General features: G+C 55.1%; 44 protein-coding genes and 1 pseudogene (1 of these 45 cut by a window edge). 29 read left to right on the plus strand and 16 right to left on the minus strand.

Annotated features, from left to right (window positions below):
• Window positions 1-212, plus strand: the 3' end of a protein-coding gene (locus IQ241_RS06265) for a UDP-glucose dehydrogenase family protein (RefSeq protein ID WP_193905562.1). It extends 1,174 nt beyond the left edge of the window; 212 of the gene's 1,386 nt are visible here — the last part of the coding sequence; its start codon lies beyond the left edge, outside the window; its stop codon occupies window positions 210-212.
• A gap of 97 nt (window positions 213-309) precedes the next feature.
• Here the strand turns inward: IQ241_RS06265 and IQ241_RS06270 are convergent, their stop codons facing one another.
• Window positions 310-756 carry a T3SS (YopN, CesT) and YbjN peptide-binding chaperone 1 gene (locus IQ241_RS06270; protein WP_193905563.1) on the minus strand — a complete coding sequence of 149 codons (447 nt, stop codon included), beginning with the start codon at window positions 754-756 and terminating at the stop codon, window positions 310-312.
• 225 nt (window positions 757-981) lie between these two features.
• Here IQ241_RS06270 and IQ241_RS06275 point away from each other — a divergent pair, with 225 nt between their 5' ends.
• Window positions 982-2,460 (plus strand): GTP-binding protein, encoded by a 1,479-nt coding sequence (locus IQ241_RS06275; protein ID WP_193905564.1) that lies wholly within the window; start codon window positions 982-984, stop codon window positions 2,458-2,460.
• Here the strand turns inward: IQ241_RS06275 and IQ241_RS06280 are convergent.
• Both IQ241_RS06280 and btpA read right to left on the minus strand, forming a co-directional pair.
• Window positions 2,457-3,365, minus strand: a complete 909-nt coding sequence (locus IQ241_RS06280) for a vitamin K epoxide reductase family protein (RefSeq protein ID WP_193905608.1) — start codon at window positions 3,363-3,365, stop codon at window positions 2,457-2,459. The genes IQ241_RS06275 and IQ241_RS06280 overlap by 4 nt on opposite strands.
• 204 nt (window positions 3,366-3,569) lie before the next feature.
• Window positions 3,570-4,418 (minus strand): photosystem I biogenesis protein BtpA, encoded by an 849-nt coding sequence (gene btpA, locus IQ241_RS06285; protein ID WP_193905565.1) that lies wholly within the window; start codon window positions 4,416-4,418, stop codon window positions 3,570-3,572.
• Between the two features lie 354 nt (window positions 4,419-4,772).
• Between btpA and rimO the strand changes: the two genes are divergently transcribed.
• From rimO to IQ241_RS06305, 4 genes are all read left to right on the plus strand, one after another.
• Window positions 4,773-6,116 (plus strand): 30S ribosomal protein S12 methylthiotransferase RimO, encoded by a 1,344-nt coding sequence (rimO, locus tag IQ241_RS06290; protein WP_193905566.1) that lies wholly within the window; start codon window positions 4,773-4,775, stop codon window positions 6,114-6,116.
• Between the two features lie 111 nt (window positions 6,117-6,227).
• Entirely contained in the window at window positions 6,228-7,616 is a 1,389-nt protein-coding gene (locus IQ241_RS06295) for a DEAD/DEAH box helicase (RefSeq protein WP_193905567.1), read from the plus strand.
• Between the two features lie 116 nt (window positions 7,617-7,732).
• The gene (locus IQ241_RS06300; protein ID WP_193905568.1) at window positions 7,733-7,942 is read left to right on the plus strand and encodes a hypothetical protein; all 210 of its coding nucleotides are present in this window, start codon (window positions 7,733-7,735) and stop codon (window positions 7,940-7,942) included.
• A gap of 68 nt (window positions 7,943-8,010) precedes the next feature.
• Entirely contained in the window at window positions 8,011-8,508 is a 498-nt protein-coding gene (locus IQ241_RS06305; RefSeq protein WP_193905569.1) for a Tic20 family protein, read from the plus strand.
• On the opposite strand, the gene IQ241_RS06310 is transcribed toward IQ241_RS06305, so the two are convergent.
• Entirely contained in the window at window positions 8,505-9,317 is an 813-nt protein-coding gene (locus tag IQ241_RS06310) for a fumarylacetoacetate hydrolase family protein (RefSeq protein ID WP_193905570.1), read from the minus strand. The two genes, IQ241_RS06305 and IQ241_RS06310, sit on opposite strands and share 4 nt — an antisense overlap.
• 120 nt (window positions 9,318-9,437) lie before the next feature.
• Between IQ241_RS06310 and rpsF the strand changes: the two genes are divergently transcribed.
• The 3 genes from rpsF to IQ241_RS06325 all read left to right on the plus strand — a co-directional run bounded on the left by rpsF (window position 9,438) and on the right by IQ241_RS06325 (window position 11,316).
• A complete protein-coding gene (rpsF, locus tag IQ241_RS06315) occupies window positions 9,438-9,779 on the plus strand; it encodes a 30S ribosomal protein S6 (protein ID WP_193905571.1) in 342 nt (113 codons plus the stop codon).
• Window positions 9,780-10,008: 229 nt separating this feature from the next.
• Window positions 10,009-10,566, plus strand: coding sequence for an Npun_F5560 family protein (locus tag IQ241_RS06320; RefSeq protein ID WP_193905572.1), 558 nt, complete (start codon window positions 10,009-10,011; stop codon window positions 10,564-10,566).
• Between the two features lie 120 nt (window positions 10,567-10,686).
• Entirely contained in the window at window positions 10,687-11,316 is a 630-nt protein-coding gene (locus IQ241_RS06325) for a DedA family protein (RefSeq protein WP_193905573.1), read from the plus strand.
• A 127-nt stretch (window positions 11,317-11,443) separates the two neighbouring features.
• Here IQ241_RS06325 and IQ241_RS26150 read toward each other — a convergent pair whose 3' ends face one another.
• Window positions 11,444-12,463: an S-layer homology domain-containing protein gene (locus tag IQ241_RS26150; RefSeq protein ID WP_193905574.1), complete on the minus strand. Its 1,020-nt coding sequence runs from the start codon at window positions 12,461-12,463 to the stop codon at window positions 11,444-11,446.
• 188 nt (window positions 12,464-12,651) lie between these two features.
• Here IQ241_RS26150 and IQ241_RS06335 point away from each other — a divergent pair, with 188 nt between their 5' ends.
• The 9 genes from IQ241_RS06335 (at window position 12,652) to IQ241_RS06375 (ending at window position 21,924) form a co-directional block, all read left to right on the plus strand.
• The gene (locus IQ241_RS06335) at window positions 12,652-14,727 is read left to right on the plus strand and encodes a thioredoxin domain-containing protein (protein ID WP_193905575.1); all 2,076 of its coding nucleotides are present in this window, start codon (window positions 12,652-12,654) and stop codon (window positions 14,725-14,727) included.
• A 123-nt stretch (window positions 14,728-14,850) separates the two neighbouring features.
• Window positions 14,851-16,401, plus strand: coding sequence for a sulfatase-like hydrolase/transferase (locus IQ241_RS06340; RefSeq protein WP_193905576.1), 1,551 nt, complete (start codon window positions 14,851-14,853; stop codon window positions 16,399-16,401).
• A gap of 8 nt (window positions 16,402-16,409) precedes the next feature.
• On the plus strand, window positions 16,410-17,243 hold the full coding sequence (gene lgt / locus IQ241_RS06345) for a prolipoprotein diacylglyceryl transferase (protein ID WP_193905577.1): 834 nt from the start codon (window positions 16,410-16,412) through the stop codon (window positions 17,241-17,243).
• A 10-nt stretch (window positions 17,244-17,253) separates the two neighbouring features.
• Window positions 17,254-18,645 carry an alkaline phosphatase family protein gene (locus tag IQ241_RS06350; protein ID WP_193905578.1) on the plus strand — a complete coding sequence of 464 codons (1,392 nt, stop codon included), beginning with the start codon at window positions 17,254-17,256 and terminating at the stop codon, window positions 18,643-18,645.
• Between the two features lie 288 nt (window positions 18,646-18,933).
• Window positions 18,934-19,296, plus strand: a complete 363-nt coding sequence (locus tag IQ241_RS06355) for a hypothetical protein (protein ID WP_193905579.1) — start codon at window positions 18,934-18,936, stop codon at window positions 19,294-19,296.
• Window positions 19,297-19,333: 37 nt separating this feature from the next.
• A complete protein-coding gene (locus tag IQ241_RS06360) occupies window positions 19,334-19,957 on the plus strand; it encodes a Crp/Fnr family transcriptional regulator (RefSeq protein ID WP_193905580.1) in 624 nt (207 codons plus the stop codon).
• 102 nt (window positions 19,958-20,059) lie between these two features.
• Window positions 20,060-20,533, plus strand: coding sequence for a DM13 domain-containing protein (locus IQ241_RS06365; RefSeq protein WP_193905581.1), 474 nt, complete (start codon window positions 20,060-20,062; stop codon window positions 20,531-20,533).
• Window positions 20,534-20,579: 46 nt separating this feature from the next.
• On the plus strand, window positions 20,580-21,440 hold the full coding sequence (locus IQ241_RS06370) for a shikimate dehydrogenase (protein ID WP_193905582.1): 861 nt from the start codon (window positions 20,580-20,582) through the stop codon (window positions 21,438-21,440).
• Window positions 21,441-21,489: 49 nt separating this feature from the next.
• Window positions 21,490-21,924 carry a hypothetical protein gene (locus IQ241_RS06375; protein WP_193905583.1) on the plus strand — a complete coding sequence of 145 codons (435 nt, stop codon included), beginning with the start codon at window positions 21,490-21,492 and terminating at the stop codon, window positions 21,922-21,924.
• Window positions 21,925-21,991: 67 nt separating this feature from the next.
• Here the strand turns inward: IQ241_RS06375 and IQ241_RS06380 are convergent, their stop codons facing one another.
• The 6 genes from IQ241_RS06380 to IQ241_RS06405 all read right to left on the minus strand — a co-directional run bounded on the left by IQ241_RS06380 (window position 21,992) and on the right by IQ241_RS06405 (window position 26,338).
• Window positions 21,992-22,630, minus strand: a complete 639-nt coding sequence (locus IQ241_RS06380; RefSeq protein WP_193905584.1) for a Uma2 family endonuclease — start codon at window positions 22,628-22,630, stop codon at window positions 21,992-21,994.
• Window positions 22,631-22,660: 30 nt separating this feature from the next.
• Window positions 22,661-22,972 (minus strand): YggT family protein, encoded by a 312-nt coding sequence (locus IQ241_RS06385; RefSeq protein WP_193905585.1) that lies wholly within the window; start codon window positions 22,970-22,972, stop codon window positions 22,661-22,663.
• Window positions 22,973-23,084: 112 nt separating this feature from the next.
• Window positions 23,085-23,402, minus strand: coding sequence for a hypothetical protein (locus tag IQ241_RS06390; protein ID WP_193905586.1), 318 nt, complete (start codon window positions 23,400-23,402; stop codon window positions 23,085-23,087).
• Window positions 23,403-23,412: 10 nt separating this feature from the next.
• Window positions 23,413-24,063 carry a uracil phosphoribosyltransferase gene (upp, locus tag IQ241_RS06395; protein WP_193905587.1) on the minus strand — a complete coding sequence of 217 codons (651 nt, stop codon included), beginning with the start codon at window positions 24,061-24,063 and terminating at the stop codon, window positions 23,413-23,415.
• A 140-nt stretch (window positions 24,064-24,203) separates the two neighbouring features.
• Window positions 24,204-24,878: a response regulator transcription factor gene (locus IQ241_RS06400; RefSeq protein ID WP_193905588.1), complete on the minus strand. Its 675-nt coding sequence runs from the start codon at window positions 24,876-24,878 to the stop codon at window positions 24,204-24,206.
• Window positions 24,879-24,928: 50 nt separating this feature from the next.
• On the minus strand, window positions 24,929-26,338 hold the full coding sequence (locus IQ241_RS06405; RefSeq protein WP_193905589.1) for a sensor histidine kinase: 1,410 nt from the start codon (window positions 26,336-26,338) through the stop codon (window positions 24,929-24,931).
• Window positions 26,339-26,608: 270 nt separating this feature from the next.
• Between IQ241_RS06405 and IQ241_RS06410 the strand changes: the two genes are divergently transcribed.
• The 3 genes from IQ241_RS06410 (at window position 26,609) to IQ241_RS06420 (ending at window position 29,730) form a co-directional block, all read left to right on the plus strand.
• The gene (locus IQ241_RS06410; protein ID WP_228021435.1) at window positions 26,609-27,328 is read left to right on the plus strand and encodes a TVP38/TMEM64 family protein; all 720 of its coding nucleotides are present in this window, start codon (window positions 26,609-26,611) and stop codon (window positions 27,326-27,328) included.
• 6 nt (window positions 27,329-27,334) lie between these two features.
• Entirely contained in the window at window positions 27,335-27,982 is a 648-nt protein-coding gene (locus tag IQ241_RS06415; RefSeq protein WP_193905591.1) for a TVP38/TMEM64 family protein, read from the plus strand.
• Window positions 27,983-28,062: 80 nt separating this feature from the next.
• Window positions 28,063-29,730 (plus strand): mechanosensitive ion channel family protein, encoded by a 1,668-nt coding sequence (locus tag IQ241_RS06420; RefSeq protein WP_193905592.1) that lies wholly within the window; start codon window positions 28,063-28,065, stop codon window positions 29,728-29,730.
• Here IQ241_RS06420 and IQ241_RS06425 read toward each other — a convergent pair.
• Window positions 29,721-30,830 (minus strand): ATP-grasp domain-containing protein, encoded by a 1,110-nt coding sequence (locus IQ241_RS06425; protein WP_193905593.1) that lies wholly within the window; start codon window positions 30,828-30,830, stop codon window positions 29,721-29,723. The genes IQ241_RS06420 and IQ241_RS06425 overlap by 10 nt on opposite strands.
• Before the next feature lie 874 nt (window positions 30,831-31,704).
• Between IQ241_RS06425 and galE the strand changes: the two genes are divergently transcribed.
• From galE to IQ241_RS06465, 8 genes are all read left to right on the plus strand, one after another.
• On the plus strand, window positions 31,705-32,784 hold the full coding sequence (gene galE / locus IQ241_RS06430; RefSeq protein ID WP_193905594.1) for a UDP-glucose 4-epimerase GalE: 1,080 nt from the start codon (window positions 31,705-31,707) through the stop codon (window positions 32,782-32,784).
• Between the two features lie 148 nt (window positions 32,785-32,932).
• Entirely contained in the window at window positions 32,933-33,997 is a 1,065-nt protein-coding gene (locus IQ241_RS06435; RefSeq protein ID WP_193905595.1) for a glycosyltransferase family 2 protein, read from the plus strand.
• Window positions 33,998-34,019: 22 nt separating this feature from the next.
• Window positions 34,020-36,647 (plus strand): glycosyltransferase family 2 protein, encoded by a 2,628-nt coding sequence (locus IQ241_RS06440; RefSeq protein ID WP_193905596.1) that lies wholly within the window; start codon window positions 34,020-34,022, stop codon window positions 36,645-36,647.
• A 70-nt stretch (window positions 36,648-36,717) separates the two neighbouring features.
• Window positions 36,718-39,483 carry a glycosyltransferase family 2 protein gene (locus IQ241_RS06445; protein ID WP_193905597.1) on the plus strand — a complete coding sequence of 922 codons (2,766 nt, stop codon included), beginning with the start codon at window positions 36,718-36,720 and terminating at the stop codon, window positions 39,481-39,483.
• A 27-nt stretch (window positions 39,484-39,510) separates the two neighbouring features.
• Window positions 39,511-40,311: an ABC transporter permease gene (locus tag IQ241_RS06450; RefSeq protein ID WP_193905598.1), complete on the plus strand. Its 801-nt coding sequence runs from the start codon at window positions 39,511-39,513 to the stop codon at window positions 40,309-40,311.
• Window positions 40,312-41,565, plus strand: a complete 1,254-nt coding sequence (locus IQ241_RS06455; RefSeq protein WP_193905599.1) for an ABC transporter ATP-binding protein — start codon at window positions 40,312-40,314, stop codon at window positions 41,563-41,565. It begins immediately after the preceding gene.
• Window positions 41,566-41,802: 237 nt separating this feature from the next.
• Window positions 41,803-42,951, plus strand: coding sequence for a methyltransferase domain-containing protein (locus IQ241_RS06460; protein WP_228021436.1), 1,149 nt, complete (start codon window positions 41,803-41,805; stop codon window positions 42,949-42,951).
• Window positions 42,952-43,193: 242 nt separating this feature from the next.
• On the plus strand, window positions 43,194-44,450 hold the full coding sequence (locus tag IQ241_RS06465; protein WP_228021437.1) for a hypothetical protein: 1,257 nt from the start codon (window positions 43,194-43,196) through the stop codon (window positions 44,448-44,450).
• A gap of 81 nt (window positions 44,451-44,531) precedes the next feature.
• Here the strand turns inward: IQ241_RS06465 and IQ241_RS06470 are convergent, their stop codons facing one another.
• The 4 genes and pseudogenes from IQ241_RS06470 to IQ241_RS06485 all read right to left on the minus strand — a co-directional run.
• Window positions 44,532-47,984: a beta strand repeat-containing protein gene (locus tag IQ241_RS06470; RefSeq protein ID WP_193905602.1), complete on the minus strand. Its 3,453-nt coding sequence runs from the start codon at window positions 47,982-47,984 to the stop codon at window positions 44,532-44,534.
• A 361-nt stretch (window positions 47,985-48,345) separates the two neighbouring features.
• Entirely contained in the window at window positions 48,346-48,570 is a 225-nt protein-coding gene (locus IQ241_RS06475; RefSeq protein ID WP_193905603.1) for a hypothetical protein, read from the minus strand.
• Between the two features lie 87 nt (window positions 48,571-48,657).
• Complete coding sequence (locus IQ241_RS06480; protein WP_193905604.1) at window positions 48,658-49,770, minus strand: TIGR03032 family protein; 1,113 nt, start codon at window positions 49,768-49,770, stop codon at window positions 48,658-48,660.
• Window positions 49,771-50,335: 565 nt separating this feature from the next.
• A pseudogene (locus IQ241_RS06485) lies at window positions 50,336-51,911 on the minus strand (FG-GAP repeat protein); the annotation flags it as partial.

Consider the following 51,911-nt stretch of genomic DNA (forward strand, 5'->3'; position numbering starts at 1 on the left):
TGTCCGGCGTCATCGTCGAGACCGATCCCGAGCGACTGGCCGACGGCTGCGATGCTCTCGTCCTGGTTACCGACTGGGCTAAGTTTAAGTCGCTGGACTATGCCAAAATGGCTAGCCTGATGAATTCGCCGACGCTGATTGACGGGCGCAATTTCCTCGACCAGGCAGCGCTCGAAAAGGCAGGTTTCCGCTATCTAGGTGTGGGTCGTTAGGCCGTTAGCCAGACTAGCGCTCGCTAGATTTAAGCGTCTGCTCAATGTCGAGCAGACGCTTTTAATTGTCAATCAGAAGAAACCGGAAACCCAGCAGTCAGGAGGACCAGCGCTCTAGCGCTCGCTTGCCGCCCCAGCGAGCCACAATTTCGTCATCGTAGTCGTCGGCCAGGCGAATCACGTTCTGGACGGAATGCTTTAGCTCAATGCGATCGCAGGATGACCCTACTAGGCTGTGCTCAAAGACAATGTCATCTTCGCCGTCTAAGGCAAACCGGCCAAAATAGATGCCGTTATTGGCTCGGAGCAGATAGTAGGACAGTTCCGGGGTGATTTCGATATCGGTGACCACGTAGGAGCGAGTGGTAATCAGCGCTTCTTCGCTACCCCACGGGATGACGCGAGTCGATGCCACCGCTGAGCCGATAGTGATAATAAACAGGGGCTCATCTTCAAAAGCCACGGTGGATTCGCCAAACAAATCCTGCATCCAAGGGGCAATGCGACTATAGCAGATCTGCTGGGCGATGCTTTGGAACTCCATAGGGACTGCACGCATAGGGCAATACGGTTTATTCTCTCATTCCAGGAGGATTCATCACAATGACAACCCTGGATTCCAGATTATTCCATAATTTCAGATCCAGCGGGATCGCGTTCAGACGGTCGGATATGCCGTACCGCGACCGGCATCCCCCCTGCTCAAATGCCTGGCTGATTGGCTATGGTGAAGGCCTACTGGCATTTTTAGTTCTCAATCATCGGCTCCATGACTGGTCCCATTTCTGGTTCCCGCCCGCCTGCTGACAACACCCTGACTGATGCTGCCCAGTTGGCGCAGACGCTGGCCGAATTTGAGGCGCTGGCTGCCGACCTGCACTATCAGCAGGCAATTGAGACGGTACAGCAGCTGATCCAGCAGCTCGACCTGACGCCGCGGGAGCGAGCCGGACTGGAGTCCGAAATTCAGAGCTTAGACGGGCTGCTGAGCAAGCTCGAGCATACGGTTATCCACATTGCGGTATTTGGCCTGGTGGGTCGGGGCAAGTCTTCGCTGCTGAATGCCCTGGTGGGTCAGCCAATTTTTGAGACGGGGCCGCTGCACGGTGTTACCCAGCGAGTGGAGAGCGTCCGCTGGACAGCGCAGGAGCTTCAGCTTGAGACCGAGACCGCCACCGTTTACCGGGCTACGCTGCCGGGGCTGGGCGAGTCGCGGGTCGAGCTAGTCGATACGCCCGGCATCGACGAAGTCGGCGGGGAAGCCCGTCAGTCGATGGCCCAGCGAATTGCTCAGCAGGCCGATCTGATTTTATTCGCGATCGCGGGCGACCTCACCCAGGTCGAGCACGAGGCACTGAGCCAGCTGCACCGGGCCGGGAAGCCGATCATCCTGGTTTTTAACAAAGTTGATCAGTATGCCGAGGCCGAGCGCCAAACCATTTTGCAGCAGCTTCGGAATCGCCATGCTGCGGTGGTTTCACCAGATAATATTGTCCTGGCTGCTGCCGATCCGCTGGTGACTCAGGCCGTCCGCCAGGCCGATGGCCAAACGGCAATCCAGGTTCAGCGGGGAAGCCCTCAGATAGACGCGCTGAAGCTGAAGATTTTGGACCTACTCCAGCGCGAGGGTAAAGCCCTGGTGGCGCTGAGCACGATGCTCTATGCTGACCGGGTGAACCAGCAGCTGGTGGCGCGGAAGCTGGCGATTCGCGATCGCGCCGCCGAAGACGCTCTCTGGCAGGTGGTTATGACCAAAGCCGTGGCGGTCGCGGTAAATCCTGTTATGGTGGTCGATCTGCTCAGCGGGGCCGCCATTGATATCGCGCTGATTATTCGACTCTCTCGCCTCTACGGCCTGGAGATGACCCAGCAGAGTGCTGCCCAGCTCTTACAGAAAATTGCTTTGGCGATGGGCGGCCTGACCCTGAGCGAGCTGGTGGTGACGCTGGGGCTGAGTTCGCTGAAAAGTGCGCTGGGGGCAGCCGCGATCGCAACCGGCGGCCTGGCCCTGACCCCCTATTTCTCCGTTGCCGTGACTCAGGCTGCCGTCGCCGGCGTTTCGACCTATGCGATTGGCCAGATTGCCAAAACCTACCTGGCCAACGGTGCCACCTGGGGGCCGGAAGGGCCAAAAGCAGTCGTCGAGCGTATCCTAGACACGCTCGACGAAGACTCTATTCTCAACCGAATTCGCGATCAGCTGCGCAGCCAGCTTGACGCTGACCGCGTTTCTAAACCACAGCACTAGTTCGCAAAATCCATCGGCCCGGTATAACCCGAGGCATTGGCCAGCGTCTCCAGGCTCTGGGCCCCTTCTAAAAACTGACCGTTAATCTCCCAGGTGGGATAGCCACGAACTTGCTCAACCGACTGACACAGCGTAGTTTGAGGATCGCGGCCATCGGGAGCGCATTCAATATAGGGGATCTCAGCCGTGGCTGCCTGACCAAACAGTTCCTTCTGGTCGTGGCAGTGGGGACACCAGTAGGCCCCATACATCTTCGCATCGATGCTCGTGAGGTGCTGCGCCAGCGCAATTTCGGCAGGCCCAGAGGCATTTTGAACCGGCGGTCCGACTTCCCCAGCGCTACCCGCTGCCGTTGCATTGCCCTGAATCGGCGCGTAAAGACCCAAGGTTCCCACTAGCGCGACGACCGCCACAATCATCCCAATAAAGGCAATCTGGCCGCGATCTTCCCAGCGCCGTCCGAGCAGCGTCAGGACAAACATGGCCACTGTCATGGTGGCCGAAGCGATACAGTAGAGACAAACAGCCCTAATTTCAGTCGTCAGCAGATACATCAGGTAGCCGCTGAATACCATCATCGCCGTTGCCCCAACAAACAGCAGCGGCCAGGTCAGCTTTTCAAGCGACAGCCGCCGGGCCTGGGGAGCCAGCAGCGGGCCAATCGCTAACACAAACATCGCCCCGTAGGCCAGACAGCCAAACAGCGTTAGCGGTAGGCCAAAAATGGTTGCATAGGGGCTGGAGAGGACGCGCTCACAGCCATCGCTGGGGCAGGCTGCGGTCGCGCCAATCAATTTGACCAGGGTGAGATAGCCGGTACCAAAGGCACCCACCGCCGCGATCGCGGCAATCAGCGGGCGAGACCAGCGATGAATCCAAAGCGTTTCCTGACGACGACGAGCCATAATCTTGCCTGATGACGGTACGGGAACGGCGGCTTGGGGCAGCCGATCCCCAAAAAAGGTTTGGCAAATGTTACGAGGAATACTCCGAGGAATCCCCAAAGAATCCTCAAGGAATTCCCAAGTGAATCTTAGACAAAAATACCCCGGATCGGCCATGGTTCGATCCGATGGAGATGACCAGGGATGCGCACAGCATGGAAGGGGCTATGAATGAATCGGCACAGAGCGATTCTGCGGCAGCTCCAGCCGGGCGGCCAGCCCCCGCTGCATGGATTCAACAAAGCGGCCCACCCGCACCGGGTCGATCGACTGCTCGATCTGACCGCGCCGCTTCAGCGAGCTAGAGACGATCACCCCGTCGGCTGCCTGAATCAGCTTGGGAATGTTTTCCCAGTCGGCCCCGCTGCCGATGAAGGTCGGCGTATCGCCTGCCGCCGCCTTGGCCAGCTCCAAATCCTCCAGACTAGGGGGGCTACCGGTGGCCCAGCCGGAGAGGATGACGCCGTCGGCCAGGCCACGCTGAATCGTTTCCTGTACTGCTGTCGTCAGGTTGGGCGAGCCCAGGGGGCGGGCGTGCTTGACCAGCACATCGGCCAGCACAGCGACCTCCGTACCCAGCTGCCGGCGATAGCGCATAATTTCATCAGCCTGCCCTTCAATTAGGCCCTGGTCGGTCGCCATCACCCCTGTGAGCACATTCACCCGGATAAAACGGGCACCGGTGCAGGCCGCGATCGCTAGGGCGCTGCGGGCATCATTACGCAAAACGTTGATGCCAATCGGTAGCGTCACCAGCGGCTGAAGCTGCTGCACCACCAGACTCATAGCGCTGATCACCGCTGGGTCAACCCGGCCTTTAGTGAAAGGAGCATCAAAGAAATTTTCCACAATCAGACCATCGACCCCGCCCGAGGCCAGCGCTGCGGCCTCCTGCTCAGCCCTAGCCACGACCGCGTTGAGGTTACCCTGCCAGCGAGGCGAAGTGGGCAGCGGCAGCAGGTGAATTACACCAATAGCTGGATGGGGCGTATTAAAAACTTGATTTAAGTCCACTGCTGCGTCGTCTCGGACTCACAACTAAAACAGGGTATTGGGTCCATTATCATTCCTTACCCAGACCATGCCCAATATCATGCCCAGATAGAACCCAAATGGCCTCGCTCTAGGTTAGCAGCTCAGACTACTGAGAACGATTGTTTTGCAGCAATTATTCAGCAATTGTATAGTTATGTTATGGTGAGACTCTGGGATGGCGAATCTCATCACCTAGCCAACGGACAGTGCCAGCGCCTTCAATCGCTACATCCGCTCGCTGGGTCTGGCATAGGTTTTGTGCAATTTTTGTAACAGCAGTGCCGCTGATCTCGTCAGCCCTGACTAAGGGTGAACTTTTTAGACGAAAGGGTTATGGGACGCAAACCGACTATCGCGGTTTCGCATCTAGGCTGCGAAAAAAATAGAGTTGATACCGAGCACATGCTGGGGCTGTTAGCTCAGGCGGGCTATGGCATAGACGCTGATGAGGCAGCAGCCGACTATGTGATCGTTAATACCTGTAGCTTTATCGAAGCCGCTCGGGAGGAGTCGGTCCGCACTTTAGTGGAGCTGGCTGAGGCGGACAAGCGGATTGTGATCTCGGGCTGCCTGGCTCAGCATTTTCAGCACGAGCTGCTAGAGGAGCTCCCCGAGGCGGTCGCCTTGGTCGGGACGGGTGACTATCACCGGATTGTCGAAGTGATTGAGCGGGCCGAAGCGGGCGAGCGGATCAAAGCCGTCTCGGCAGAGCCCACCTACATTGCCGATGAGACAGTGCCCCGCTATCGAACCACGACTGCTGGGGTAGCCTATGTGCGCATTGCCGAGGGCTGCAACTACCGCTGTGCCTTCTGCATCATTCCTCACCTGCGCGGCCAGCAGCGCTCTCGAACGATCGAGTCGATTGTGGCTGAAGCCGAACGGCTAGTAACCGAAGGCGTGCAGGAACTGGTGCTGATCTCTCAGATTACGACCAACTACGGCGTTGACCTCTACGGCGAACCGCGCCTGGCAGAGCTACTGCGAGCCCTGGGACAGGTCGATGTGCCCTGGATTCGGATGCACTATGCCTACCCCACCGGCCTATCCCCAGCGGTGATTGATGCCATCCGCGAAACCCCTAACTTACTGCCCTACCTCGATCTGCCTCTCCAGCATTCGCATCCCGAAATTCTGCGAGCGATGAATCGTCCTTGGCAGGGCCAGGTCAACGATCGGATTATTGAAAACCTCAAGGCGGCACTGCCTGAGGCGACCTTTCGCACGACCTTCATTGTGGGTTTTCCAGGCGAGACAGAGGCTCACTTTGAGCATCTGCTGGCCTTTGTCAACCGGCATGAATTTGACCTGGTCGGTGCCTTCACCTTCTCTGCCGAAGCCGGAACTCCCGCCCATGACCTGCCAAACCAGCTGCCGCCAGCGGTCAAAGCGGCCCGACAGGAGACCCTGATGCTGGCCCAACAGCCCATCTCCTTTCGCCGGAATCAGCTCCAGGTCGGGCGCACCGTCGATGTTTTGGTCGAGCAGGAAAATCTGGCTACGGGAGAGCTGATTGGCCGCTCGGCCCGGTTTGCCCCCGACGTCGATGGTCTGGTCTATGTCCAGGGTCAGGCCAGACTGGGGCAGATTGTACCGGTCACGATTGAGGCCGCAGACACCTATGACCTCTTCGGTGAGGTCGCAGTCCCGGCCCTGGCAGCGAGTCGCTCAGGCTAATTCGCCCCACTTATTTACCCGATATCCCGATATACAGCTTCACCCGATATACAGCCTGACTGCGCTCAGCCAGTCAAAACCTTTCAACAGAACTCACAGGAAACTATTTTAATGGCTTCATTTACCAACTTAGGACTCTCGGAAGCGCGGGTTCAACACCTTAAAAAGCTGGGCTTTACCGAGCCGACTGCAATCCAGACTCAGGCTATTCCCCATTTGCTCTCCAACCGCGACGTGGTCGGACTGGCCCAGACCGGTACGGGCAAAACGGCGGCCTTTGCTCTGCCGATTTTGGAGCAGGTCAACGTGAGCGATCGCAACGTCCAGGCCCTGGTCCTCACCCCGACGCGGGAGCTGGCAATGCAGGTCAGCCAGGCGATCCAAAAGCTCAGCTCCGACCAGCGGCTGCGCGTCCTGGCCGTCTATGGCGGACAGGCAATCGACCGGCAGCTCCACCAGCTGAAGCGCGGCGTCCAGATTGTCGTCGGCACGCCGGGGCGGGTGCTCGACCTGCTGGGCCGCCGAGGGCTAATCCTCGATCAGCTCAATTGGCTGGTGCTGGATGAGGCCGATGAAATGCTCAATATGGGCTTTATTCAAGACGTTGAAAAAATTCTCAGCCACGCCCCCGGCGATCGCCAGACGGCCTTTTTCTCGGCTACGATGGCACCCACCATTCGGGAGCTGGCGGCTAAATTTTTGAAATCGCCGGTGACCGTCACCGTTGAGCAGCAAAAAGCAGCCCCGGCCCGGATCAACCAGACAGCCTACACGGTCCCCAAAGGCTGGAGCAAGGCCCGCGCCCTGATGCCGATTCTGGAAATGGAAGATCCGGAATCCGCCCTGATCTTTGTCAGAACTCGGCGGACGGCGGGCGAACTGACCCGACAGCTCCAGGCCGCTGGGCATAGCGTCGATGAGTACCACGGCGATCTTTCCCAGTCCCAGCGGGAACGGCTGCTGCTGCGGTTTCGTCAGCGGCAGATTCGCTGGGTGGTGGCGACGGACATCGCTGCCCGCGGCATCCATGTCGATGACCTGACCCACGTGATTAATTACGAACTGCCCGATAGCCTGGACAGCTACGTCCACCGGATTGGCCGGACGGGTCGGGCTGGGAAAGAAGGCCAGGCGATCGCGCTGGTGCATCCGCTAGAAAAATATAAGCTGCGGCAGGTGGAAAAGCGCTTTAAGCAGCCAATAACGCTCTGTAATATTCCTACCCGGGCGGAGATTGCGGCGCGCCATCTGCAAAAACTCCAAAGCCAGGTGCGCGAAGCGATCACCAGCGAGCGGGTCGCCTCCTTTCTGCCAATTGTGGCCCAGCTCAGCGAAGAGTATGACAGCCGCACCATTGCCGCCGCTGCCCTACAGATGGCCTACGACCAGGCCAGACCGACCTGGATGCGCGGCGACAGCAGCAGTGATGAAGAATCCGTCGTCGCCAAGCCCCAGAAAAAAACGCGGCGCTCTTCCCGAGGTCGAGTCCAAACCCGCTAGCCAGCTAGGTTCCCACACTGGTATGCAACGGCACAGTCTGCCGCCTAAATTGGCTTAAAATAGGGGCATATTGAGGGTGCCCTTTAGAACTGTGCTTACAGGAGGCATCGAGGCTGATGCTAGTCATCCTGATGGAGAATCAGCTGCTTTCGCCGCAGGCGGTCTGCCCAGGCTGTCCGATGGCCGACCAGAGTGGCCAGCCCCGCTGGCAAAGCGGTCAGCTGCGGTGCGGTCGGCCGCTAGAAAATCGAATCCAAAACGGTCCTGCCCACCAATATGAATGCCAGATGGGGTTCCGGATTGCCGAAATCCGCCCGTCGGTCTGAGCCCTGCGCTATGCTGGAAGCCTAACCTGTCGATTCAAACGATATCAAAACTCAGGAGAGGTTTGCTCATGACTTGGCGCGGGTCTACGACTGCTTTGGACCGGGTATTTGCAGCGCTGCCCTATCTATTACCACTGATGGCAACTCTACAGCTGGGGCAGTACTTCATCAGCTTTATTAGCCAGTTTCCAGCTCTTGTGCCAATTGTCCAGGTGCTATTTATCTTGATTGCACCGGTTGCGGCAATCTATGGCGCGATTCCGTTTGCCGGGCTGATCGTATTTTTCCTACTCATTTTCCTAGTGGTGAACAATACCGACATCAATCGGTTTATTCGCTTCAATACGCTCCAGGCTATTTTACTCAGCTTCATTCTGTTTATTTGTAGTCTGATCTTAGGCATCTTGGGCAACGGACTGCCGCTTCCCTTCCTGATTGAGACCCTCGCTAATGTGCTATTCCTAGGCGGCCTGGCGGCGATTGTCTACTCCGTCGTCCAGTCATTGATGGGCCAGTATGCCGAAATCCCGACTATTTCAGAAGCGGTCCACATGCAGCTGCGCTAGTCGGCTAGCCCGGTCGGGCTGGCTGGAACGGGCTGCGGCTTAAGCTGCACCGTATTTTCCAGACAGCCAATGCCTTCGATCTCAACGCGGACGCGATCGCCCACCTGCATTGGCCCAATCCCCTTCGGCGTCCCGGTCAAAACCACGTCTCCGGGCAGCAGGGTCATGATCTGGCTGATGTAGGCAATCAGCTGTTCGGGGGAGACGACCATATCCGCGATCGCGGCGGACTGGACGGGCTTTTCCTGGTCGTTCAAAAACGTCGTCAGGCTCGCCCCGGCGGGTACCTCACGGACAATCCACGGCCCCAGCGGGCAGAAGGTGTCAAAGCCCTTAGCTCGGGTCCACTGACCATCCTGGCGCTGGAGGTCACGAGCGGTCACGTCGTTAGCAATCGTATAGCCCCAGATCTTCGCCTGGGCTTCAGCTTCGCTACAGCCGGTGCAGCGCTCGCCGACAATTACGGCGAGCTCACCTTCATAATCTACCCGCTGGGTCTGGGGCGGGTAGAGAATCACGCCATGCATGGGAATCACCGCCGTTGAGGGTTTCATGAACAGCAGCGGTTCAGTCGGCACCGTGCTATCCATCTCGGCGGCGTGCTGAGCATAGTTTTTGCCGACCGCGATAATTTTGGACGGGGCGCAGGGGGCTAGCAGACGATAGTCGTTGAGCGGCAGCTCTAGCGATGTTAGCTCACCCTTAAGCCAGGGTGGTGCATCCAGCACCTGCACACTGCGGTTGGCTTGGAGAATCCCGTAGTGGAGCTGTCCTCTGGTCGTCTGAACTCGAACGTAGCGCATATCCACTCAATCGGTTGGGTTATTGGGTATGATTGTAAGTCCTTGCTCTGCTCCAGATTACCTTAGGGCTATAGCCTGCTTGGTGTGAATCTGCGATTGGGGCCATTTGTCCAAAAGGAGTCAACCATGAGCAATCTCTACGAAACGATGTACATTCTGCGGCCCGACCTCAGTGAGGAGGACGTGGAGCAGGCGATCAGCCGGTATCAGGATATCCTGCAAGAGCAGGGAGCTGATATGCTCGAAACCCAGCATCGGGGTAAGCGTCGCCTCGCTTACGAGATCAACCGATTTCGCGAAGGCATCTACATTCAGATGAACTATCAGGCCCCGGGTACGGCCATCGCCCCGCTAGAGCGAGCGATGCGCCTGAGCGAAGAGGTAATCCGCTATCTGACAACCATTTTCGAGCCGGGCATCGAAGAAGAGGAAACGGATGCTCCCTCTCAAGTGCCGCTAGGTACTTAAGCTCAGCGTTACATCGCTTAATTTTTGGGACAAAACCTGGATTTACAGCTCCCCAGATGATATGAATTCGGAGCACGCAGGCGTACAGATGCCAATTTACGCTCTGGGTGCTACATTGTCAGCAATTCTCTGTACGTAGGCAAATTGTCCAATCGTCTTGGGTGTGGACGGCAGTTTGATGTCAGCAGAGCAGGTTCAGTGTGAGGGGTTTCAATCAAGGGGGAGTCTCGTGACTCAATTAGTAAGTTTAAAGGTGACCGATGGTCACACCGAAGTCGCGCGTTTGCACGAAGAGCTGCAAATGCGTGACCAGCTAGTCCAGCAGCTGTCTCAGGAGCTGTTCCGGCTAGTTAAAGGCAATAAAGAATTTGTGCCCGCGCCGGTGGTCACCGAGCGCCATCAGGCAGAAGTGCGATCGCTGCGTGAGCAGCTCCAGGGCGTTGAGCAGCAGGTTGCCTTCTATCAGTCTCAGCTGGAGAGCCGCGATGCTGAAACCTATCAGCTGCGGCAGACCGTGCAGGAACTGACCGACCGCACCCGGATGCTAGAGCAGGTGGTGCAGGAGCTGCCTAAACTGTATAAGCAGAAGTTTGCTGAGCGGATGGCAGCGGTAAAGCAGCGAGTGGCTAAAATCCAGCAGGAGAACCGGCAGCTCCATGCTGAGCTGCACAGCGTTAGCTATCGGTTGGCGATGCGAACCCGCCGTCACAGTCACTGTCTCGATCTGCCGACGTTTCCAGCTGCATCATTACCGCAACCGGTAATGCAGAGCTTTGCCAGTCTCTAGCGGCCTGTTACAGTTTGGTCTCTAAAAACTTGACCGATTACGGTCAATTGCGATTGACAGTTCTCAAAAAAACGCGCCAAGATTAAACAGTAAAGAAAAAATAATTGCTTGGCCCGCCCTATGAACCTAGAGCTGATATCGCTTGAAACGATTCAGGCGATCGCGCATCAATACGGCTACTGGGCCATTTTCTGCGGCATTTTACTGGAAAACATGGGCATCCCGATCCCGGGGGAAACGGTCACCCTGGTGGGTGGCTTTCTGGCCGGGAGCGATGAGCTCAACTACTGGTACGTGCTGGGCGTTGCGATCGCCGGTGCCACCCTGGGCGATAACTTTGGCTACTGGATTGGCTACTACGGTGGCTGGCCTTTCTTACTGCGCATTGGCAAGCTGCTGCGGGCTCCAGAAAGTCAGCTGCTGAACGTCCGCGAGCGGTTTACTGAAAATGCAGGCAAGGCCGTTTTGCTAGGGCGCTTCGTGGCGCTGCTGCGAATTTTGGCCGGGCCGCTGGCCGGGATTGTGCGAATGCCCTACTGGCATTTCCTACTGTGCAACCTAATCGGGGCGGCGACCTGGGCTTCGGTGATGGTCAGCCTGACCTATTTTTTAGGCCGACTAATTCCGCTGCCCGCGATAGTAGGTTGGATTGCTCAGTTCACCGTACTGGCCCTGATTATCGTTCTAGCTTGGATTGGCGCACTCTGGTGGCTAGAGGCGCGGCAGCGGACAACGGCGACCGGAGAATAGGGGATTCTCTGTGGTGCAGATGGTATCTACGGGTTGAAAATTAAAGCAGCAGGCGCGGGCCGTTGATTAGGTGCGTTACGCTACGCTAACGTCACCCTACAGGTGGGCAGTTGTTGAATCCCCGACCCTAAGGATTGACAATATATTCCGACTCAAGGGGCTGCTGCTTACCCTGGTATACCAGCGCCTGATAAACCATGACGGCAGCCTCTGCCCGGGTCGTGGGCTGGTCGGGGTTGAGCTGCTCTACATCGGGATAGTTCACTACCAGGTCAGCATTTGTCGCAGCGGCTATTTTATCCACAGCCCAGTCGGGAATAGTGCTGGCGTCGGCATACTGCTGTACCGTACTGGTTGGATCATTCCCTGGCTCTAACCCTAAGCCGGTGACCAGAGCCGTCAGTGTCTGCGTTCGAGGGACGGGCAGATCAGGCCGAAAGCTATCGTCGGGGAACCCCTTCATAAAACCGCCGGTTGCCGCTTCATTGATCGCCGAAGCAGCCCAGTCTTCTTCAGAGATATCAGTAAAAGTGAGGCTGCTGCTGTTTTCCTTCAGCTCAAATGCCTGGGTCAGCAGTTTAGCCAGCTCCGCCCGCGTCACTGACTTCTCGGGCTGAAAGGTATTATCAGCTAAGCCTGCAATCAACCCGGCGCTGCTAAGTGCGTCAATATAAGGTTTTGCCCAGTAGTCCTCTGGGACATCTTCAAAGCTTACCGGTTCGCGCTCGGGCATCAGCGTCGTCGGTGCAGCTGCCTGGGCTGGCTCCCGCTCAAACTGCTCGCGGATAGACTGCTGACGCTCCAAAAAGCGGATGGGGGGATCCTCACGAATAGCGTCTTGCCGCCTTCTAACTCGCCGCTCTAGATCGCTTTCTCGATTCTGGGGGGCTGGCAGCGAAGAGACAAAGGGTGGTTCATCCACTGGAGCTTCCTCTTCGCCAAAAAGATCAAATCCCCGATTTTCAGGCTCAATTATCCGCTCAGTCCCTTCCGCCAGCAGCGGCGTCGCGAAGAGATTTACTCCAGTCCGAGTCAACCCCCAAAACAATACGCTGCCCAGAGTTGTAAAAGCGACAAATAGTGCAATCAGCTCATCGCCGGTAAGTCGGCGCGGGTTGGACGGCGGTTCTGGTGAAGCTTGGGACACGGGATGCTGAAGATGGGAAAGATTAGTCCAAATTAAACCATACTCTCAAGCCTTTCGGCAGGTTTAGACCCTGATCGTCAAGGGTTTATGCCTAAAGAAAGAACTGCGCCTACCCTTCTGAACGGACCCGCGTTGAGCGCTCAAACGGGGCCTGAGGTAGACTGCAAGCAGTCAGCGGAGCCCCAATCATGACCAATCGCCTGGCCCAAAGCCAAAGCCTCTATCTCAGAAAGCACGCTGAAAATCCGGTGGATTGGTGGCCCTGGTGTGACGCAGCCCTCGCCAAAGCAGAGCAAGAAGACAAGCCGATTTTTCTCTCCATTGGCTACTCTAGCTGCCACTGGTGCACCGTAATGGAAGGAGAGGCGTTTTCGGACGCCGCGATCGCGGCCTACCTCAATTCCCATTTTCTACCAATCAAGGTCGATCGCGAAGAGCGCCCCGACCTGGACAGCATCTACATGCAGGCGCTGCAAATGATGGTGGGGCAGGGGGGCTGGCCGCTGAACGTGTTTTTGGACCCGCGCGATCGCGTTCCCTTTTACGGTGGCACCTACTTCCCGGTCGAGCCCCGCTACGGCCAGCCCGGCTTTCTGCCCCTGCTCCAGGCGCTGCACGACAACTACACCCACCATCCCGAGAAGGTGGCCGATATTAAATCGCAGATTGCGGCGGGGCTAGAGCAGGCGACCCTGCTGCCAGCGACGGACAACCTCAGCTCGACCCTGCTGCAAACCGGCGTACTGGCCTGCGCTCGGGTGCTGCAACCCACGAACTACGGCACCTGCTTTCCGATGATTCCCTACGGCCTCACCGCCCTGCGCGGCGAGCGCCTGCTCACTCCCACCGATGCCCTAGATCAGGGGATTGACAGCCGCCAGATCTGCTACCAGCGCGGCCAAAACCTGGCCCTGGGCGGCATCTATGACCATGTCGCAGGCGGCTTCCATCGCTACACGGTAGACCCCACCTGGACGGTGCCCCACTTTGAGAAAATGCTCTACGACAACGGCCTGATTGTCGAATTCCTGGCCGACCTCTGGAGCCTGGGGGAACAGGACCCGGCCTTTGAGCGCGCGATCGCGGGCACCGTCCAATGGCTGACTCGCGAAATGCAGGCCCCAGCCGGTTACTTCTATGCGGCCCAGGATGCCGATAGCTTCACCGACTCAGATGCGATCGAGCCGGAGGAGGGAGACTTCTACGTCTGGCGCACCGCCGAGCTCAAGGATTTGCTCAGCGAGGCCGAATACGCGGCTCTAGCGCAGCAGTTTTACATCGAAGCTGACGGCAACTTTGAAGGTCGCCATGTGCTCCAGCGGCGGCAGCTAGGCGAACTCAGTCCCGAAGCCGAAGCGGCCCTAGAGCGGCTGTTCGAAGCTCGCTATGGCCAGCCGCCAGCCGCTGTCAAAACTTTTCCGCCCGCCCCAGACGCTCAAACCGCTAAAACGCAGCCTTGGCCCGGGCGGATTCCCCCCGTCACCGATACCAAGATGATTGTGGCCTGGAACAGCCTGATGATTTCTGGCCTGGCCCGCGCGGCAGCAGTTCTGAATCGGCAGGACTATCTAGAGCTAGCCATGCAGGCGGCCTCCTTTATCCGGCAAAATCAGTGGGTTGAGGGACGGCTGCATCGGCTCAGCTACGACGGCCAGCCTGCCACCCTGGCCCAGGCCGAGGACTACGCGCTGCTAGTTAAGGCCCTGCTGGACATTCAACAGGCTTGCCTGGCCTTTTCTGACCTATCGGCTCAGGCGACTGAATGGCTGAATTCTGCCGTTCAGGTGCAGCAGGAGTTTGACCAGGGCTGCTGGAGCGAAACCGGCGGCTACTTTAATACGACTGCCGCCGCCAGCGGCGACCTGCTGGTGCGAGAGCGCAGCTATCAGGACAGCGCGATTCCTGCGCCGAATGGGGTCGCGATCGCGTCCCTAGTCCGCCTGGCCCTGCTAACTGAAGATCTCAGCTACCTGGACCGGGCCGAGCAGTCGCTGCGCTCCTTTGGCGTCGTGATAGAAAAGGCAGCTCGGGCCTGCCCGGGTCTCTTCCAGGGGCTGGATCACTTTCGCCATCCGGTGCTGGTGCGCACCTCAGCGAAGCGGCTGCCGGCGCTGCTTCAGCAATATCTGCCGAGCGCTGTTTTTGCCGTTGAATCCAACCTGCCATCCGATGCTGTCGGACTGGTCTGCCGCGGTCTGACCTGCCTGGAACCAGCGATGGACGACGCTCAGTTTTCGACCCAAATTCAGCATAGCCAGATTTAGGTTCGCGATTCCAGCTCAATTTGCGGCTGAAGATCGTACCCAAAATCGCCCCCAGAGGTTTTGATCTAGACTGGGATGGACTGCCCCTGACCATCAATTCTTTGGACGGTTAGCCCAATCGCCATGTCCTCATCTTCGCCTGACGTTGTTTTTCTCGTGCTCGATACCCAGCGGGCCGACCGGCTGTCTTGCTACGGCTATCCGCTAGAGACCTCGCCCCACATCGACGCGCTAGCCGCCGATGCGACGCTGTTTAAGAACGCGATCGCGCCTGCCCAGTGGACGATCCCCTCCCACGCCTCGATGTTTACCGGCGTCTATCCGTCCCAGCATCAGATGCTCCAGTCCTACTCCAGCCTGCCGGAGCATCTGCCGACCCTGGCCGAGCGCTTGCAGGCGGGCGGCTACTTCACGGCGGCCTTTTGCAATAATCCCCTAGTCGGCGTAATCAACAACGGCCTGCGGCGCGGCTTCTATAGCTTTTTGAACTACAGCGGCCTGCTCACCTCCCGGCCCAACCAGGCCGGCGTACCCTCTAGCTGGCTAGATCGCTACCGGCAGCAGTTCAAGCGGGTCGTTGCCGGTGCGCTCAGCCGCATCCAGGATGCCTTTGCCCGGTCTGAGGCGCTGCTGGCGCTGTCGTTTACGCCGCTGATGGTGCCCCTCTGGCAGACGGCGCTGAACTTTAAAGGCAACACCCGCAAATCCCTGGACGACGCGGCCCGACTGCTGATTCGGCGGCAGGGGGTAGCCGAAGGCCAGCCGGTATTTACCTTCATCAACCTGATGGGGGTGCATATGCCCTACCATCCGCCGCGATCGCAGGTGGAAAGATTTGCTCCCCATGTGCTCAAAGATCGGCAGGCCCGCAGCTACCTGCGCCGCTTCAACAGCGACGTCTACGGCTGGCTAGCGCCGCTGGCTGGGATGCTGGACGAACCGCAAAAAGCCACCCTGGACGGCATGTATGACGCCGAAGTGGCCCACCAGGACAGCCTGGTTGGAGCCTTCTTTGACCAGCTAGCCCGGGCCGGACGGCTCGACAATACCCTGGTAATTGTCTGCGCCGACCATGGGGAACATCTGGGCGAGAAGCGGATGATCGGCCACAGCCTATCGATCTACAACGAGCTGATCCAGGTGCCGCTGATCATTCGCGGACCGCAGTCGGGCTTTGCCAAAGGCACCTACCGCGATGACGTGGTTTCGACCCGCCGCCTGTTCCATACGGTGCTCACTGCCGCTGGCCTGGCCACGCCCGAAGAAGCAGCCCTGAGCCTGGACGCGCCCCCGGCTGAGCTCACCGACGAGTCCGTCTTTGCCGAAGCCGTACCGCCGCAGAACGTCCTCAAACTAATTCAAAAGCGCCAGCCCGAACTGGTTCGCAGCCATGCCTGCGACCAGGCCCGTCGCGCCGTCTGGAGCGGCCAGCATAAGCTGATCGAAACCGGCAGTCAAACCCTAGAACTCTACGACTTTCTCACCGATCCCCAAGAAGACCTCGACCTCAGCGAAATCCTGCCCGAGCAGGTCGAAGCCCTGCAAGAGTCTCTGGAAGGCTTCCGCGCCGACGCCGACCAGCACAGCCAGGTCTTCACCCAGGCCCAGGCCACCGGCTTCGACCACCCCGAAGTCCGTCGCCGCCTTCAGGATCTGGGCTACTTAGAGGATTAACCCTTACCATGCACCCCCCCGTAGATCCAATCATCTTCGAAATTGGCCCCTTTGCCCTGCGCTGGTACGGTCTGCTGATGGCGGCGGCAATCATCATCGGGTCAACCCTGGCGAGCCGCGAAGTCGCTCGCCGGGGGCAGGATCCAGAAAATTTTTGGGACATGCTGTTCTGGATCATTATTCCTGGATTCATCGGGGCGCGGCTCTACTACGTGTTTATTCAGTCGCCGCGCACGGCTGAGGGAATTGGTTACTACCTCAGCAATCCGCTCAAGATTCTTCAAGTCTGGGGCGGCGGCATTCATATCTTTGGCGGCTTTATCTTTGGCGGGCTAGCGCTGTGGTTGTTCACCCGGCTGCGGCAGCTGCCGACGCTGGTGTATCTAGACGCGATCGCGGTCAGCTTACCGCTCGCCCAGGCGATTGGCCGCTGGGGCAACTTCATCAACCAGGAACTCTACGGCCCACCCACCGACCTGCCCTGGGGACTGCGCATCGACCCCAACCGGCGGATTGCGCCCTATAACGATCTCAGCGCCTATCCCGAGTCGGTAAGGTTCCACCCCCTGTTTTTGTATGAATCGCTGTGGAACGCAATTGGGTTCTGCCTGATTTTCTGGCTGTCTGAACGGTTTAAGGCTCAGCTCAAGCCCGGCGATCTGTCCCTGGTCTATCTGCTCTGGTATCCGCTGGGTCGTTTTTTTATTGAATTTCTGCGTACGGACTCCTGGTTTTTTCCGGGGACGCCCTTCAACATGGTGCATATTCTTTCCTTTGCAGCAGTTGTAACCGCAACGGTGCTGCTCTATCGTCGCCACCGTCCTACCGCCGTCAAAACCTGACGCGATCGCTATGTCCCTCGCTCCCCGGCTGCTGATCATTGGCCTGGACTGTATGGCTCCAGCGCTGGTCTTTGAGCATTGGCGGCAGGATTTGCCGCACCTATCTAAGCTGATGGCTCAGGGCAGCTACGGCCATCTGGAAAGCAGCATTCCCGCCATCACCGTGCCCGCCTGGAGCTGCATGATGACCGGGCGCGACCCGGGCGAGCTGGGCATCTACGGCTTTCGCAATCGGGCCAGCCGCGACTATCAAAAGATGACCATTGCCGACGGCCAGGCCGTGCGCTTTCCGCGACTGTGGGACCTGCTGGGAGCAGCGGGCTGGCGGGTGGCGGCGCTGAGCGTGCCGGGGACATCGCCACCCTACCCGGTGAACGGGTCGCTGGTCTCCTGCTTTCTGACGCCGAATCCCTCTCTGCCGTTTACTCATCCGCCCGAGCTGGCCGAGCAGATTTTGGACTGGCTGCCGGACTTTATGCTGGACGTGCCCCAGTTTCGTTCAGAAGACAAGCAGCGGATTCTGGACAATATCTATACCCTCTGCGACCAGCGCTTTACCCTGGCCGAGCGGCTGATCCAGCGGGATGCGCCCGACTTTCTGATGCTGGTAGATATGGGGGTTGATCGGATTCACCATGCCTTCTGGAAGCCGATGGACCCAACCCATCCGCAGCATGAGCCGAACGCGCCCTTCGCCAGCGCCATCCACGACTACTACTGCCATGTCGATCGGCGGGTGGGCGAGCTGCTGACCCACTGCGGCCCCGATACAGCGGTGCTGGTAGTGTCCGACCACGGTGCCCAGCCGCTGATGGGCGGCATCTGCCTGAACGAATGGCTAATCCAAAAGGGCTATCTGACGCTAAAGGAAACGCCGACTGAGCCTACCCCGCTTGATCAGGTGGCCGTGGACTGGAGCCGGACTAAAGCCTGGGGCGCAGGCGGCTACTATGGTCGCATTTTTATGAACGTGCAGGGCCGCGAGCCCCAGGGGACGATTCCGCTGGCGGACTATCAGGCAGCGCGATCGCAGCTGGCCGCCGAGCTCGAAACCCTCACCGCCCCGGACGACAGCCCGCTCAACGTGAAGGCCCACATCCCGCAGAAAATCTATCAAAAAGTCCGCGGCATTGCCCCCGACCTGATTACCTACTTCGACGACCTGGCCTGGCGCTCTGTCGGCAGCGTCGGCGGCGGCAGCCTCTACGCCGCCAACAACGACACCGGCCCCGATGACGCCAATCATGCTCCCCTGGGTTTGTTTATCTTTCACGATCCGCAGCAGCCTAAGGGAGGGCAGCGGCTAGAGGGGGCTCAGCTCTATGACATTCTGCCTACGCTGCTCGACCGCTATGGGATTGAGCCGCCGGTGAAGCTGCGGGGGCGGGTGCTGGCTTTGTAGGGAGTGGGGGAGTGTAGACGCGGTAGCGGCTTCCCGAAGGGTAGGGGTGTTCGCGAAGCGTAGGCGCTAGCAGCTACCTGATATTGATTCCTATCTTTGAAACTGCGTTGCTTGGGGAAATTTGATAGGCATAATCCTGAGTGTTGGCTCAGAAAAGGGAAAAATTTCTGGAATTTATTGAGAATAGTTTTCATTTATAACAAGCTGGCGTATACTCTTAGCAGCTTGTTGATTATTTTTCTCATTAGCTGAGGCCTAACGTTTCCGATTTGCCCATGAAACAGGGCTGTGGAAACCTCCGTCATTCCATTGGTAGCTATGGTGATCTTCAATCTCATATTCAAAATCTTGACAACAGCGGCCTACCTAGCGGGTCTTCTGGGTTTGCTCGGCGTTCTGCTATGGAGTGCTGTGAGAACCCTCAGAGCGGGCTGGCAGTATTGCCAGCAGCTGCATCAGGTGCCCTGCCACCGCTGCGCTTACTTCACCGGCGACTATCGGTTGAAATGTACGGTGCGTCCCTGCGCTGCGTTGACCAAAGACGCTGTTGACTGTCTCGACTATGCGCCTAAATCCCCTACCGCCCTGCCGGTTCAGCTGCCTGCCAAGCGGCCTCAAAGGCGGGCGACCCAAGGTTTGCTAATGCGCTAAGGGTTTGGGCTAATGCTTACTGACTTAAGGTAAAACGATGCTTCCAACAACGGAAAAAGTCTTTCAACTAACGCCCCTATCCCCGCGGCGGGTTCAACGGGTGTACACTCCCCAATCGATTCAGTTCGACCGCCGCGAGCAGCTGCCGCTGAGGGCGGGTGGCTGCTGGCAGATTCAGTCGGGAACGGTGCGATCGCTAACCTGGAATCCGAGCGGCGACCTGGTGCCCCTGGGCTTTTGGGGAGCGGGCAGCCTGGTGGGCTATCCCGCAATGCCAAACCATCTTTATGAAATTCACTGTTTGACGCCGGTCGAGGCGAAATTCATGGAAGTGGGGGAAATGGCGCATCCGGACAGGTCGATCTGGCTAGATCAGGCCCGTCAGGCCGAGGCGCTGTTGCGCATTTCGCACTGCCGTCATGTTGAGACAAAGCTTTTACAATTCATCTGCTGGCTGGCCGAAGATTTTGGCCGGTCTACGCCTGAAGGACGGCTGCTGCTGCTGAAGCTTACTCACCAGGAAATTGCCGAATCGATCGGGGCGACCCGAGTCACCGTCACGCGATTTCTGAAGCGGCTAGAGGCGCAGGGCAAAATCTTCTGGTCTGGTCAGGAAAAGCGAATCCAGCAAGAGACGTTTGAGCGCATTCGCAGCGGCTAAGCAAAAAAGCGTCAAACGCTTAGTGAATTCTCAGCGCTGCATCAGGCTGGCCTTGGGTTATCCCCTTAATTTGAGACTGCACTCAATCAGGAGCCTAATTCCATGCAGCTTTCACGTATTGCCTTAGTTGGAACCGGATTTGCGATCGCGCTTTTTGCCGGTCAGTCTGCTCTTCAGGCGGGTCAAGTCCGAACGACTAGCGCCCCGACTCCCCAGCCTCAGACCGCTACCCTGATCAGTCAGGCGGCTCCGGCCCTCAGGTCAGGCACCTTTGTCGGCGATGCCCACCCCACGGCAGGAACCGCTCGCATTATCGAAGCAGACGGCCAGCGCTTTCTGGAGCTAGGCAATGGCTTCAGCACCGATCGGGGGCCAGACCTGTTTGTGCTGCTGCACCGGTCTGCTGTGCCCGACAGCTATAGTGCTAGCGATTACGTCAATCTGGGCCGTCTTGAGCAGGTGCAGGGAACCCAGCGCTATCTGATTCCTGACGATATCTCAGCGGCGGACTTTGCTTCGGCGGTGATCTGGTGCCGCCAGTTCAACGTCACCTTTGGCTATGCCAGCCTCAGCTAACGCGGTATGATCCCAGGGTAAAACTGGCTTTTAGGCTTTTCCTGACTTGATTACTGGTACAACTCAGCTCTTGGGCGTAGTCGGCTATCCCGTGGCGCATTCGCTGTCGCCAGTGATGCAGGGTGCCGCGATCGCGCATCTAGCCGCCGACTATGCCTACCTCCCCTTCCCGGTCGCCCCCGAGGCTCTGCCTGCTGCCATTCAGGGCTTTGAAGCCATTGGCGTTAGGGGATTCAATTTAACCATTCCGCATAAGCAGGCTATTCTGCCGCTGCTGAGCGAGGTCAGCCCGGTAGCGGAGGCGATTGGCGCAGTGAATACGGTGTGGCGCGGCCCGGCGGGCTGGCACGGCACCAATACGGACGTCACCGGCTTTTTATCGCCGCTGCAGCAGCTCGACCGAGGCTGGACGCAGTCGCCTGCCCTGATCCTGGGCAACGGCGGAGCGGCCCGAGCGGTGGTCGCCGCCTGCCATCAGCTGGGCTGTCCCGAGATTTGGGCCTTTGGCCGCAGTCCCAATAAGCTATCAGCCTTCTTGCAGAGCTGGCGCACCTCGGCTTTGCAGCCACCCCTATCGGTCTACCCGTGGGAAAAGCTAGGTGACTACCTGCCCCAGGCGGCTTTAATCGTCAACACGACGCCGCTGGGGATGCACCCGCAGACGACGGCGTCGCCGCTCAACTCAAAGCAGCTGGCTCAGGTTTCGACGGGCGCGATCGCCTATGACCTAATCTACACGCCGCGACCCACGCAGTTTCTGAAGTCTGCCGCTGAAGCTGGGCTGCTGCCGATTGACGGGTTGGAAATGCTGGTGCAGCAGGGGGCTGCCGCGCTGGAGATCTGGCTCCAGCAGCCGATCCCAGTGGCGGTAATGCGCGATGCCCTGCTCAGCCATTTACAACAGTAATTCGCAGAAATCACGCTAAGCTGAAAAAGGCCGTTAGCTCTCTAATTCTATGCGTCGTCAAGCCCTAATTACTGTCCTGTTCGCTGCCTGCTTTTGGCTGCTCGGCACTTTGGCTGCCCCCAGCGCCTATGCCATTACCCAGATTGAGCTACAGGATTTAACCTCTGAGCAATGCCCCGAAGATGCGGCCTATGCAGACGGGCTAGTCGGCAGCGGTTCCTCCATTGACGCCACCTGCTACCTGATTCACGGCAAGGCCGTCAATTCATCGGGCCGACCCGTCGTCGATGCCGACGTCTTCGGTCGCATCTATGACGCTAACGACAACCCGGTCATGAAAAATCGCTTCCGTCTGGGCGGAATTGACTACGTGCCCCCAGGAGAAAGCGATTTTGAATTCCGAGTATCAATCCCTTCTAACCAGAAGCCGCCAATGCAGCTCAGACAGTTCAAGGCGTCTGGGTTTACGGGGAAGGTCCGCTGAGTGAGGGGAAAGGCAAGGGACAAGTTCGAGCGCTGACACTAGAATTCTTACGCCGTCAATCATTGTGCTAGCTATCTGCTAAACCACCTGCTGACAGAACCTGTTCAGCCGTTAGATTGAGGTTGGGAAAGGTCGGCGAGGTGACTGCCTGACGACCTCTCAGCGGCTGAATGTCGTACTCTCCCTTGACCAGCGTACAGATCGAAAGCGTCGGTTGTTTGGGCTTGCCGATGTATCGAATCCCCCCCAAGCCTGCGTAGTCCGCAATCCAGTATTCAGGAATGCCCAGGGCTGCATAGTCTTCAACTTTGCGGGCATAGTCGTTTTGCCAGTTGCTGCTGACGACTTCGGCGATGAATTTAATCGAACTGCCCTGGGTCAGAACTGACTGCTCTACCCAAAGCGGCTCATGGACTAGCGCTGACCGATCGGCTACGAGCACATCGGGCCGGAATGCCGTCATATCAGCATTGAAGGGGCGAAATAATCCCCTTTGAAGCACAAACCAGGGAAATCTCTCCCTATCAATCTGAACGCAGGCTTTGGCGGTGATAAAGGCTGCGACTTCTTCATGTTGGCCAGTCGGCTCCAAATCAAAAACCTCACCATCGATCAGCTCATAGCGGTTATCCCCCCCGTAGCGAGCCAGAAACTGATCAAACTTCAGAGGGCTTGACTGAACTGATGGGTCAGTAATTAAAGTCACGGGTCACGAGTCCCGGCTAGCTTAAGCCCACTATAGTGACGAGGAATAGTAGAAAGACGAAGCCGATGCCAGTACGGCGACTCGGTTGAGTGCTCCCATCAGCAGCTGAAGCACAATGAAGCCGATGATTGGCGAAAAGTCGATACCGCCGAGCGGGGGAATAATGGAGCGAAAAATATTTAGGTAAGGGTCGGTGAGCTGGCTCAGGGCCGAAAAAGCCGGGTTGCTCCAGTCAATGTTGGGAAACCAGCTGAGCAAGATGCGAATAATCAATAGCACCAGATAGATCGACAGAAAGGTCGATAGGGCACTGACTAAAATAGGGATCACTGGAGAACTCATAGACCTAACAGGTAGAAAAATGTTTAACCAGATAGCGTTGAAAACTATCCAATTCCAAGTTTAGCCGATTGAACTAAAGCTGATTCGGCCTGAGGAACAATTTTTTAAGCGACTAGCTGTCAAATTGGGGAGATTGCTCCCGTTCAGACGGCGGATGACCGTTTTTGACTGGCCCCATCTGCTGGCGGACGTCTTCGATCGCCAGATTGAGCTGGGCAATTTTGTCTTCTAAACCCCGTCGGGCCGTTTCCATTCGCTCTTCGGCAGTCATGTCAGCCGGAGAAGTCCCTTCTGGAAAAGTGCCAAAGCTGCTGCTGGCGGCAGCGCGGCGATTGAGCTTTGAGGTTGCCAGCACGCCGACGATGCCGCCAATAATGCCCCCTAAAAAGGCGCCTGCCATAAATCCGCTGGCAAAGTTGTCCTGACCCATGCTGACCTCCCTAGGTACCAAATGTGCGATCGCCCGCGTCTCCCAACCCCGGCACGATAAATCCGTTTTCGTCGAGCCCTTCATCGATCGCAGCGGCATAGACCGTGAGCGCGGGGTAAGCATCTGCCAATTTTTGCAGGGCGGGCGGAGCGACAACGACAGAAATGATTCTCACCGCAGCCGGGTCAATCCCCCGCTGGGTGAGTTCTGCTATCGCTGCCATAATTGTACCCCCCGTCGCCATCATCGGTTCGCTGATCAGCACACGGGTTTCGGGATTGAGCTGGTCGGGTAGCTTATTGACGTAGCAGCTGGCCTCTAGCGTTTCTTCATTGCGCACGAAGCCGATGTGGTAGGTCGAAGCAGTCGGCGCGGCGCTCTGAACACCCTCAACCAGCGCTAGCCCAGCCCGCAAAATCGGCAGAATAATTGTCGGCACTTCCGGATCTAAAAACGTCGCTGGGCAGGTCGCCAGCGGCGTTTGAATCATGCTCTCGGCGGACGGTAGCCAGTCCCGCACGGCTTCGTAGGTGAGCCAGCGGCCCAGTTCCACCATAGCGCCGCGAAAGACGGGAGAAGGCGTCGCCGCGTTGCGCACTACGCCTAGCCAATGCTGAATCAGCGGATGGGGCGGCACATAGACGCGGAGTTGCAGGGCCATAGGGTCGTGGGGCTAGGTCGGGATTATCTTACTCTGTCTGGGAGGGGATGGATAGTGGGTAGAGGGGTTGGAGTGTTCGCGTAGCGTCGCCGTAGGCGTTAGGGGTGGATGGGTAGGGGCTTGGTTCCCAAGCCTTCAGGCTAGCTGCGGATGACGTAGCCGACGCCCCGGACGGTTTGGATTAGGCGGGGTTCGCCTTCGGCTTCGAGCTTGAGGCGGAGGTAGCGGATATAGACTTCGATGATGTTGGAGTCGCCCATGAAGTCGTAGCCCCAGACTTCTTCGAGGATGCGATCGCGGCTTAGCACCTGCTTAGGATGGGCAATTAAATAATCGAGCAAGTCAAATTCTTTCGCCGTCAGCTCGATGGCGCGACCGTTACGGAAGACCTCGCGGGTTTTGCGATTCAGCGTCAGGTCGGTGAACTGGAGCATTTCGGGATCTTCGGGTTGGTTGCGGCGCAGATGAGCGCGGACGCGGGCCAGCAGCTCTTCGATGCTAAAGGGTTTGACCACATAGTCATCGGCGCCGGCGTCGAGTCCGGCTACTCGGTCTTCGATCCCATCCTTGGCAGTGAGCAGAATAATTGGCATCATCGCGCCGGTGGCCCGCAGTCGGCGGCAGACTTCCAGACCGTTGAGGCCCGGCATCATCCAGTCGAGCAGCACCAGGTCAGGATCGCTGTCGCGGGCGGCCATCAGCCCGGATAGGCCATCGTTAGCTACAGTGACTTCGTAGCCTTCGTAGCCCAGCTCAAGCTGGACGAATTTGGCCAGCTTTTCTTCGTCTTCAATAATCAGGATATTGGCTGACATGTCTAAAAACTGCCCCATCCGGGGGGCGAGCGGCGTGAGCAGCGATGCCTTTATTTAATCGGAAAATGGACTGTAAACAGACTTCCATCTCCTACTTTAGACTGTACGCTGATTTTGCCGTTCATGCCTTCAACCAGCGTCTTCACAATCGATAGCCCTAGGCCGGTGCCGCCAGTGGTGCGGGAGCGGTCTTCATCAACCCGGAAGAAAGGTTCAAAAATCTGGCTCAGGTCGGTGGGGGGGATGCCCCGACCGCGATCTCGCACCTGAATCTGTGCCCATTCGCCCGCGCGGCTGAGGCGAACCAATATCGGCTGGTCGGAATCGGAATATTTGAGCGCATTATCAATCAGATTGATCAGCACCTGCTTTAGCCGATTGCGGTCAATCCGGGCGGTGAGGCTGGGCGCGTCAGCCTGGAACTGGACGCGATCGCTAGAGTAGTGACACATGTCTAGGATGTCTTGAACTTCCTGCTTCAGCGGGGCCTGCTCCAGATTGAACCGCAGATGGCCGCCGTCGGCCCGGGCCATGTCGAGCAGGTCTTGCAGCAGGCGAATGGTGCGGTCTGCCTCGGCGGCAGCAATTTCCAGCCCTTCGCGCTGGGGTTCGCTGAGGCTATTACAGCGCCGCAGGGTGCTCTGCAAATAGCCCTGTACCAGAGTTAGCGGCGTTCGCAGCTCGTGGGAGACATCGCTGACAAACCGCCGCTGCTGGCCCCAGGCGTCTGAAATTCGAGTCAGCATCAGGTTGCAGGCCTGGGCCAGCTCCTGCACCTCAGTCGGAGCCTGGTCAAATTCCAGTCGCGCGTTGGCTAGGTTTTGAGGTGAGATCTCGGCGGCCAGGCGATTCATCTTGCGAATCGGGGACAGAGAACGGCGAATGTAGAGGGCAATCCCGATCGCCGTCAGGCAAATGACCAGAAGGCTAGAGAGGGCGAGCGTCCGCGTCACTTCGTTAAAGCTCTCCTGATCCTGGGTAATATCATCGACGACGAACAGATCGCCCACCTTCATGCCTTCTACGACCAGCGGCCCAACGCAGATCACAAAATAGCGATCCTGCAATTTACGAATGATCAGGCCATCATCGGGTTCCACCATTGTCAGCAAGGTTTCAGTGATGCCGTCCATCTGCCAGGAGCCCAGCGACAGCGTATCAGACTGGGCAATCAGCTCGCCCTCGGGCGATCGCAGCCAGATCGCAATGTCGGCGGTCGAGCGGTAGTTAATCGTTTCCTGCAGCACCTTCTGAGAGGACATTAGGTCTTTGGCAAAGTCGATGTCTTGGCTAAAGCGGTTGGCAATTTCCAGCGCGTTTTGCTTATGTCCTTCGATTAGGATGCGGTGCATTCTCAGATTCGTCCAGCCGGTGACGCCGCCAATGCCTAATACTGAGGCCAGGACAATGCCAACGGTGAGTCTGAACTGAATGGAATTGGGGTCGATGTGCGATCGCATAGCGGCAGCAGTAGACGATATTGCCAGAAAGAACTGAGATAACTCGACTGTAGCGGATCAACCTGAGAGCACCCTGATAAGCTCCAGAGAAAGCCCGATTCAGCATTAGCCATCAATCCCAGTTGCTCTCAAGGCTCTCTAAGGAAAAACTCAGCTAGGCATCGTTCAATGGAAAGGCGTAACTAAAACCCTACGAAAGATTTAATATCTGGGAGTCATCTGATGAGACGTTTCACGCAATCTAAGCTCTGGCGTAAGGGATTTGAGATCATGGCTCTCTCTGTCTTGGGTGGATTTTTGCTAACGGCCCCAGCTTTAGCCCAGGAGGCAGCTGAGTCCGGCGGCGGCATTCGCGGCGCCCTAGCGGGTGTGTTGGCCTGGATCGACGGGCTTGGCCTGATTGCCCCCATCGTTTTTATCCTGCTGTATATCGCGATCACCGTCGCTTTTTTGCCCGCCTCAGTGGTTACTTTGGGGGCCGGTGTCGTATTCGGGGTGGTAGAAGGCTCAATCTACGTTTTTATCGGAGCAATGCTGGGGGCAACGGCGGCCTTTTTGGTAGGGCGCTACGTGGCCCGGGACTGGATTGCCCGTAAAGTCGCCAACAATCAGAAATTTCAGGCGATCGACGATGCGATCGGGCGAGAAGGGCGCAAGATTATTTTCCTGATTCGCCTATCCCCAGCCTTTCCGTTTAACTTGCTGAACTATGCCCTGGGACTGACCCAGGTTTCCCTCAAAGACTACGTGCTGGGAACGCTAGGCATCATTCCTGGCACCATCATGTACGTCTATCTAGGCTCTTTAGCGGGCAACCTGGCGATGCTGGGCGCGGGTGAGCAGCCCTCCAACCCCGGCATTATCTGGACGATTCGGATCGTCGGCTTCATTGCGACGGTAGCCGTCACCCTCTACGTCACCAAGGTCGCGCGTAAAGCCCTGAGCGAACATGTGCCCGACGCGACCGAAGAGGTAGCCTCCAATCCTTAAGCCGGTATGAAACCGCGAAAATGGCTGCTGGGACTTCTGGCCATCGGCGTTTTACTAGCCTGCTGCTGGCAAAAGCTACTGCTGCTCTTTGATCACGAGGCCCTAATCCAGCACTTTGACCCGATGGATCCCTGGAGTACCGGTCTGTTTGTTGCAGCGCATATTCTAGCAACTTCGATTGGAGTGCCGGGAACGCTGCTGGTGATTGTCGGCGGGGCGGTCTACGGCCTGATCTGGGGCACCTTCCTATCGGTAGTTGGGGCGACGCTGGGAGCGATTTCGGCCTTTTGGATTGCGCGCTATTGGCTCCACGACTGGTTTGCCGCTCGCTTTAGTCAGAGCTATCGGTACCGGCAGCTCAAGGGCATGATGCAAAAAGAAGCGCTGTCCTGCGTATTGACCATTCGGTTTGTGCCGATTTCGCCGTTCAATCTGGAAAACTTTTTGTTTGGCCTGACGCCGGTGCCGTTTCGCGCCTATGCCCTGGGTACCTTTATAGGCATCATTCCTGGGACGCTGGCCTATACCTGGGTGGGGGTGAGCGGTATGCAGGCACTGCATGGGCAAAGTCTGGTGCCGCTGCTCCTGGCGCTTAGCCTACTGGCGTTACTATCCGTGATGCCGATATTGGCTCGGCGGTATAGACAGTCTTAGGGGCTCACTGGCAGTCACCTATTCTTTACTCAAATTTGCTACACCTTTGGGAGAATAGCCAAGAGTACCGGTGAGAGATTTTGAACAGCGAGCAACAGCGGATCCTGCGCTATGTCTTGGGAGCCATCCTGAGCTTTGCGATCGCGATCGCGCTTCCTTTCATTACCTCCATCGGCTGGTTTCCCTTTGCCCTGTTTGCCAACGAGAGCAGTGCGCCAGTGGTGATTGACGGGCAGCCGGTATTTTCACTCGCGAATACGGAAGGAATTGATGCCCAGGCCAGAGCGCGGGGCATCAGCCAGCAGCTGCAAGGGCTGGCCAACCGGCAGGAAGTCCCCCAGGTGATATCACAGGTTGATGAATCGCCGCCGACGCTGCGGCTTTCTACGCCAAATGGCGAGACCACCCAGTACCTGATGACGGTGACCCAGAGCGATGCGGCGATCAACGCCCGCGGTGATAATGCCAGCGCCCAGGCCCTGGTCTGGGCAGATGAGCTGGAGGCGACGCTTCAGACCGCCTACGATCAGCGCCAGGAGAGCTACGTTCAGGCCCATCTCTGGCAGGTGATTGTCGTTCCAATCATCGCGACATTAGCCAACTGGCTGATCGGCTTGGTCTGGCGGCGATACATCAGCAGCCTGATTCGATCGATCACCTTTTCCCAGGACGACCCCAGCGGCGGTTCTTTCACCCTGGTCAATATCCTGCTCAACCTGACCCTGTTTTTGGTCAGGCTGAGCATCTGGATGGGGGCGCTGCTCTATGTGATGAATCTGTTTCCACGAACGCGCCAGTTTAGCTATCGGGTAATCTCTACGCTGATCGATAGCTTTACAGGACAGACGCTGACCCTGGGCAGCGAAACATTCTCGATCCTCAACATCTTCACGGTGATTGCGCTGATCTTTGTCGTGTTTATCGGCGCTGGGGCGATTACCAATATCCTCAAGTCACGGATTTTGCGCGCGACCGGGATCAATCGCGGCGTACAGGAAGCGATCGCGATTCTGGTACGCTACAGCCTGATTTTCATCGGCAGCGTCATTCTCTTGCAGCTGGCTGGGCTAGACCTGAGTTCGCTGACGCTGATTGCCAGTGCCCTAGGTGTCGGTATTGGTTTGGGCTTGCAAAATATTATTAAGGATATCGGCAGCGGTCTGGTGCTGGTATTTGAGCGCCCGATCCAGGTGGGAGAATTTATTTCCTTTGGCGAATACATGGGCACGGTCGAACGAATTGGCCCTCGCAGTGCCGAAATCCGTACCCTTGACCAAATTTCGATCATCGTGCCCAACTCACGATTTTTAGAAAGCGAAGTGATTAACTGGAGCCACCGCAATCCGATCTCGCGGCTGCATATTCCCGTGGGCGTGGCCTACAAGTCAAACCCGGTGGAGGTGCGCAATCTGCTGCTAGGAGCTGGCGCGCGCCATCCCGACGTGCTCTCGACGCCCGCTCCACAGGTATTCTTTCAAGGCTTTGGCGACAATGCCCTGGAGTTTGAGCTGCTGGTGTGGATTATGCAGCCCAATAAGCAGTTTTTAATTAAAAGCGACCTGTACTTTGCGATCGCTAAAGCTCTCCACGAAAAAGGGGTCGAAATTCCCTTCCCCCAGCGCGACCTCCACTTTATCGACGGCGAGCTGCCGATTGGCCTCAATGCCGAAGCCAAGGACTGGCTCAGCCAGCTATTCAACGGCAAGTACCCTCACCCGGCCAAATCGCCCAACCAGTCTCAGCCCTGAAGCCGCTGCCGCAGCTCAGCCTTGATCGCCTGCTGCTCTTCTAACGTCCCGGCAATCAGCACGTTTATCTTACCGACCAAAACCACGCCCCAGCTCACCAAAACGATCCCAGTCCCACGCTGGGCGTCATACTCTAAACCGCTAAGGTCTAGCTGCTCTAGGGATTTGACCGGCGACTCCAGGGTGTCGCTGGTCCAGGCGGCAATCCCTAACTTAGCGGCGATGCCCGTGGGGTATGAGGCCCCGTTGTAGCGCGGATTGCACTCAATTGCCCAATACTGCGGGTTGGCCTCATCCTTCCCCACCGCCACGTCAAAGGCAAAAATATCCCGCATTCCCTGTGCCACCATCCAGTCAGCCAGCGGCTGTACTACCTCCCAGGGCTGATGCGCGGTGGGGTAGCGGTTGCCACAGTGGGCAAAGCCGTCGAGCACCTGTTCGGTAGCGGCCAGCGGTTTAGCCTCGGACTGGACGACTTCATACTGCAAATTTAGAAAGGCGGTCGCAGGCACCTCCTGCTGAATTTGAACCGGTCCCTCCTGCTCCAGCTGATTCAGGGCTGAGGCCAGCTGGGTCGCATCCTGACAGCGCCGAATGCCGACCCCGTCTACCGATACCGCCGGTTTAACATAGCAGGGATAGACCATCTGATCCAGGTGATCGACGGCGCTGGCGCTGTCGAAGCAATCCGTCTGCGGTACGGAGACTCCAAGCTGCTCGGCTAAGGCAATAAAGTTATTTTTTGAATTGACATATTCAACCGTTTTTAGCCAGTTTGGGTCGCGCGATCGCAGCCGTTTCTCGGTCTGACTGCCCGGATTCACCCCGTCGCCAAAGAAAAAGACCGACAGCGGCCAGTCAGCATAGTCGGCCAGTCTCTCAAAAGAGGTATCCCAGATCGGATGCTGGCTGTGGCTCAGGCCCACCCGCTGATAGTGGGCCGCGATCGCGGCCCACTCGGGCTCTAGGTCAGGATGTAGCTGAATCCGGTCAGCGGGCTCAGTCAAACCCAGGGCTCGACTGCCATAGAGGTGATTCCCCAGCACCGACGGGTGGGTGCAGTTCATGACGTCATGGTTAAAAAGGGTGGGCTGGGCCATCGAATCGCCTACAGATCAATTTGCGCAAACTAGGGTTACCCTCTGCGGTACCGCTGTAACTGTGTTAAGAGAAACACTCCGCTAGATTCATCAGCTCAATCCATAAGCCGATCTTAGATGCTTCGACCTGGAGATAGATTCATCCATACTTATCAAAAACAATAGCAGCAAAGAGCCAACCTACTGGCAGGATAAGCGCGAGGCCCACATCTTTACATTGTGTCACCCAATTTCTAGGTTCGGGCTCTAGATAAACCGTTCCTTGATAATGCTTCAGCAGCTCGATGATACATCTCACGATAGGAAACAGTCTACCGCTAATTTATACCGACTTTAATAACTGGCCTGGATTTGCTTTGTTTGTGTAATCTTTAGGCTCTCTAACTTGTAAATCCCTGCGTAGTTTCAGTAAATAGTAATATCAGCAAAATAACTAACCCTGATTCTTAGGATTAGTTTGTTCCGATTCTAACGTAGGGAGTTACTTTTTAATATTGTCTTACACGTTAGGTCTAATGGCTTCCGAGAGCCTATCAGGATGACCACCTGAACGCCTAGAAACCCGGTTTTTACAACAGAAAACCGCAGAATTTATAGCTGCCAGCAAAGCAATTAATCAGAATGCATCCCAATTTTGAAATAAGCATAAATACTCAGAACCGAATCCTTTCTAAATCAAAGGCTTTGAAACGTTGTCTCAAACTTGGACTTACAAGACTGGGGTGCACTCATTAATCGGCTGTAATTCAGATTATTCAGCAACAGCTGAATGCAAAGAACCCTTCCAAAAAGGGTAGAGCGCCGATCGGACTTTCTCAGTATTATTACTTAGAAAGTTATACAATACTTTAAACTATCTTGTGAGTTTTTGCTGATGATTCAATCCCAGCCAGCAGTTTTAGTCACGGGCGGTGCTGGATATATCGGCTCCCACGTCGTCAAAGCACTCCAAACAAAGGGCTATTCCGTAATTATACTGGATAGCTTGGTATACGGTCATCGCGACATTGTAGAGCAGGTGCTGCAAGCGGAATTGGTGGTCGGCGATATTTGCGATCGCGCCCTGCTAGACCATCTCTTTGCCACTCGTGAAATCGTCGCAGTCATGCACTTCGCCGCCTACGCCTATGTCGGCGAGTCGGTCACAAACCCGGCCAAATACTACCGGAATAACGTCGCTGGGACGCTGACGCTGCTGGAGGCTATGGTCGCGGCCTCGGTCAAAAAGCTGGTTTTCTCATCGACCTGCGCCACTTACGGTATCCCTAAGCAGGTCCCGATCCCAGAAACCCATCCGCAGGCTCCGATTAACCCCTATGGAACCAGCAAGCTCATAGTTGAGCAAATGCTGGCCGATTTTGACGCCGCCTACGGGCTGAAGTCCGTCTGCTTTCGCTACTTCAACGCTGCTGGGGCCGACCCCGAAGGCCAACTGGGCGAGGACCATAGTCCCGAGCCCCATCTGATTCCGCTAGTTTTGCTCACGGCTCTGGGTCAGCGAGACTCCATTTCCATTTTTGGCGATCGCTATCCCACCCCAGACGGCACCTGTATCAGAGACTACATCCATGTCTGTGATCTCGCTGACGCCCATCTGCTGGGGCTGGAATATTTGCTTGAGCAGGACACCAGCCAAACCTTCAACTTAAGCAACGGCAGCGGTTTCTCAGTCAGAGCGGTGATTGATACCGTTCAACGAGTGACTCAGCGGGAGCTAACAGTGCAGATTTGTCCGGCTCGTGCAGGTGACCCTCCCATCCTCGTAGGAAGCTGCGATCGGGCAAGAGAAATTTTAGGTTGGCAGCCCCAATTCCCACAGCTTGAAACCATGCTGCACCACGCCTGGGCCTGGCATCAAAAACGTCATAAAAGTCACGTAAATGGTCCCAGAAGAAAACTAGAGAAAACGTCTCATAGAGAATTGGTGTCAGCTTCAGCAGCAGGTAGGCATTAGTTTTACTCAGTTTCTTTGGTTTAAGCTTTCGTCGTCAAATTTAATCCATGAAGATTTCAACAGTCTTGAAGCTGGGCGATTTCTGGAAGTCTAATGTATTGACTTCTATAAACTTCGATTTTGATTGTTCAGTATTGGCTCAAACATCATGTCAGGTAGCTCGCTCGACAACCCTTTAGTATCCGTCATTGTCCCGGCTTACAATGCCGAGAAGTTTATTGCTGAAACGCTTGACTCAGTGATGGCTCAGACCTATAGCAATTTAGAAGTGCTAGTTGTAGACGATGGCTCCCAGGATCGAACGGGTGAAATCGTTGCCGCTTATACGCAAAAGAATAGGCGAATTCGGCTCTTAAGACAGCAAAACGCCGGGGTTGCCGCAGCTCGAAATTTTGCGATCGCGCAGTCTACCGGCGAATTTATCGCGCCCCTAGACGCTGACGACATCTGGTATCCCGAAAATCTAGAGCAGCAGGTTCAGCGCCTGATTGAGACAAATGCCGGTCTGACCTATGCCTGGTCTTTGGATATTGATGCGACTAACCAACCCATTGGCGGATTCCGCGCTTCTAGAATCTCCGGTCGAGTTTATAAAACGCTGGCATGCCACAATTTCATTGGCAATGCCAGCGCCGCTGTCTTCCGTCGGAGCTGTGTAGAACAGGTCGGCGGATATCGCAGCGATTTTCAGCAGCAGGGGGCTCAGGGCTGTGAAGATTGGGACCTCTACCTGCGAATCGCTGAATACTCTTCATTCCAGTCAGTGCCCCAGTTTCTGATTGGCTATCGCAAAGCTGACAGCACCATGTCAAGAGACTTCTGCCGCATGGCAAAATCCCATAATCTCATGTTACAACAGGTGCATCAACATCATCAGGATATTCCAGCATGGCTCTATCGGCTCTCTTGTAGCAGCTTCTATATGTATTTAGCGCGCCAAAGCGACCAGTGTGGCGACCCTGACCAAACCCTAGCCTGGCTTCGGGCTGCCTTTAAAGCCGACTGGCTGACGCCGCCGTTGCGCTACGGTTTCTATAGTCTATTTCTCAAGAGCTGTTGGTACAAGCATTGTTCGCCATCCAAAATTCCTAACTTATCTTCACAGCTAGCTGTTCCTAGGTCAGGATTGCCTATCTTTTCTCCCGCTTCATTTAGCTTGCAGTTTAAGCTTTTACTCGGTCAGCTCTTGCATCAGCTACTTCAGATCAGTTAACCTCTTAATATTTGTTTATAGTATGCTTTACCCAATTAAAGTCATTGATATTGAACTCAGCCGCCCAATCACCTCGATCGAGAATTTAGAAGGTTATTTAGGATTACAAGCTTTGGTCCGGCTGCACGGAGTGCCCTTGGGCTATGTCAAGGCTCCAGTTACCCTAGGTCACTGTACAGCAGAGAGTCTTAGCAAACTGATTTTGGAGCAGCATAGCTGGTCAATCATCTGTCAGCTACTGAAAAATGGGCTGGTATCACTTCAGCGACCTGAGGAGTTAACCCTAGAGGCTTTGATTGATCTTCCTCCAGCAGAATATGCTGGAGAGTGGCCGCTGGTCACGGTAGCGGTATGTACCCGCGATCGCCCCGAGGACATGAAACTCTGCCTTGAGGCGATTACCCAGCTGGACTACCCACACCTTGATATCCTAGTCGTCGATAACGCGCCCCAAACGGAAGCGACAAAAGAGCTTTTAGAGCACCATTATCCTCAGGTGCGATACGTACGAGAGCCGCGACCAGGGCTGGACTGGGCGCGCAACCGGGCCATCCTAGAAGCCAAGGGCGAGATTATTGCTTACACTGATGATGATGTGGTAGTTGATCCTGGCTGGGTGAAGGGACTGGCCCAGGTATTTGCAGAAAATCCAGAGGTAATGGCGGTAACCGGGCTAGTTGTCCCCTATGAACTTGAAACATATTCACAGGTTTTATTTGAAAGCTATGGAGGATTTGGGCGAGGCTTTAAAACGCGTTGGTACCGTTACAATCCCGAAGACAGATTGAAGGCAGCCTCTCTATATGGTGCTTCAGGCAAGTTTGGTACGGGAGCCAATATGGCCTATCGCGTCTCGCTATTTGAAAGGGTTGGTGGATTTGATCCCGCTATGGATGTCGGTACTGTTACGAACGGCGGCGGAGACCTCGAAATGTTCTTTCGAGTCATCAAAGAACATTACCCATTGGTATATGAGCCTCGCGCCTTGGTTCGTCATCGCCATCGCCGAGAACGCCAGAAGTTACAGTCGCAAATTGCGAATAACGGCATTGGACTTTATGCTTACTTCACCTGTTGTTCACGCAATTATCCAGACGAGCGATGGGCATTTATTAAGCTAAGCATTTTCTGGATTCGATGGTGGCTTTTAGCCCGGCTCTGGAAGTCCTTTAAATATCCTCAAAGCTTTCCTCGCCAATTCATTTGGAATGAATTAAAAGGCTGCTTTATTGGCTTGACACGCTACCAAAGAGCAAAACGGGACGCGATAGCAGTTGCACAAGATTATAGGCGCGAGCCTGAAGTCAAATTTCCTAAGCCTACTAGAACTAAGGTTTTAAGGGAAAAAAGGGTAAATCAAGTAGCAGTTCAGACAGTTGACATCGCTCAGCCTTTAAAGTCAATCCTAGATACAACTGGGTACCAATTCATTCAACTTTTTGTTTTTTGGCAAGATGAACCTTTAGGGACGGTTCGAATCCAAAATGACTTTCAACCCTTTTCTGTAGACCGCTTAGCTGACAGGATTGCCGAACATTTTGGAACGAAGCTTCTTGATCGCAAGTTAACCCTGACCACCGACGAGTTGCGATGGTCAAGAGCATATGACGTATTGAGCGAAAAACTACTTTCCTTAGCAACAGACCCATATAGCCCAACAGCTCTGCCAAGTTCCATTCCAATATCAATAGCCTTGGCAACCTATGACCGCCCAAATGACTTGTGTAATTGTCTGAACCACTTACTTGCTCAGCAGTCACCGCGCAGTATTGAAATCATCGTTATAGACAACCATCCAGATTCGGGATTAACACCACCTGTCGTTGCTAAATTCCCTGGTGTAAAGCTTGTCAGTGAGCCACGCAAAGGTTTGGCCTACGCTCGTAATGCTGGCTTCGCAGCTAGCACCGGAGAAATTGTTATAGCCACGGATGATGATGTAACTCCACCACCCGACTGGATCGAGAAGCTGCTTGCTCCCTTTGTCCGACCTGATGTCATGGTTGTAACAGGGAATGTTCTTCCTATTCAGCTCGAAACTCTTTCTCAACAAGCTTTTGAGAGTTATGGAGGGTTAGGCAAAGGCTTCAAAAGATTTGAGGTTGATGGGAACTGGTTTGAATCCTTTGAAAATAGAGCTGTTCCAACGTGGGAACTAGGAGCAACTGCCAACGCTGCATTCCGAGCCAGCATATTCAGCCATACTGATATTGGTCTAATGGAGGAAGCTTTAGGACCTGGGATGCCTTCTGGCGTTGGGGAAGATACTTATTTATTTTATAAAGTTCTTAAAGCGGGCTATACGTTAGTCTACGAGCCTGAAGCCTTTGTGTGGCATAAGCACCGTCAGGACAACGCAGCCTTACGGCGCCAAATTTATAATTACAGTAAAGGCGGTCCATCATATCATCTAGTAACTTTTCTAAAGGATAGAGATTTGCGCGGGTTACGACGAGTACTCGTCGAAATCCCTTTACTCTTTCTCTGGCGTATTCAAGCGCGTATTCGGAAATGGACAAACTACCCTATGTCATTACTCTTTCTAGAAATGATTGGTAATTTTGCTGGTCCATGGTCCCTTTGGCAGTCCTATCGACGAGTTAGGCATGAGGGGCGTAGCCGACCTTATATTCCGATCTCTCAACGCTAGCAAGAAACAATGAAGAAAGCAATTGATTAGGACTCCCCCGAGTTAAAACAAACCTGATGGAATAGTGCTAATGTCATTTCTAAGTTCCTCTGCCCAATCTACTTTTCGTCCGATTAAAGTTGTTGAGATTGAACTGAGCCAACCGTTACCAAGTTTTGAGGGATTAGTCCGCTATGAATTTCTCCAGATTCTAGTGCGATTACACAGTAGTCCTTTGGGTTATTTGACTTTACCCTTACCGAATGGTAAGTGCTCTGCGAGCACAATCAAAGTAGCTATCCTTAAAGAACTCAACTGGAAACTAATTCAGAATCTCACGATAAATGCGTTGGCAACTGGCGACTTACGCAAAGGACTGCCAATTCAGGATGTAGTTCAGGGAATATATCCGGCACAACCATTAGAAGATTATCCACTGGTCACCGTATGTGTGTGTACACGCAATCGTACCGAAAATTTGCAGATCTGTCTGGATACCCTAGTCCAGCTGGATTATCCCAATTTAGAGCTCTTAGTCGTCGATAATGCCCCTTCAGATGATTCGACAGAAAAGCTTGTAAGTAGTTATTCCAATGTCCGCTACATACAAGAATTACGCCCAGGATTAAGTTGGGCACGGAACCGGGCGCTGAAAGAGGCTCGAGGAGAATTTCTGGCGTACACTGATGATGACGTTCTGGTTGACAAGAATTGGGTCACGGCTCTTGTGAAAACGTTTCAACAATATTCAGAAGCAGTCGCCGTAACGGGCTTGGTTGCTCCCTACGAACTTGAGTACAAGTCTCAAATTCTGTTTGAACGTCATGGGGGATTTGGAAAAGGATTTGAGCCAAAAGTTTTTTCTAAGGGCAAAAATCAGGTTGTTCCTTGGTATCTCCTAGGAACCGGTCAGTGCGGGACAGGAGCTAATATGGCGTTTAACCGTCATGCTCTAAGCTCTATGGGAGGATTTAACTCTGCACTAGGAGCAGGAACACCAACACGCGGATGCGAAGACCTGGAAATATTTTTTCAGGTCCTTAAATCAGGGCACTCCTTGGTCTATGAGCCTGCTGCTCTAGTGTGGCATCGGCACCGTCAAGACTATGAATCTTTACGAGTACAGCTAGCCAGCGATGGTGTTGGACTTTACTCCTATTTTCTACACGGCTTTATCAATTATGCTGAAGAACGCTGGTCATTTCTGCTGCTAGCTCTTTGGTGGCTTTGGTATGGCAACCTTCGACACCTTTGGACTTCCTTTAGATACCCAAAACGTTTCCCAAAAGACTTGATTTGGGCCGAGTTTTTAGGATGTTTTCAAGGCATTACAGCCTACTTAAAATCCCAGAGGCAAACCCGGCGACTTGCGATGTTTTCTGACTCCCAAACCTATGGGCTAAAACCTGTAGAACTGAAGAAAACAGAGTTTCTATCAAACGTTACCACTGGCATTACTACTGGTGTTACTAAGCTAGATGCTGTAGCCGTACGTACCCTCGAACTTAGCCAACCTATCCAATCGTTTACTGATGTAGCCGAATACGATCAGGTTCGAATCTTTTTAAACTGGCACAACAGCCCTCTGGGTAGTGTCAATTTAACTCACTCGGGTTGTCCCATTTCAACCGACCAGTTGCGCCAAGCTATTTTTGACGGATTGAAACTCAAAACCTTAGAGTTAAATAAACGACTGAGCAACGATCTCCAATGGTCACAAGTCATGGCAGCCCTGTCCCAAAACTGGCCATTAGCTACAGAAAACATTGAGGGCGAGATTCCTTTGCCACAGGACAAAGCAGTCTCCGTCATTTTAGCTACCTATGATCGCCCTGAGGAATTAAGGAGGGCATTAAACTGTTTAGTTAATCAGATTTCACCACGTACCACTGAAGTTATTGTGGTGGATAACCATCCTGCTTCTGGGTTAACTTCACCTGTTCTAGAAGAGTTTACCTCTGTTCATCTGGTAAACGAGCCCCGAAAAGGACTGGCCTATGCTCGCAACGCCGGTATTGTTGCTAGCCAGGGTGACATTATTGTGATGACTGATGATGATGTGAGTATGCCTCCTACATGGATTGAGCAGTTAGTTTCACCCTTTGCTCGTCCAGATGTCATGGCAGTCACTGGTAATATATTGCCGCTGCAGCTAGAAACTAAATCTCAGCGACTATTTGAAAGTTATGGAGGGTTGGGAAGAGGTTTTGAAGGATTTGAAGTGGATGGCAACTGGTTTGAACTATTTCCCTATAAAGCAGTTCCCACTTGGACTTTGGGCGCAACCGCCAATGCAGCGTTTCGTGCATCAATTTTCCATCATCCACAAATTGGGCTGATGGACGAAGCATTAGGTCCCGGCATGCCGTCAGGAGTGGGTGAAGACACCTACCTCTTCTATAAAGTACTCAAGGCAGGCTACACCATTGTTTATAAGCCCCAAGCTTATGTTTGGCATCAACACCGCCAAACAATGGGCGCATTATACAAGCAGTTATTCAACTACAGCAAAGGTCATGTAGCTTATCACTTGAACACTTGGTTCAAAGATGGTGATTGGCGAGGATTGGTACAAGTTGCTGTAGGTCTGCCAATAGCCCATGCTTCCCGGATCTACCATCGCCTGCGTGGCCGAAGTACCTATCCCGTACACCTGATTCTTTTAGAAATCCTGGGTAACATTAATGGCCCTTGGGGCTTACTCCATTCGCGGCTAAGGGTCTTGTTGAAAGGGAAGAGTGCACCTTACAGACTACCTCTATTCCAGCGAGTAGAGCTATCTGCGAGTTCAACGGCTGGCAAGGAAATAAAACAACAAATAAAAGATTTAAGCCTGAGCACGAATATCGAGCCATGACCATAAAAGACGAACGAGGTATGAATCATGAAACAGCTAGATCAGGCGCTTAATCCAATATCACTGCGAAAGCCTGGATACCTTTGGGATCTGCTAAAATCGCTGGTTGATCGCGACCTAAAGCTCATGTACAAGCGATCGACGCTAGGAATTGCCTGGACGTTAATTAATCCCTTGCTGCAATTGCTAGTTTTCATTTTTGTCTTTCAACTTATTATCAAGATTGATATTCCTCAGTATTCGTCATACGTCTTCACAGGTTTGCTAGCTTGGAACTGGTTTCAGAATTCGCTCTTTCAAGCAACCGGGATTATCATCGATAGTCGTCCGCTTATTCGGCAGCCTGGTTTTCCAAGCGTTACTTTACCAGTCGTCGTCGTAACAACCGGGCTAATTCACTTTATCCTAGCTTTACCAGTTTTAGTAGTTTTTCTATTAATTGATGGTGTTCAGCTGACACCTATAGTATTATGCTTGCCGCTGCTGCAATTGATTCAGTTCGGTTTAACGGTGACTTTATCATACTTTTTGGCTGCAGTTAATGTTACGTTTCGAGATACTCAGCATACGCTCGGGGTTTTGCTCCAGTTTCTGTTTTACCTCACACCCATTTTTTACGAAATAGATAGTATCCCTGAGCGCTTTTGGTATGCTTATGGGCTTAATCCGATGGTGCATATTGTAACCTGCTACCGACAAATTTTAATCTGGGGAGTACAACCCGATTGGCTAGCCTTAGTAATTATTGCAGGTGTAACTTTGATCCTTCTGCCTATTGGATATCGGGTATTCAGACGTCAAAGCCTTCGTTTCGTCGAGGAAATCTAAATGCGTGATGCCATTTTGGTCGAAAATCTAGGCAAACACTTTAACCGCTATCATGTAACAAAGCCCTTCACTATAATGGAGGCAGTTTTGTCAGGTCTTCAGCGCATCAAGCCTGTTGAGCATTTTTGGGCACTGCGGGGAGTCTCCTTCACGGTTGAAGGTGGAAAAATGCTAGGGGTTATTGGCCACAATGGAGCTGGAAAATCTACCCTTTTGCAGCTTTTAGGTAAAGTTGCCCACCCAACTGAAGGCCGCATTAAGATGCGGGGACGAGTAGGGGCTTTGCTCGACTTAGGGGCTGGCTTTCATGGAGATTTGACCGGGCGAGATAATCTTTTCGTAACCGCTATTGTGGCTGGGTTGCGGCGTCAAGAAGTAGCCTATCGGCTTGATCGCATTGTTAAATTCGCTGAGCTTGAAGGGTTCATTGATAATCCTGTTCGTACTTACAGCTCTGGGATGATGATGCGTCTAGCCTTCTCCATCGCGGTACATACTGACCCGGATATCCTCCTTGTCGACGAATTCTTATCGGTAGGGGATTTATCCTTTCAAGTTAAGTGCCTCAATCGCATAACTGAAATGAAAGAACAGGGATGTGCCATTGTCTTAGTCTCTCATGATGTGAGTCAAGTTGAGCGATTATGCGATCGCGCTCTTTGGCTAAAGCAGGGCACAGTCATGGCCTACGGCGAACCCGAAGTGGTGGCAGGGCAATATACCAGTGAAATGCGATCGCAAACCCAGCACCGTACCCCGCATCGTCCTCCGCAGCTGACTCGGACAGGAGCACAGTTACAGGTAAACCAAAACCGTTTCGGCTCCTTGGAAGCTGAGATCATAGATGTGCGTTTCTTACCCAAATCTGCTATAGAATCTGGTGATCGGCTTCAGGTTGAAATTGATTATCGGGCACAACCCACTGTTGACAGCGCTATTTTCAGCGTTGCCGTCAGCCAAGAAGATAGTAAACCCTGTTTGGATGTGAACAGTTTAGAAGCCGGTATCCCCTACATTCCACTTCAAGAAAAGGGAACTATCAGGCTCACTCTCGACCGCCTAGACCTAAGTAGTGGGCAGTATTTTGTGAATGTAGGTATATACAAGCAAGATTGGTCGTATGCGTACGACTACCATTGGCATGTTTATCCCTTAACTGTAGACTCGAAGACGCCATCTAAAGGGATTTTACAGCCTCCTATGCGCTGGGAAGTGGTTTCTTCTAAAACACCTCAGCTGCTTCCTCCGCGCTAATACAGCCTTTCTCAATCCAGTGAGATACATCCATGCCTAAACTCGATCCCCCCAAATGCTACCTATATTGGTTCTAAAAGGTTTCCCCCCTTTTCAAGGGGGGCAGGGGGGATCAAACCCGTACCTCAATTGATTAGGAACCGCTATAATCGTTTTTTACAACTATTCGGGAGCTAAGACCGTCTAAATTTATGGGATGAAAGCCTTGCTCATACATGAACTTTGGTCAAGTATCCTATGGTAGTGCGAACTGTACAGGAGACTTACGATTCTGATTTTTTTGATCAGCTACGTTACGGTGCTCGGCAGTCAGCGGAAGTCATTGTTCCGTTAATTCTAGCTTGGATTAAGCCTAGCAATGTCGTAGACGTTGGCTGTGGAGACGGGACCTGGCTCTCAGTGTTTCAGGCTCAGGGCGTTGAGATCTTGGGTTTAGACGGTAGCTATGTAGAGGCAGATACTTTACAAATTCCAGCAGACTGTTTCAGAGCTTTTGACCTGAGCCAAAGCGTTTTCCTAAATCAAAAGTTTGATTTAGCGATCTCTTTAGAAGTTGCAGAGCACTTACCTGAAGAGAGCGCTCAAGCATTTATAGAAACGCTTGTTGGGCTAAGTGATGTAGTGCTATTTTCAGCGGCTATTCCCCATCAAGGGGGCACTCACCATATCAATGAGCAGTGGCCGAGTTACTGGTTTGGTCTGTTTAAGGCAAAAGGTTACATTGGCCTCGACATTCTACGCGATAGAGTTTGGGATAACCCTGATGTTCAGCCCTGGTATGCCCAGAATAGCTTTCTCTTTGTCCGAAGCGATCGCCTTTCGGATTACCCAGACTTACCCACCTCAGCTCAGAACGATTTTCTAGGAAAGTCAGTCGTTCATCCCACTATTTATTTACAGCACTGTTCCCACCCTTCACCTGACGCTCAGGACGAAGATACCTTTCAAGAACTTACCCAAGCCGTTTGCATTTTAGGGCTCACATTACATCCAAATACTCAACACCCAAATACCGAAATTCAAAGTGGCGATGCGTTGACTATCGAAGTCGCCTACCAGTTTCAGCCCTCGGTAGGAACCGCAATGCTCAATCTATATCTTAGTGACGAAGCCGGAAATATCCTTCTAGATACTAGCGTTCTACTTTCGGCAGAAATGGGCAACGATCCGCAACCCCAGCATATTCAGCTGCAAATAGAGCGGCTAGATTTGGTTCAAGGAACTTACTATATTAACCCTAGTATCTTTTCTACAAACTGGGAGCAGACTTACGACTTGCACTGGCACCGCTATCCTGTCGTGATCAAGGCGTCTGCACCTCAGAGAGGAGTCCTCTATCCCCCTATGGGCTGGAGCTGTAAAGTTCCCGAGGGGAAACAATTGTGAAGCTTTCCTGGCGCTCTCGGCGCTCTTTGGCTGCGCTTGGCTCACGGCTTGGCTCACGGTTGAAAAGGCGCTCTCCGATCTTTGTGCTCATCTTAGGGATTTGTCTTGCAAGCGTATGGGGCAAGGCAGATGTAGCCGCCTCTTCTAATCCCGCTGTCATAGAAATTTTAGATACGCCTATTGGTCGGAGTACTCGCTACATCGGAGCCTGTGAAGGCAACGTCAATTTTGACCTAGCAGATATGACTGATTTAGGCATCAATACCTATCGAATTTATGGAGGAATGTCTCGTTGGGAAACGGAAGATGATGATGGCAGGTATGGTTTACCTACCATTGCTCAGATCAAGGCTGATCCTGATGTGATTCCTTGGGAAAGGTGGGACAGGGTGATGACCCAGCCTAAAGCAGGCACCGACTATGCCTTTTCAGGTGTCCCCACAGAACTGTGGCAGGGTAGCGCTCGCACCATTTTTGAGACGCTTAAGCGAGCCGATATTCGACCTGTCCTGACCATTCGCAATACCGATCCCGGCTGGAACCCGGATTGGGCATTAGAGCTAAATCCTCCCCGTACAGAAGCAGACTGGAATGAGTGGTGGGAACATGTGTTTGCGACGATCTACTGGTTGAATGTGCGCAATGACTATCGGGTGGACGATTTTGAGATTCACAACGAGCCAGACAATCGTCAGCAGGGCTGGGGAGGAAGTCGAAACGATTATTTTAAGTTAGTACAGGTAGCCCATGATGTCGCTGACTTCGTTTACAGCACCTACCTGCCGGGCCGTGATTACCATATTCATGCGCCAGTCACCACCGGTGAGAGCAGCTGGGTCTCTGATGCCTTACAGACGATTCCAGATTTTTTTGATAGTGTCAACATCCATAACTATGCAGAAAATATCGCTGTCTATACCCAACAGGTTCGCCAGTGGATGCAAGGGACCCTGCATGCCGACTCGCCGATTTGGCTAGGAGAATGGGGGACCTATACCACAGGCTATGACGATCTTGCCTTTTCGCTAAGCCTGCTCAAAAATCTAATTCGGGCGGCCCAACCCGGAGCTGCCCATATCTATGGTAGCCACATTTTTTCTCTATATGACTGGGGCCAGGGTGAGGATGGGTTCGCAGGTTTGATCAATGCTAGGGGAGAGCACCGGTTCAGTTATTACGCTTTTCGGATGGGGATTCGAGCCTTGCAGGGTGGTCAGACCGTACTTTCAACAGAATTTTCTCAAAATGACGATTTAACGGCGATCGCGACAAAAAGTACTCCTGAAACCATCTATTTACTGGTTGTAAATGAGGGCAGTTTGACCTATGACCTGACCGCAAACATCTCTACCCTTCTAACTGAGGGGACTGGAACCGTCTGGCAGCTGAGTGACCAAATAGCTGACGAAACGATCAGTAGCCAACCCTTCCAAGCTGGCCGTCTGCCGATCTCTGTCCCGACACAATCGGCCATATTGGTTGAGTTTACGGCTATCTAAACGAATCGCCGGCCCTCGCCCCGGGACGCCTCACTGCACGACCGCAGTCGTCACTGTGAGCGCCCCGGGGCGACGACCCGGCTAGCCAGTCGTGAAGTTGTTTTGGTCGTTGAGCGCCGAGGCTTGTACATTCGCCGCCTGCAGCACCACATCGTCACTAATGCTGATCAAGGCATCCGCTGCGCGCTCTCCGCTGCCCTGGCTAAAGCTCAGGTCCTCAAAGCTGACGCCGCCCATCAGGCTGATCAGGTCTGTGCCTAGCTCAAAGTCGCTGAGGTAGGTGTAGGTGCCGTCATTGAGGGCAAAGGTATCCGCGCCGCTGCCCCCGACCAGGGTGTTGACATTCCCTAAGCCGCCATTGAGCAAGTCATCGCCGGCGCCGGTCTCGATATAGTCGTCGCCTGCCCCGGTGAGGATGTCTTTGTTGCCAGCACTATCTGGGTCAAGCATATAGATGATGTTGTCGCCATCGCCGGCATCCACGCTATCGGTGCCGGTACCGAGACCCAGCGAGTCGCTGCCGCTGCCGCTGGTGATGCTGTAGTTGCCGTTCTCTAGGTAGACCGTATTCTCGCCGTCACCCAGGTCGAGGCTGTTGACTCCACCCCCACCGCTGACGGTGTAGATGAAGTCATCGCCGCTGCCGGTGCTGACGCTATCGTTGCCGCTGCCAAGGCCAATCGTGTTGTTGCCAGAGCCGGTGATAGTGTGGTTACCTGCCGGTGCCCAGAAGTCGTCGTCGCCGCTGCCCAGGTCGATAGTATTGTCTCCGGCTCCATTGCCCGCGGCATAAACGAAGTCGTTGCCGCTGCCGGCTTCGACATAGGTATCCCCATCACTGATGCCGATGGTATCGTTGCCTGCCTTGCCACCGATGGTGTCGTTGCCTTCGCTGCCCGACCAGATGTTGTCATCGCCGGCGGTGCCGGCAATCACGTCGTTGGGAGATTTACCGGTGTTGAACTCGGCATCGGTGTTGCTGAACAGGTCGCCCTCATAGGTCTGCCCGGCTTGGAAGGCGTTGCCGACGACGATGTTGTCGGTGTTGACGTAGATAGTGGCGGCTTTGCCGTTGACGGTGGGGACAACTTCGATAGCGAGGGCTTGGCTATCGCTGAGGCCGCCGGAGTCGGTGACGCTGACGTCGAGGTTGTAGGTGTTGTCGCTGCCGCTGTCTTGGGGGTTTTCGAAGTCGGGGGCGCTGTTGAAGCTGACCACGCCGCTACTGGCGTCGATGCTGAATAGGGACTCATCGACGCCGCCGGTGAGGCTGTAGGTGAGGCCGCTGCCCTCGCTGTCTGTGTCGTCGCTGGTTTCAACGTCGATGGCGGTGGTTTGGTTTTCCGGTACGCTGTTGCTGTCGGGGCTGGTGATGGTGGGAGCGCTATTCTCGTTGACGTCGGTGACCTCAATCGCCAGGGCTTGGCTATCGCTGAGGCCGCCGGAGTCGGTGACGCTGACTTCGAGGTTGTAGGTGTTGTCGCTGCCGCTGTCTTGGGGGTTTTCGAAGTCGGGGGCGCTGTTGAAGCTGACCACGCCGCTACTGGCGTCGATGCTGAATAGGGACTCATCGACGCCGCCGGTGAGGCTGTAGGTGAGGCCGCTGCCCTCGCTGTCTGTGTCGTCGCTGGTTTCAACGTCGATGGCGGTGGTTTGGTTTTCCGGTACGCTGTTGCTGTCGGGGCTGGTGATGGTGGGAGCGCTATTCTCGTTGACGTCGGTGACCTCAATCGCCAGGGCTTGGCTATCGCTGAGGCCGCCGGAGTCGGTGACGCTGACTTCGAGGTTGTAGGTGTTGTCGCTGCCGCTGTCTTGGGGGTTTTCGAAGTCGGGGGCGCTGTTGAAGCTGACCACGCCGCTACTGGCGTCGATGCTGAATAGGGACTCATCGACGCCGCCGGTGAGGCTGTAGGTGAGGCCGCTGCCTTCGCTGTCTGTGTCGTCGCTGGTTTCAACGTCGATGGCGGTGGTTTGGTTTTCCGGTACGCTGTTGCTGGCGGGGCTGGTGATGGTGGGAGCCTGGTTGGCACGGCGACCAAACACCACGTAGCTCTCGCCAGAAGAGCCGCCGTTGGGGTTAGCACCGTCTGCGCCAATAATCAGGTCATCGATGCCGTCGCCGTTGAGGTCCCCGGCCCCGCTCACCGAACGGCCGGAGAGGTCACCGGCATCAATGCCGTTAAGCACAAAGCCGTTACTGCCATTCAGGCTAGAGAGCTCTAAACTGCCGCTGTTACCGACAGCGCTGCCGCCAAACACCACGTAGCTCTCGCCAGAATAGCTGCCGTTGGGGTCGGCCAGGAATGCGCCAATAATCAGGTCATCGATGCCGTCGCCGTTGAGGTCCCCGGCTCCGCTCACCGAAATGCCGGAGCGGTCATTGGCATCAATGCCGTTAAGCACAAAGCCGTTGCTGCCGTCTAGATCAGAGAGCTCTAAACTGCTGCTAAAGCCAGATGCGCGGCCAAACACCACGTAGCTCTCGCCAGAACCGCTGCCGTTGGGGTCGGCCAGGTCTGCGCCAATAATCAGGTCATCGATGCCGTCGCCGTTGAGGTCCCCGGCCCCGCTCACTGAACGGCCAGAGAAGTCACTGGCATCAATGCCGTTAAGCACAAAGCCGTTGCTGCCATCCAGGTTAGAGAGCTCTAAACTACCGCTGTTACCGACATCGCTGCCGCCAAACACCACGTAGCTCTCGCCCGCTTGGTTGGTGCCGTTGGGGGCGGCCAGGACTGCGCCAATAATCAGGTCATCGATGCCGTCGCCGTTGAGGTCCCCGGCCCCGCTCACCGAAAAGCCGGAGCGGTCACCGGCAGCAATGCCGTTCAGCACAAAGCCGTTGCTGCCATTCAGGCTAGAGAGTTCTAAACTACCGCTGTTACCGACAGCGCTGCCGCCAAACACCACGTAGCTCTCGCCAGAATAGCTGCCGTTGGGGTCGGCCAGGAATGCGCCAATAATCAGGTCATCGATGCCGTCGCCGTTGAGGTCCCCGGCCCCGCTCACCGAAAAGCCGGAGCGGTCATAGGCATCAATGCCGTTAAGCACAAAGCCGTTGCTGCCATCCAGGTTAGAGAGCTCTAAACTGCTGCTGCTACCGACAGCGCTGCCGCCAAACACCACGTAGCTCTCGCCAGAATAGCTGCCGTTGGGGTCGGCACCGTATGCACCAATAATCAGGTCATCGATGCCGTCGCCGTTGAGGTCCCCGGCCCCGCTCACCGAAATGCCGGAGCGGTCACCGGCATCAATGCCGTTAAGCACAAAGCCGTTGCTGCCATCCAGGTTAGAGAGCTCTAAACTGCTGCTAAAGCCAGATGCGCTGCCAAACACCACGTAGCTCTCGCCAGAAGAGCCGCCGTTGGGGTCGGCCAGGAATGCGCCAATAATCAGGTCATCGATGCCGTCGCCGTTGAGGTCCCCGGCCCCGCTCACCGAACGGCCAGAGCGGTCACCGGCATCAATGCCGTTCAGCACAAAGCCGTTGCTGCCGTCTAGATCAGAGAGGTTTAAGACTGAGTTAAATGCCATGGTGGTTCTATTTATACGAATAGGTCTAAGTGAATTCTCGGAAGTTATATTTTAAAATTTACCATCGGCTACCTGCTCTCCGATTCTGCATCGGTAAGTTTTGGATAAAATTTTACAAACGTGCGCCATGGGTATAGTTTGCAAAAAGTAGAAGCCTTTCCCCTTCTCCCCGAGGAGAAAGGGGAAAGGAACTCGGCCCGAAAGCTGAGCAAAACTCAAAGTCCCTCGCCCGGGGGAGAGGGATTTAGGGTGAGGGCTGGCAAAACTGGGATGCGCATGCGTGCTGCTGCCTGCACTGAGCCGGTGACGACTGGGGTAGCGCAGTCGTCACCGGCTCAGGCATCCCATTGCGAGGACCCGCCTAGCCAGTCGTGAAGTTGTTCTGGTCGTTGAGCGCCGATGCTTGTACATTCGCCGCCTGCAGCACCACATCGTCACTAATGCTGATCAAGGCATCCGCTGCGCGCTCTCCGCTGCCCTGGCTAAAGCTCAGGTCCTCAAAGCTGACGCCGCCCATCAGGCTAATCAGGTCTGTGCCTAACTCAAAGTCGCTGATATTAGGTGTAGGTGTTATCGTGCAGGGCAAAGGTATCCGCGCCGCTGCCCCCTATCAGGGTGTTGATATTCCCTAAGCCGCCGTTGAGCAAGTCATCGCCCCCGTCCATTAGTCGGGTCACCCTGGTGAGTCACCCACAGAAAGCACCCGTCGAATCTCGTCATTGCGAAAGCCGATCGCCATGGGGCGACGCACCCCCGGTATCACCGCCACGTCATACAGCTCCGCGATCACGCCTTCGATGCGCAGGGTATGCACCAAATCCCCACTGCGCAGGTCAATCACGCCCAACCCACAGCGCGGAGTCGCGCCCTTGGCCGTCAGGGCGTCATCCAAGGGCAACCCCTGAAAGCTTTTGTTGTGCCGCGGCTCGGAAAGCCCCACCACGGCAAAATCACCCGCAAAAGCCAGCCCCCGCAGATACCCCGGACAAAAGGTCACCGCTTCAAACCGGCCCGTGGCCACATCCACATAGCCAAACTCTCCCCTTCCCGAGTTCAGCAGCCAGAGCTGGCCGCGATACCACCGAGGCGAATGGGGCATCGACAGCCCCGTGGCGATCACTTCATTGCTCTCAATATCCACCACACAACCGCCATCGACCCGCTGGTCGCGCCAGCCATCGGCCACATCGCTTTGGCTGATGGCCGTGACATAGCGCGGCTGTCCATCGCGTAGGGCTAAGCCATTTAAATGGCACCGATCCTCTGCTGCCAGCTTGCTAATAAACGGGGGCTGCCAGACCGGGACAAAGCTGTGGGTTGCACTGGGCTGCGCCAGACAGCTAAAGAGCGTGTTCACAAAAACGGGGTTTTCATGCTCAGTGCTTGCCGATGCCCTATCGCTTTTGCCTGGTGCCTGGGCAATGACCACATCGTGGATGTCTAGATCCCCCGTGACATAGCTCATTTGCGGGACGTAGAGGGCGTCGTAGCCCTGGTAGTTCTGCCCCGCCGGGAGCGTATTCTCAAACCGCCAGAGCTGGTATAGGGTACTGAGCCAGAGGGTGCTGTCTTGAATGCAGAGACCCATGCAGCGCTCAAAGGTGCGTTCAAACACGGAGAGCCTGCCATCGGGCTGGAGGCCAAGCCAAAACATCTTGCCTGCCTGGTAAGTGGTGAAGGCGAGGCTTAACGGTTGTTCAGCCAGCCAGGCCGTGAATTGACGCGACCCAGTTATTTCTAACCGGGGGTTAGACGCACCAGCGGAAATCGAGGCGGGGAGGCTCATGATAGGAAACGTACCTTGCTGAATAGAGCGGTCAAACTTGCGATCCTGAATAGGGCAGTCAAACTTGCGATCGCAGCACAAGCTGTAGGTGAGGGCGCTATGCCCCCACCGAACGCAGTCATCGATTGTCAGTTAAAAAAATGCTGTAATTGCCTTAAATCAGAGCTGCTTTTATGAAAAGAACCGATGAGATATCCTTACGAAGCTTTCGTGAAAGCGACTTGAATGAAGTTTGTCATGGCTTCTGCAATTATACGATCTGATCGCATCGAATTCCAGGCTCTCGCACGAGGCTACAGCAGCCTGAGTCTTAGAACGATTCCCTAAAGCTTTCGCGACGATCTCCTCTGACGCAGCACTGCGACTACGTTGGCAGGCCGGGGGCCTACCCAGAGAGCTCTAAACTGCTGCTAAAGCCGGCTGCGCTACCATACACCCCGTAGCTCTCGCCAGAAATGCCGGTGAATCTCACCCTCACATCGGTAAACGTGATTGTTGGCTACACCGGGACGCCTCACTGCGCGACCGCAGTCGTCACTGTGAGCGTCCCGGTACGGCGACCCGGCTAGCCAGTCGTGAAGTTGTTTTGGTCGTTGAGCGCCGAGGCTTGTATATTCGCCGCCTGCAGCACCACATTGTCACTAATGCTGATCAAGGTATCCGCTGCGCGCTCTCCGCTGCCCTGGCTAAAGCTCAGGTCCTCAAAGCTGACGCCGCCCATCAGGCTGATCAGGTCTGTGCCTAGCTCAAAGTCGCTGAGGTAGGTGTAGGTGCCGTCATTGAGGGCAAAGGTATCCGCGCCGCTGCCCCCTATCAGGGTGTTGACATTCCCCAGGCCGCCGTTGAGCAAGTCATCGCCGGCGCCGGTCTCGATGTAGTCGTCGCCTGCCCCGGTGAGGATGTCTTTGTTCCCGGCACTATCGGGGTCAAGCATATAGATGATGTTGTCGCCATCGCCAGCATCCACGCTATCGGTGCCGGTGCCGAGACCCAGCGAGTCGCTGCCGCTGCCGCTGGTGATGCTGTAGTTGCCGTTCTCTAGGTAGACCGTATTCTCGCCGTCACCCAGGTCGAGGCTGTTGACTCCACCCCCACCGTTGACGGTGTAGATGAAGTCATCGCCACTGCCGGTGCTGACGCTATCGTTGCCGGTGCCAAGGCCAATCGTGTTGTTGCCAGAGCCGGTGAGGGTATGGTTTCCGGCCGGTGCCCAGAAGTCGTCGTCGCCGCTGCCCAGGTCGATAGTATTGTCGCCGGCTCCATTGCCCGCGGCATAGACGAAGTCGTTGCCGCTGCCGGCTTCGACATAGGTATCCCCATCACTGATGCCGATGATATCGTTGCCGGCTTTAGCACCGATGGTGTCGTTGCCTTCGCTGCCCGACCAGATGTTGTCGTCGCCGTCGGTGCCGGCAATCACGTCGTCGGGAGATTTACCGCTGTTGAACTCGGCATCGGTGTTGCTGAACAGGTCGCCCTCATAGGATTGTCCGGCTTGGAAGGCGTTGCCGACGACGATGTTGTCGGTGTTGACGTAGATAGTGGCGGCTTTGCCGTTGACGGTGGGGACAACCTCAATCGCTAGGGCTTGGCTATCGCTGAGGCCGCCGGAGTCGGTGACGCTGACTTCGAGGTTGTAGGTATTGTCGCTGCCGCTGTCTTGGGGGTTTTCGAAGTCGGGGGCGCTGTTGAAGCTGACCACGCCGCTACTGGCGTCGATGTTGAATAGGGCCGCATCGACGCCGCCGGTGAGGCTGTAGGTGAGGCCGCTGCCTTCGCTGTCTGTGTCGTCGCTGGTTTCGACGTCGATGGCAGTGGTTTGGTTTTCCGGTACGCTGTTGCTGTCGGGGCTGGTGATGGTGGGAGCCTGGTTGGCACGGCGACCAAACACCACGTAGCTCTCGCCAGAAGAGCCGCCGTTGGGGTTAGCACCGTCTGCGCCAATAATCAGGTCATCGATGCCGTCGCCGTTGAGGTCCCCGGCCCCGCTCACCGAACGGCCGGAGAGGTCACCGGCATCAATGCCGTTAAGCACAAAGCCGTTACTGCCATTCAGGCTAGAGAGCTCTAAACTGCCGCTGTTACCGACAGCGCTGCCGCCAAACACCACGTAGCTCTCGCCAGAATAGCTGCCGTTGGGG

The organism is Vasconcelosia minhoensis LEGE 07310, assembly GCF_015207255.1.
Lineage (GTDB): Bacteria > Cyanobacteriota > Cyanobacteriia > Phormidesmidales > Phormidesmidaceae > Vasconcelosia > Vasconcelosia minhoensis.

Coding starts and splice junctions, on each gene's coding strand:
- IQ241_RS06270 (WP_193905563.1), bottom strand. CDS start 756: ATGGAGTTCCAAAGCATCGCCCAGCAGATCTGCTATAGTCGCATTGCC.
- IQ241_RS06275 (WP_193905564.1), top strand. CDS start 982: ATGACTGGTCCCATTTCTGGTTCCCGCCCGCCTGCTGACAACACCCTG.
- IQ241_RS06280 (WP_193905608.1), bottom strand. CDS start 3,365: ATGGCTCGTCGTCGTCAGGAAACGCTTTGGATTCATCGCTGGTCTCGC.
- rimO (WP_193905566.1), top strand. CDS start 4,773: ATGGGACGCAAACCGACTATCGCGGTTTCGCATCTAGGCTGCGAAAAA.
- IQ241_RS06295 (WP_193905567.1), top strand. CDS start 6,228: ATGGCTTCATTTACCAACTTAGGACTCTCGGAAGCGCGGGTTCAACAC.
- IQ241_RS06300 (WP_193905568.1), top strand. CDS start 7,733: ATGCTAGTCATCCTGATGGAGAATCAGCTGCTTTCGCCGCAGGCGGTC.
- IQ241_RS06305 (WP_193905569.1), top strand. CDS start 8,011: ATGACTTGGCGCGGGTCTACGACTGCTTTGGACCGGGTATTTGCAGCG.
- rpsF (WP_193905571.1), top strand. CDS start 9,438: ATGAGCAATCTCTACGAAACGATGTACATTCTGCGGCCCGACCTCAGT.
- IQ241_RS06325 (WP_193905573.1), top strand. CDS start 10,687: ATGAACCTAGAGCTGATATCGCTTGAAACGATTCAGGCGATCGCGCAT.
- IQ241_RS06335 (WP_193905575.1), top strand. CDS start 12,652: ATGACCAATCGCCTGGCCCAAAGCCAAAGCCTCTATCTCAGAAAGCAC.
- IQ241_RS06340 (WP_193905576.1), top strand. CDS start 14,851: ATGTCCTCATCTTCGCCTGACGTTGTTTTTCTCGTGCTCGATACCCAG.
- lgt (WP_193905577.1), top strand. CDS start 16,410: ATGCACCCCCCCGTAGATCCAATCATCTTCGAAATTGGCCCCTTTGCC.
- IQ241_RS06350 (WP_193905578.1), top strand. CDS start 17,254: ATGTCCCTCGCTCCCCGGCTGCTGATCATTGGCCTGGACTGTATGGCT.
- IQ241_RS06360 (WP_193905580.1), top strand. CDS start 19,334: ATGCTTCCAACAACGGAAAAAGTCTTTCAACTAACGCCCCTATCCCCG.
- IQ241_RS06365 (WP_193905581.1), top strand. CDS start 20,060: ATGCAGCTTTCACGTATTGCCTTAGTTGGAACCGGATTTGCGATCGCG.
- IQ241_RS06375 (WP_193905583.1), top strand. CDS start 21,490: ATGCGTCGTCAAGCCCTAATTACTGTCCTGTTCGCTGCCTGCTTTTGG.
- IQ241_RS06385 (WP_193905585.1), bottom strand. CDS start 22,972: ATGAGTTCTCCAGTGATCCCTATTTTAGTCAGTGCCCTATCGACCTTT.
- IQ241_RS06390 (WP_193905586.1), bottom strand. CDS start 23,402: ATGGGTCAGGACAACTTTGCCAGCGGATTTATGGCAGGCGCCTTTTTA.
- upp (WP_193905587.1), bottom strand. CDS start 24,063: ATGGCCCTGCAACTCCGCGTCTATGTGCCGCCCCATCCGCTGATTCAG.
- IQ241_RS06400 (WP_193905588.1), bottom strand. CDS start 24,878: ATGTCAGCCAATATCCTGATTATTGAAGACGAAGAAAAGCTGGCCAAA.
- IQ241_RS06405 (WP_193905589.1), bottom strand. CDS start 26,338: ATGCGATCGCACATCGACCCCAATTCCATTCAGTTCAGACTCACCGTT.
- IQ241_RS06410 (WP_228021435.1), top strand. CDS start 26,609: ATGGCTCTCTCTGTCTTGGGTGGATTTTTGCTAACGGCCCCAGCTTTA.
- IQ241_RS06415 (WP_193905591.1), top strand. CDS start 27,335: ATGAAACCGCGAAAATGGCTGCTGGGACTTCTGGCCATCGGCGTTTTA.
- IQ241_RS06425 (WP_193905593.1), bottom strand. CDS start 30,830: ATGGCCCAGCCCACCCTTTTTAACCATGACGTCATGAACTGCACCCAC.
- galE (WP_193905594.1), top strand. CDS start 31,705: ATGATTCAATCCCAGCCAGCAGTTTTAGTCACGGGCGGTGCTGGATAT.
- IQ241_RS06435 (WP_193905595.1), top strand. CDS start 32,933: ATGTCAGGTAGCTCGCTCGACAACCCTTTAGTATCCGTCATTGTCCCG.
- IQ241_RS06440 (WP_193905596.1), top strand. CDS start 34,020: ATGCTTTACCCAATTAAAGTCATTGATATTGAACTCAGCCGCCCAATC.
- IQ241_RS06445 (WP_193905597.1), top strand. CDS start 36,718: ATGTCATTTCTAAGTTCCTCTGCCCAATCTACTTTTCGTCCGATTAAA.
- IQ241_RS06450 (WP_193905598.1), top strand. CDS start 39,511: ATGAAACAGCTAGATCAGGCGCTTAATCCAATATCACTGCGAAAGCCT.
- IQ241_RS06455 (WP_193905599.1), top strand. CDS start 40,312: ATGCGTGATGCCATTTTGGTCGAAAATCTAGGCAAACACTTTAACCGC.
- IQ241_RS06460 (WP_228021436.1), top strand. CDS start 41,803: ATGGTAGTGCGAACTGTACAGGAGACTTACGATTCTGATTTTTTTGAT.
- IQ241_RS06465 (WP_228021437.1), top strand. CDS start 43,194: ATGACTGATTTAGGCATCAATACCTATCGAATTTATGGAGGAATGTCT.
- IQ241_RS06470 (WP_193905602.1), bottom strand. CDS start 47,984: ATGGCATTTAACTCAGTCTTAAACCTCTCTGATCTAGACGGCAGCAAC.
- IQ241_RS06480 (WP_193905604.1), bottom strand. CDS start 49,770: ATGAGCCTCCCCGCCTCGATTTCCGCTGGTGCGTCTAACCCCCGGTTA.